Source organism: Salinicola sp. DM10 (genome assembly GCF_017306975.2).
GTDB lineage: Bacteria > Pseudomonadota > Gammaproteobacteria > Pseudomonadales > Halomonadaceae > Salinicola.
In genome coordinates, this window is record NZ_JAFLEN020000001.1 from 57,672 (window position 1) to 114,666 (window position 56,995).

At 66.9% G+C, this 56,995-nt stretch carries 52 protein-coding genes (2 of these 52 only partly in view); 42 read left to right on the forward strand and 10 right to left on the reverse strand.

Annotated features, from left to right (window positions below; translation table 11 throughout):
* The 3 genes from topA to J0A90_RS00235 all read left to right on the forward strand — a co-directional run.
* Nucleotides 1–847, forward strand: partial view of a type I DNA topoisomerase gene (gene topA, locus J0A90_RS00225; protein ID WP_207030806.1) — the 3' portion only. The gene continues 1,775 nt to the left of window position 1, outside the view; only the last 847 of its 2,622 coding nucleotides appear in the window; the start codon falls outside the window, past its left edge; it ends in the stop codon at nt 845–847.
* Complete coding sequence (locus tag J0A90_RS00230) at nt 844–1,338, forward strand: DUF6586 family protein (protein ID WP_207030805.1); 495 nt, start codon at nt 844–846, stop codon at nt 1,336–1,338. The genes topA and J0A90_RS00230 overlap by 4 nt, the downstream gene beginning before the upstream one ends.
* Before the next feature lie 166 nt (nt 1,339–1,504).
* Complete coding sequence (locus tag J0A90_RS00235; RefSeq protein WP_035474513.1) at nt 1,505–1,744, forward strand: hypothetical protein; 240 nt, start codon at nt 1,505–1,507, stop codon at nt 1,742–1,744.
* A 192-nt stretch (nt 1,745–1,936) separates the two neighbouring features.
* Here J0A90_RS00235 and J0A90_RS00240 read toward each other — a convergent pair whose 3' ends face one another.
* Together J0A90_RS00240 and J0A90_RS00245 are read right to left on the reverse strand one after the other, a co-directional pair.
* Nucleotides 1,937–2,107 (reverse strand): hypothetical protein, encoded by a 171-nt coding sequence (locus J0A90_RS00240; protein WP_207030803.1) that lies wholly within the window; start codon nt 2,105–2,107, stop codon nt 1,937–1,939.
* Nucleotides 2,108–2,253: 146 nt separating this feature from the next.
* The gene (locus J0A90_RS00245; protein WP_207030801.1) at nt 2,254–3,909 is read right to left on the reverse strand and encodes an FMN-binding glutamate synthase family protein; all 1,656 of its coding nucleotides are present in this window, start codon (nt 3,907–3,909) and stop codon (nt 2,254–2,256) included.
* 119 nt (nt 3,910–4,028) lie between these two features.
* Here J0A90_RS00245 and J0A90_RS00250 point away from each other — a divergent pair, with 119 nt between their 5' ends.
* Nucleotides 4,029–5,153 (forward strand): metallophosphoesterase, encoded by a 1,125-nt coding sequence (locus tag J0A90_RS00250; RefSeq protein WP_207030800.1) that lies wholly within the window; start codon nt 4,029–4,031, stop codon nt 5,151–5,153.
* A 195-nt stretch (nt 5,154–5,348) separates the two neighbouring features.
* Here J0A90_RS00250 and mfd read toward each other — a convergent pair whose 3' ends face one another.
* A complete protein-coding gene (gene mfd, locus J0A90_RS00255; RefSeq protein ID WP_207030798.1) occupies nt 5,349–8,798 on the reverse strand; it encodes a transcription-repair coupling factor in 3,450 nt (1,149 codons plus the stop codon).
* Nucleotides 8,799–9,076: 278 nt separating this feature from the next.
* Between mfd and J0A90_RS00260 the strand changes: the two genes are divergently transcribed.
* From J0A90_RS00260 to sthA, 10 genes are all read left to right on the forward strand, one after another.
* A complete protein-coding gene (locus J0A90_RS00260; protein WP_207030796.1) occupies nt 9,077–10,528 on the forward strand; it encodes a glyceraldehyde-3-phosphate dehydrogenase in 1,452 nt (483 codons plus the stop codon).
* 324 nt (nt 10,529–10,852) lie between these two features.
* Nucleotides 10,853–12,202, forward strand: a complete 1,350-nt coding sequence (locus tag J0A90_RS00265; RefSeq protein ID WP_207030794.1) for a Na(+)-translocating NADH-quinone reductase subunit A — start codon at nt 10,853–10,855, stop codon at nt 12,200–12,202.
* 106 nt (nt 12,203–12,308) lie between these two features.
* Complete coding sequence (locus tag J0A90_RS00270; RefSeq protein ID WP_207030792.1) at nt 12,309–13,541, forward strand: NADH:ubiquinone reductase (Na(+)-transporting) subunit B; 1,233 nt, start codon at nt 12,309–12,311, stop codon at nt 13,539–13,541.
* On the forward strand, nt 13,538–14,317 hold the full coding sequence (locus tag J0A90_RS00275) for a Na(+)-translocating NADH-quinone reductase subunit C (RefSeq protein WP_164673609.1): 780 nt from the start codon (nt 13,538–13,540) through the stop codon (nt 14,315–14,317). Before J0A90_RS00270 ends, J0A90_RS00275 begins: the two co-directional genes overlap by 4 nt.
* 2 nt (nt 14,318–14,319) lie before the next feature.
* Nucleotides 14,320–15,000 carry an NADH:ubiquinone reductase (Na(+)-transporting) subunit D gene (locus J0A90_RS00280; RefSeq protein WP_035474531.1) on the forward strand — a complete coding sequence of 227 codons (681 nt, stop codon included), beginning with the start codon at nt 14,320–14,322 and terminating at the stop codon, nt 14,998–15,000.
* A complete protein-coding gene (nqrE, locus tag J0A90_RS00285; protein ID WP_035474533.1) occupies nt 14,993–15,613 on the forward strand; it encodes an NADH:ubiquinone reductase (Na(+)-transporting) subunit E in 621 nt (206 codons plus the stop codon). Before J0A90_RS00280 ends, nqrE begins: the two co-directional genes overlap by 8 nt.
* 34 nt (nt 15,614–15,647) lie before the next feature.
* A complete protein-coding gene (gene nqrF, locus J0A90_RS00290; RefSeq protein WP_035474536.1) occupies nt 15,648–16,880 on the forward strand; it encodes an NADH:ubiquinone reductase (Na(+)-transporting) subunit F in 1,233 nt (410 codons plus the stop codon).
* Nucleotides 16,877–17,947: an FAD:protein FMN transferase gene (locus J0A90_RS00295; RefSeq protein WP_233076372.1), complete on the forward strand. Its 1,071-nt coding sequence runs from the start codon at nt 16,877–16,879 to the stop codon at nt 17,945–17,947. The genes nqrF and J0A90_RS00295 overlap by 4 nt, the downstream gene beginning before the upstream one ends.
* Entirely contained in the window at nt 17,944–18,201 is a 258-nt protein-coding gene (gene nqrM, locus J0A90_RS00300; protein ID WP_035474538.1) for a (Na+)-NQR maturation NqrM, read from the forward strand. Before J0A90_RS00295 ends, nqrM begins: the two co-directional genes overlap by 4 nt.
* A 220-nt stretch (nt 18,202–18,421) precedes the next feature.
* Nucleotides 18,422–19,813: a Si-specific NAD(P)(+) transhydrogenase gene (sthA, locus tag J0A90_RS00305; RefSeq protein ID WP_106420335.1), complete on the forward strand. Its 1,392-nt coding sequence runs from the start codon at nt 18,422–18,424 to the stop codon at nt 19,811–19,813.
* A 22-nt stretch (nt 19,814–19,835) separates the two neighbouring features.
* On the opposite strand, the gene J0A90_RS00310 is transcribed toward sthA, so the two are convergent.
* The 3 genes from J0A90_RS00310 to J0A90_RS00320 form a co-directional block, all read right to left on the reverse strand.
* Entirely contained in the window at nt 19,836–20,795 is a 960-nt protein-coding gene (locus J0A90_RS00310) for a DNA replication terminus site-binding protein (protein ID WP_233076373.1), read from the reverse strand.
* 264 nt (nt 20,796–21,059) lie between these two features.
* Nucleotides 21,060–21,959: a carbon-nitrogen hydrolase gene (locus J0A90_RS00315; protein ID WP_207030786.1), complete on the reverse strand. Its 900-nt coding sequence runs from the start codon at nt 21,957–21,959 to the stop codon at nt 21,060–21,062.
* An 87-nt stretch (nt 21,960–22,046) separates the two neighbouring features.
* Nucleotides 22,047–23,108, reverse strand: coding sequence for an agmatine/peptidylarginine deiminase (locus J0A90_RS00320; RefSeq protein ID WP_207030784.1), 1,062 nt, complete (start codon nt 23,106–23,108; stop codon nt 22,047–22,049).
* A gap of 284 nt (nt 23,109–23,392) precedes the next feature.
* Here J0A90_RS00320 and J0A90_RS00325 point away from each other — a divergent pair, with 284 nt between their 5' ends.
* Together J0A90_RS00325 and J0A90_RS00330 are read left to right on the forward strand one after the other, a co-directional pair.
* Nucleotides 23,393–24,634, forward strand: coding sequence for a lipoprotein-releasing ABC transporter permease subunit (locus tag J0A90_RS00325; protein ID WP_035474546.1), 1,242 nt, complete (start codon nt 23,393–23,395; stop codon nt 24,632–24,634).
* A complete protein-coding gene (locus J0A90_RS00330; protein ID WP_035474549.1) occupies nt 24,627–25,346 on the forward strand; it encodes an ABC transporter ATP-binding protein in 720 nt (239 codons plus the stop codon). Before J0A90_RS00325 ends, J0A90_RS00330 begins: the two co-directional genes overlap by 8 nt.
* A 120-nt stretch (nt 25,347–25,466) precedes the next feature.
* On the opposite strand, the gene J0A90_RS00335 is transcribed toward J0A90_RS00330, so the two are convergent.
* The gene (locus tag J0A90_RS00335; RefSeq protein ID WP_207030782.1) at nt 25,467–25,997 is read right to left on the reverse strand and encodes a DUF2062 domain-containing protein; all 531 of its coding nucleotides are present in this window, start codon (nt 25,995–25,997) and stop codon (nt 25,467–25,469) included.
* Nucleotides 25,998–26,100: 103 nt separating this feature from the next.
* Here J0A90_RS00335 and J0A90_RS00340 point away from each other — a divergent pair, with 103 nt between their 5' ends.
* From J0A90_RS00340 to murB, 7 genes are all read left to right on the forward strand, one after another.
* On the forward strand, nt 26,101–28,440 hold the full coding sequence (locus tag J0A90_RS00340) for a DNA internalization-related competence protein ComEC/Rec2 (protein ID WP_233076374.1): 2,340 nt from the start codon (nt 26,101–26,103) through the stop codon (nt 28,438–28,440).
* A 124-nt stretch (nt 28,441–28,564) separates the two neighbouring features.
* Nucleotides 28,565–30,304 carry a lipid A export permease/ATP-binding protein MsbA gene (gene msbA / locus J0A90_RS00345; RefSeq protein WP_207030780.1) on the forward strand — a complete coding sequence of 580 codons (1,740 nt, stop codon included), beginning with the start codon at nt 28,565–28,567 and terminating at the stop codon, nt 30,302–30,304.
* Nucleotides 30,301–31,317, forward strand: a complete 1,017-nt coding sequence (lpxK, locus tag J0A90_RS00350) for a tetraacyldisaccharide 4'-kinase (protein WP_207030777.1) — start codon at nt 30,301–30,303, stop codon at nt 31,315–31,317. The genes msbA and lpxK overlap by 4 nt, the downstream gene beginning before the upstream one ends.
* 121 nt (nt 31,318–31,438) lie before the next feature.
* Nucleotides 31,439–31,639 (forward strand): Trm112 family protein, encoded by a 201-nt coding sequence (locus J0A90_RS00355; protein WP_207030775.1) that lies wholly within the window; start codon nt 31,439–31,441, stop codon nt 31,637–31,639.
* The gene (gene kdsB / locus J0A90_RS00360) at nt 31,636–32,412 is read left to right on the forward strand and encodes a 3-deoxy-manno-octulosonate cytidylyltransferase (protein WP_207030773.1); all 777 of its coding nucleotides are present in this window, start codon (nt 31,636–31,638) and stop codon (nt 32,410–32,412) included. The genes J0A90_RS00355 and kdsB overlap by 4 nt, the downstream gene beginning before the upstream one ends.
* The gene (locus tag J0A90_RS00365) at nt 32,405–32,908 is read left to right on the forward strand and encodes a low molecular weight protein-tyrosine-phosphatase (protein ID WP_207030771.1); all 504 of its coding nucleotides are present in this window, start codon (nt 32,405–32,407) and stop codon (nt 32,906–32,908) included. Before kdsB ends, J0A90_RS00365 begins: the two co-directional genes overlap by 8 nt.
* Nucleotides 32,901–33,932 carry a UDP-N-acetylmuramate dehydrogenase gene (murB, locus tag J0A90_RS00370; protein WP_207030769.1) on the forward strand — a complete coding sequence of 344 codons (1,032 nt, stop codon included), beginning with the start codon at nt 32,901–32,903 and terminating at the stop codon, nt 33,930–33,932. The genes J0A90_RS00365 and murB overlap by 8 nt, the downstream gene beginning before the upstream one ends.
* A 92-nt stretch (nt 33,933–34,024) precedes the next feature.
* On the opposite strand, the gene rne is transcribed toward murB, so the two are convergent.
* Nucleotides 34,025–37,579, reverse strand: a complete 3,555-nt coding sequence (gene rne, locus J0A90_RS00375; RefSeq protein WP_233076375.1) for a ribonuclease E — start codon at nt 37,577–37,579, stop codon at nt 34,025–34,027.
* Between the two features lie 767 nt (nt 37,580–38,346).
* On the opposite strand from rne, the gene J0A90_RS00380 reads away from it, so the two are divergent.
* The 3 genes from J0A90_RS00380 to sppA are packed head-to-tail and all read left to right on the forward strand — an operon-like array spanning nt 38,347 to nt 41,116.
* The gene (locus J0A90_RS00380; protein WP_035474568.1) at nt 38,347–39,294 is read left to right on the forward strand and encodes an RluA family pseudouridine synthase; all 948 of its coding nucleotides are present in this window, start codon (nt 38,347–38,349) and stop codon (nt 39,292–39,294) included.
* Nucleotides 39,284–39,997, forward strand: a complete 714-nt coding sequence (locus J0A90_RS00385; protein ID WP_207037290.1) for an HAD-IA family hydrolase — start codon at nt 39,284–39,286, stop codon at nt 39,995–39,997. The genes J0A90_RS00380 and J0A90_RS00385 overlap by 11 nt, the downstream gene beginning before the upstream one ends.
* 60 nt (nt 39,998–40,057) lie before the next feature.
* Complete coding sequence (gene sppA, locus J0A90_RS00390; RefSeq protein ID WP_207037289.1) at nt 40,058–41,116, forward strand: signal peptide peptidase SppA; 1,059 nt, start codon at nt 40,058–40,060, stop codon at nt 41,114–41,116.
* On the opposite strand, the gene J0A90_RS00395 is transcribed toward sppA, so the two are convergent.
* Nucleotides 41,104–41,703: a nucleoside triphosphate pyrophosphatase gene (locus J0A90_RS00395; RefSeq protein ID WP_207037288.1), complete on the reverse strand. Its 600-nt coding sequence runs from the start codon at nt 41,701–41,703 to the stop codon at nt 41,104–41,106. The two genes, sppA and J0A90_RS00395, sit on opposite strands and share 13 nt — an antisense overlap.
* Before the next feature lie 459 nt (nt 41,704–42,162).
* Between J0A90_RS00395 and J0A90_RS00400 the strand changes: the two genes are divergently transcribed.
* From J0A90_RS00400 to J0A90_RS00475, 16 genes are all read left to right on the forward strand, one after another.
* Complete coding sequence (locus J0A90_RS00400) at nt 42,163–42,693, forward strand: YceD family protein (protein WP_207037287.1); 531 nt, start codon at nt 42,163–42,165, stop codon at nt 42,691–42,693.
* 32 nt (nt 42,694–42,725) lie between these two features.
* On the forward strand, nt 42,726–42,896 hold the full coding sequence (rpmF, locus tag J0A90_RS00405; protein ID WP_106420326.1) for a 50S ribosomal protein L32: 171 nt from the start codon (nt 42,726–42,728) through the stop codon (nt 42,894–42,896).
* 29 nt (nt 42,897–42,925) lie between these two features.
* A complete protein-coding gene (gene plsX, locus J0A90_RS00410) occupies nt 42,926–44,035 on the forward strand; it encodes a phosphate acyltransferase PlsX (RefSeq protein WP_207037286.1) in 1,110 nt (369 codons plus the stop codon).
* A 5-nt stretch (nt 44,036–44,040) separates the two neighbouring features.
* On the forward strand, nt 44,041–45,003 hold the full coding sequence (gene fabD, locus J0A90_RS00415; protein ID WP_207037285.1) for an ACP S-malonyltransferase: 963 nt from the start codon (nt 44,041–44,043) through the stop codon (nt 45,001–45,003).
* 8 nt (nt 45,004–45,011) lie between these two features.
* Complete coding sequence (gene fabG / locus J0A90_RS00420) at nt 45,012–45,755, forward strand: 3-oxoacyl-ACP reductase FabG (RefSeq protein ID WP_207037302.1); 744 nt, start codon at nt 45,012–45,014, stop codon at nt 45,753–45,755.
* 96 nt (nt 45,756–45,851) lie between these two features.
* Entirely contained in the window at nt 45,852–46,085 is a 234-nt protein-coding gene (gene acpP / locus J0A90_RS00425; protein ID WP_035474582.1) for an acyl carrier protein, read from the forward strand.
* Nucleotides 46,086–46,399: 314 nt separating this feature from the next.
* Nucleotides 46,400–47,638, forward strand: coding sequence for a beta-ketoacyl-ACP synthase II (gene fabF, locus J0A90_RS00430; protein ID WP_207037284.1), 1,239 nt, complete (start codon nt 46,400–46,402; stop codon nt 47,636–47,638).
* A gap of 7 nt (nt 47,639–47,645) precedes the next feature.
* Entirely contained in the window at nt 47,646–48,452 is an 807-nt protein-coding gene (gene pabC / locus J0A90_RS00435; RefSeq protein ID WP_207037283.1) for an aminodeoxychorismate lyase, read from the forward strand.
* A 97-nt stretch (nt 48,453–48,549) separates the two neighbouring features.
* Entirely contained in the window at nt 48,550–49,557 is a 1,008-nt protein-coding gene (gene mltG / locus J0A90_RS00440) for an endolytic transglycosylase MltG (protein ID WP_207037282.1), read from the forward strand.
* A 71-nt stretch (nt 49,558–49,628) separates the two neighbouring features.
* Nucleotides 49,629–50,285: a dTMP kinase gene (tmk, locus tag J0A90_RS00445; RefSeq protein WP_207037281.1), complete on the forward strand. Its 657-nt coding sequence runs from the start codon at nt 49,629–49,631 to the stop codon at nt 50,283–50,285.
* Nucleotides 50,276–51,289 (forward strand): DNA polymerase III subunit delta', encoded by a 1,014-nt coding sequence (locus tag J0A90_RS00450; RefSeq protein ID WP_207037280.1) that lies wholly within the window; start codon nt 50,276–50,278, stop codon nt 51,287–51,289. The genes tmk and J0A90_RS00450 overlap by 10 nt, the downstream gene beginning before the upstream one ends.
* Nucleotides 51,290–51,379: 90 nt before the next feature.
* On the forward strand, nt 51,380–51,715 hold the full coding sequence (locus J0A90_RS00455; RefSeq protein WP_035470612.1) for a PilZ domain-containing protein: 336 nt from the start codon (nt 51,380–51,382) through the stop codon (nt 51,713–51,715).
* Nucleotides 51,716–51,807: 92 nt separating this feature from the next.
* Complete coding sequence (locus tag J0A90_RS00460) at nt 51,808–52,617, forward strand: TatD family hydrolase (RefSeq protein ID WP_207037279.1); 810 nt, start codon at nt 51,808–51,810, stop codon at nt 52,615–52,617.
* A gap of 51 nt (nt 52,618–52,668) precedes the next feature.
* Nucleotides 52,669–53,202: a DUF1285 domain-containing protein gene (locus J0A90_RS00465; RefSeq protein WP_207037278.1), complete on the forward strand. Its 534-nt coding sequence runs from the start codon at nt 52,669–52,671 to the stop codon at nt 53,200–53,202.
* Complete coding sequence (locus J0A90_RS00470) at nt 53,199–55,451, forward strand: ATP-dependent helicase (protein WP_207037277.1); 2,253 nt, start codon at nt 53,199–53,201, stop codon at nt 55,449–55,451. Before J0A90_RS00465 ends, J0A90_RS00470 begins: the two co-directional genes overlap by 4 nt.
* A gap of 66 nt (nt 55,452–55,517) precedes the next feature.
* Nucleotides 55,518–56,345: a sulfurtransferase gene (locus J0A90_RS00475; RefSeq protein WP_207037276.1), complete on the forward strand. Its 828-nt coding sequence runs from the start codon at nt 55,518–55,520 to the stop codon at nt 56,343–56,345.
* Between the two features lie 56 nt (nt 56,346–56,401).
* Here the strand turns inward: J0A90_RS00475 and J0A90_RS00480 are convergent, their stop codons facing one another.
* Nucleotides 56,402–56,995: the final stretch of an electron transfer flavoprotein-ubiquinone oxidoreductase gene (locus tag J0A90_RS00480; RefSeq protein WP_207037301.1), read on the reverse strand. The gene runs 1,062 nt beyond the window's last position; the window shows 594 of its 1,656 coding nt (coding positions 1,063–1,656); the start codon falls outside the window, past its right edge; the stop codon is at nt 56,402–56,404.

A 56,995-nucleotide genomic window follows, 5' to 3' on the forward strand; every position in this document is an offset into this window, starting at 1 on the left:
GGACGGCATGCGCCCCAACGAGCCGATCGCCACCGATATCGCCTGCCCGACCTGCGGTCGGCCGATGCAGATCCGTATCGCCTCCACCGGGGTTTTCCTCGGCTGTTCGGGCTACAACCTGCCGCCCAAGGAGCGCTGCAAGACCACCATCGACCTGATCCCCGGCGAGGAGGCGGTGCCGGAGGATGCCGACGAGTCGGCGGAGACCGATGCGCTGCGCGCCAAGCGGCGTAATCCCAACACCGGCACGGCGATGGACAGCTATCTCATCGACGAGGGGCGCAAGCTCTATATCAGCAACGACGATGACGGCTACTACGAGATCGAGCAGGGGCGCTTCCGCATCAAGGGCTACGACGGCCCGGTGATCGAATGCGACAAGTGTGGCTCGGAGATGCAGCTCAAGAGCGGCCGCTTCGGCAAGTACTTCGCCTGCACCAACGAGGCCTGCGGCAACACCCGCAAGCTGCTCAAGAGTGGCGAGGTGGCGCCGCCCAAGATGGACCCGATCCCGATGCCCGAGCTCGCCTGCCAGAAGGTCGACGACCACTACGTGCTGCGTGACGGCGCCAGCGGGTTGTTCCTGGCCGCGAGCCAGTTCCCCAAGAATCGCGAGACCCGCGCGCCGCTGGTCAAGGAGCTCAAGGCGCACGCCGAGGCGCTGCCCGAGAAGTACCACTTCCTGCTCGAAGCGCCGAGCGAGGACCCGGACGGGCGTCCGGCGCAGATCCGCTTCTCGCGCAAGACCAAGAGCCAGTACGTGATGACCGACGAGGATGGCAAGGCGACCGGCTGGCGCGCGATCTTCGAGGATGGCCGCTGGCAGGTGGAGGACAAGCGCAAGTGAGTGCCGTCGCCCGCACCAATCAGCTGCTCTATCAGACCGAGCTGCTGCTGGCCCTGCCGGCGGGTGACGACGAGCACGCGACGGCGCGACGCATGGCACTGGAAGAGGCCGCGCTGGGTCAGCTCGGGCTGGCGTTCGAGGCGCTGCTGCGTGAAGTGACCACCCATGCCCCCGGCGGCGCGCCGGATTGGCGCACATGGCTCGACGCCGCGGGCCAGCGTCAGGCGGGCGGTGATGCGCCGGCGCAAGCCGAGATCGCCGAGCTGGTGTGGCTCGAGTCGCTGGCGGTTCGGCCGGAGAGCTGGTTGGCGCTACTGCTGGCGCGTCTCGCCGCGCTGCAGAGTGACGACGGCGCAGCGCGGCGTGGCGACGGTGTGCCGGGGCTGATCACGAGTGCCGGGGCGACGCCGCTGGGCGATGAGCTGCGCTGGTGCCTGGGTGAGTTCAAGGCGCTGCTGCCGAGCCTGCGCCAGGGCAGTCAGGAGTGGTGACGACCCTGGGTCGACATGGTAGCCTTATCCACCGATCGACGACCGGGGCCCGCGCCCTGGTCGTTTTTTATTGAGCGCCGTCCCGGCTGTGTCGCAGGTCCGGGGTGGTCGCCGTTTCCGCATGCTTTGCAAGAGCAGTCGTTGTCGCCGTGACAGGAGAGAGACCGTGTCTGATACCGCCATTCTGGAAATCGTCGAACTCGCCGACGGCGAGGTGGTGCTGCGACCGGCGGAGGCGAGCGGCGAACCGCTGGTGAGCATTCGATTCTCCGAGGAGGCGCTGGAGCTGCTGCGCCGTAGCCGCTTCGACGTGGCGCGGGAGATGCTCGACCACGCCATCACCCGGACCCATCTGTGGGATGGTGAAGAGGAGGAGGCGCCGCAGGCGCCGGCGACGGTTCACTGAATACCGGCCGCCGCACCGCGGCGGCTCCCCGGCGCCATGTCCGAGCATGGCGCCCCCGCCGTCAGGCGTATCTTCTCTCTGCCTTCCGACGTCTTTCACCTCTCGTCGAGTGTCTATCTCTCGTCTTCTTCGTGTGCCAGCGCTCCGGAGGCTGTCGCCTACGGTCGCACTACCGCTGACGACAGCGTCTGACTACAGCAGGCCCAGACCGGCGGTCAGGCCGGCGCAGACGGCGACACACGCCAGGACCAGGGTCGCGACCAGCAGGCCGCGCCTGCGGGTGGCGCTGAAGACGAAGAAGGTGGCAAAAGCGATGGTCATCGCCAGCGTCGAGATGATCCAGGCGATATCGGCCGTCGACATGAAGACTCCTAGTGGAATGCGTGCGTGGATGCGTGTCAGGCGTGGGCGCGCAGTATAGCGCGTGGCGCGCCCCGATGATGCGCCGCCGTGGCCGGGCGCCCGCGACCGGTGGTCGCGGGCCAGTGGCTGGCGCGGCTCGTCGCTTCTCAGCGCAGTTTGGTGGTGCGCAGCTCGGCTACCGCCGGTGGCGGTGCGAAGGAGTCCGCGCGAGCCAGATGCCAGTACTGCTTGAACACCGTGTGCTCGCTTTCGCCGTCGAGCAGCTGACCCGGGGTGAGGAAGCTGAACAGGCGGTCGTAGGACTGGATCTCGTCGCTGGAGACCCGGCGGATGATGTGCTCCGGCCCCAGCTCGCTGGGGTGTTCCAGGCCCGCCGCGGCGAGCATCTCGGCCAGGGCGGCGAGGGTGTTGCGATGGAAGTGATAGACCCGCTCGCGCTTGTCGGCCACGTCCAGGTGATGGCCGCGCCGCGGATCCTGGGTCGCCACGCCGCTGGGGCACTTGTCCGAGTGGCAGTTGAGCGCCTGGATACAGCCCAGCGAGAACATGAAGCCGCGCGCCGAGTTGCACCAGTCCGCGCCGAGTGCCAGGGTGCGGGCGATATTGAAGGCCGAGGTGATCTTGCCGGCGGCACCGATGCGGATCTCCTCGCGCAGGCCGACCCCGACCAGGGTGTTGTGGACCAGCATCAGCGCTTCGGTCATGGGGACGCCGAGGCGGTTGATGAACTCCAGCGGCGCGGCGCCGGTGCCTCCCTCGCCACCATCGACGACGATGAAGTCGGGGCGCTGGCCGCTTTCGAGCATCGCCTTGACGATCGCGAACCACTCCCAGGGGTGGCCGATGGCGAGCTTGAAGCCCACCGGCTTGCCGCCGGAGAGCTCACGCAGCTGGCCGATGAACGTCATCAGCTCCAGCGGGGTCGAGAAGGCGCTATGGGCCGCCGGCGAGACCACGTCCTGGCCCATCGGCACCTCGCGCGCCTCGGCGATCTCCGCGGTCACCTTGGCCGCCGGCAGGATGCCGCCGTGGCCGGGTTTGGCACCCTGGGAGAGCTTGATCTCGATCATCTTGACCTGCGGCTCGCGGGCGTTGGCGGCAAAGCGTTCGGGATTGAAGCTGCCATCCGCGTGGCGACAGCCGAAGTAGCCCGAGCCGATCTCCCACACCAGGTCGCCGCCGTGGATCCGGTGGTAGCGCGAGATCGAGCCTTCCCCGGTGTCGTGGTAGAAGCCCCCCTTGCGCGCGCCGGCGTTGAGTGCCTCGATGGCGTTGGCCGAGAGCGAGCCGAAGCTCATCGCCGAGATGTTGAACACGCTGGCGGCGTAGGGCTGGCGGCACAGGCTGCCGCCGATGCTGACGCGAAAGTCGTGGTCGCTGATGTGGGTGGGGCGCAGCGAGTGGTTGACCCACTCGTGTCCCGGGCTATACATGTCGAGCAGCGAGCCGAACGGCTTCTTGTCGCTGGCGTTCTTGGCGCGCTGGTAGATCACCGCCCGCTGTTCGCGGGAGAAAGGGCGCTCGTCGAGGTCGGACTGGATGAAGTACTGACGGATCTCCGGGCCGATCGACTCCAGGATGTAGCGAAAGTGCGCCAGAATGGGGTAGTTGCGGCTGATCGTGCGCCGGCGTTGACGCACGTCGTAGACGCCCAGCAGCGCCAGCGCGCCGAAGATCGCCACGCCCCACAGCCACTGCGGCGAGAACGCCAGACCGAGCAGCGATACGCCGAGCAGCGCCAGCGTGGCGACGAAGGCGGCGTTGCGTAGGGGAATGCGGGAGAGACCCTTGGCGTAGATCATGCGAACATCGGCTCCTGGCTCATGGCGGGCGCGACGGCGTCCGCAAAAGGGGCAAGGATAGCGAAAGCGCGCCCCAGCGGCTAACCACACCACTACTGCGCTAGAAGGAATCCCGTCTCTTGCGTCACTCGCTCTTCGTCCTGCGTCTGCGTTTCTGGCTCTTGCTGCTGCATGCCTACATCGGTTGGCGGCTGCTGCCGGATCTCGATCTCGCGCTGCCGGTAGCGGCGCTGGCGTGGGGCTATCTGGCGCTGAGTGCGCTGACGCTGCCGTGGGTGCTGCGGGTGAGCTGGCTCAACGGGCGCTGGTTCGCCTGGCCGATCTCGCTGATGACCGGCGCCTTCTCGTTTCTGCTGGTGCTTACCCTGGCGCGGGACCTGCTGCTGCTGATACTCGTGCTGACGCCGCTACCACCGGGGGCGTGGCTTGTCGCGAGCGCCTGGGGCGTGCTCGCGGCGACCCTGGGGTTGAGCCTGTATGCGCTGTGGCAGGCGCGCCGGGTGCCGCGGGTGGTCGAGGTGAAGGTACCACTGGCGGGGCTGCCGCCGGCGCTGATCGGTCTGCGTATCGTCCAACTGAGCGATCTGCACGTCGGCCCGACCATCAAGCGTCGCCAGCTGGCGCGCTACGTGGCCCGGGCCAACGCGCTGGCACCGGATCTGGTGGCGATCACCGGCGATCTGACCGATGGTCGGGTCGAGGAGCTGGCGCCGGAGCTGGCGCCACTGCGCCAGCTCGCGGCGCGGCACGGGGTCTTCTGCGTCACCGGCAATCACGAGTACTACAGCGAGGCAGAGGCCTGGACCCGGGCCTTCGAGGAGCTGGGGCTGGAGGTGTTGATCAACGCCGCCACCCTGATCACCCACGAGGATGCGCAGCTGGCGGTGGCCGGCATCACCGATCTCACCGCCGGGCACTATGTGGCGGCGCATCGCAGCGACCCCGAGCGCGCGGCCGCCGGCCTGCCCGAGGCGGTGCCGCGGATGCTGCTGGCGCACCAGCCCAATTCGGCCCCGGCGGCGGCCCGCGCCGGCTTCGATCTGCAGCTCTCCGGGCACACCCATGGCGGCCAGCTGTGGCCCTGGAGCCTGGCGGCGCGGCGCGCTAACCGCTTTTTGGCCGGACTCGGCCGCGAGGGGCGGATGTGGGTCTATACCAGCCGTGGCACTGGCTACTGGGGGCCGCCGATGCGCTTCGGCGCGCCCGCCGAGATCACCCTGATTCGGCTGCAGCGCGCCGACTGAGATGGAATGCCCGCACTCCCCGCCAGTGGGGAGTGCGGCGCCAATCCGATCTCAAAGGGTGTTTACAAACTCGACGAGCGAAGGCAAGGCAAGGCGAAATCGACCGAAAAAACGGAGTTTACACGAGGTAAATGAGTATTTTGAGGTCGATTTCAACGCCGTATTGTCGAGCGTAGACATTTTGTAGACACACTTTCAGGCCGCCTTGGCCTTGCGATTCAGAATATCGAGCAGCGCATCGACCCGGGCCAGGCGTGCCTCCGCCTGTTCCATTTCGGCACTGAAGCGCAGGGTGTCGGCGCCGTCCAGCCGATACTCCTTCGGGTGGCGCTGGATCAGCTCGACCAAGGTCATCGGGTCGACCTGCGGGGCGGCGCCGAAGATCACCCGGCCGCGCTCTGGCCCGGCCTCGAGCCGGGCGATACCCAGGCGCTCGGCGCGCTGACGCAGCCGCGTCTGGCGGAACAGCGTCTTCAGCGGCCCCGGCAGCAGGCCGAAGCGGTCGATCATCTCCACCTGCAGCTCCTTGAGTTCGCCTTCGTCGGCGGCGCTGGAGATGCGCTTGTACATGATCAGGCGCTGCTGGATATCGGGCAGGTAGTCGTCGGGGATCAGGGCCGGCAGATTGAGGCTGATCTCGGTGCCTTCGTCGAGCGGGGCCTCGATATTGGGCGTCTTGCCGGCGCGGATCGCCTTCACGGCGCGGTCGAGCATCTGCATGTAGAGGCTGTAGCCGACCGTCTCCATCTGGCCGCTCTGCTCGTCGCCGAGCAGCTCGCCGGCACCGCGAATCTCCATGTCGTGACTGGCCAGGGTGAAACCGGCCCCCAGATCGTCGCTCTGAGCGATCGCTTCCAGACGCTTGATCGCATCCTTGGTCATCGCCTTGGGCGGAGGGGTCAGCAGATAGGCGTAGGCTTGATGGTGGCTGCGCCCGACCCGCCCGCGCAACTGATGCAGCTGGGCCAGGCCGAACTTGTCGGCGCGCTCGATGATGATGGTATTGGCGCTGGGAACGTCGATACCGGTCTCGATGATGGTCGAGCACACCAGCACATTGAAGCGCTTGTGGTAGAAATCCGACATGACTCGCTCCAGCGCCCGCTCGGGGAGCTGGCCGTGGGCCACGCCGACCCGCGCTTCGGGCACCAGTTCGCGGATCTTGTCGGCGCTGGCCTCGATGGTGCGCACCTCGTTGTGCAGCAGGTAGACCTGGCCCCCGCGCAGGATCTCGCGCAGTAGCGCCTCCTTGACCACCGCCTCGTTGCGGTTCTGGACGAAGGTCTTGACCGAGAGCCGGCGGGCCGGCGGGGTGGCGATGATCGACAGATCGCGGATGCCGTTCATCGCCATGTTGAGGGTGCGCGGGATCGGCGTGGCGGTGAGGGTGAGGATATCGACCTCGGCGCGCAGCTGCTTGAGACGCTCCTTCTGCGCCACGCCGAAGCGGTGCTCCTCGTCGATGATCATCAGCCCCAGATTGGGCAGCTTGATCGACTTCGACAGCAGCTTGTGGGTGCCGATGACGATATCGGCGCGCCCCTCGGCGATACGCGCCAGGGTGTCGCTCTCGCCCTTGCCGCCGGTGAAACGCGAGAGCATTTCGATCTGCACTGCGGTATCGGCGAAGCGGTCGCGGAAATTGTCATAGTGCTGCTGGGCGAGCAGGGTGGTGGGCACCAGGACCACCACCTGGTGACCGGAGCTGACCGCCAGGAAGGCGGCGCGCATGGCGACCTCGGTCTTGCCGAAGCCGACATCGCCGCACACCACTCGATCCATCGGCCTGGGGGCGGTCATGTCGTGGATCACCGCCTCGATCGCGGCCTGCTGATCCGGGGTCTCCTCGAACGGGAAGCTGGCGGCGAAGCGCGCGTATTCGTCCCCCGGCATATCGCTGGCAAAGCCTTCGCGGGCCTCGCGCCGGGCGTAGATGTCGAGTAGCTCGGCGGCGGTGTCGCGCACCTTCTCCGCGGCCTTGCGCTTGGCCTTGTCCCAGCTGTCGGAGCCGAGCTTGTGCAGCGGCGCCAGTTCGTCACTGGCGCCGGCGTAGCGCGAGATCAGCTGCAGGTTGTCCACCGGCACGTAGAGCTTGGCACCGCCGGCGTACTCGAGCGCCAGGAACTCCGCCGCGACGCCGCCGGCGTGGATCGTCTCGAGCCCCTGGTAGCGGCCCACGCCGTGGTGCTGGTGGACCACCGGCGAACCGGGGCGCAGCTCCGACAGATGGCGCACCGCCAGCTCGTTGTCGTCGGTGGCCTTGGCGCGCCGCCGCGATTGGCGCACCACCTCGCCGTAGAGCTCGGTCTCGGTGATCACCGCGAGCTCGGGGTCGCCCAGCCACAGGCCCTCGTCGAGCCCGCCCTCGCCGATGGCGTAGGGCATGCTGCCCTCGCGGAAGGCGTGCCAGTCGTCGACGTGGGGGAGGCTCAGGTGGAGCGGTGCGAGCGCTTCCTCCAACGCCTCGCGGCGCCCGCGGGATTCGGCCACGAACAGCACGCGCAGCCCCTGGTGGCTGGCCAGGAACTGCTCCAGGGTGGCCAGCGGCCGCTGGGCGCGGGCATTGATCGCCACCGCCGGCGGTGCCTGGGTCGTGCTGACGGCGGCGCTACGGGTGTCCTCGGCGGTGACGAACTCGAGCCGCGGGTGGCGCTTGATCGCGGCGAACACCTCGGCCACCGGCACGAACGCCCGCGCCGGCGGCAGCAGCGGCCGCGTGGGGTCGACGCCGAGGTTCTCATAGCGGCTCTCGATGGCGCGCCAGTGACTCTCGGCGGCGGCATGCGTCTCGGGCAGCAGCGCGACTTGGGTGCCGGCGTCGAGATGCTCGAACAGCGTCGCGGTCTCCTCGAAGAACAGCGGCAGATACTGCTCGAGGCCGGGCGAGGGGATGCCCTTGAGCGCGTCGACATAGAGCGGACACTGGCGCGGGTCGACGTCGAACAGCGTCTCGAAACCCTCGCGGAAGCAGGCGATCGCGGAGCGCGACAGCGAGTATTCGTGGGCCGGCAGCAGCTCGACCCGCTCGATCTTGTCCTGGGAGCGCTGGGTATCGGGGTCGAAACGACGCAGGCTGTCGATCTCGTCGTCGAACAGGTCGATGCGCAGCGGCGTCTCGGTGCCCATCGGGAAGAGGTCGATCAGCGCGCCGCGCATGGCGTACTCGCCCGGCTCGTAGACCGTCTCCACCGCGCGGTAGCCGGCGCGCGACAGACGTTCGCGAAAGCCTTCGCGGTCGAGCCGCTCGCCGGTGGTCAGCGTCAGCACGCGGCCGGCCACGTAGTCCCGCGGTGGCAGGCGCTGCATCAGGGTGTTGATCGGCACCAGCACGATGCCGCGGGTACCCTCCTGCAGTTCACGCAGGGTGCGCAGGCGGGCGGAGACGATGTCCTGATGCGGCGAAAAGCTGTCGTAGGGCAGGGTCTCCCAATCCGGGAAGGGCATCACCGGTACTCGGGAATAGAAGCGCAGCGCGCTCTCCAGGCGCTGTGCCGCCGCCGTGTCGGGGGTGATGACCAAAAGCGGTGCGTCGTCGGCCAGACGCGCCAGGGTCAGCGCCAGCGCGCTGCCGTGGGGGCGCTGGCAGTAGATCGTTTCACGCACGCCCTGGGGTTGTGGCGGCGAGAGAGGGCTGAATTGCGACATGGACCTTTCGCTAGCGGAATGGAAGAAGACACTGGCACGGCCGGGCCGGGCGACGGCCGCCGCGCGATGGTCCTTCATGATAGCAGGGGGCAGGCGCGAGCGGGACGCGACCGCCGCCGCCATGCCCGCCTGTAGTCAAACTACAACGCTTGCGACTACGCAGTGATTGCGGCTCGTCTCGTAGGTTACCGATAATGCTCGGGTTTTTGGACGAGTCGGGGTGGCGTAAAGGGCCTTCCCGGCGATCGACGACGATGACACAGAAGAGAGACCCGGCCGTGAGTCAGCAACAGCTCGAGCACGTTTTTCAACAGTGGCAGGACAACGAAGCGCAGGCGGAAGAGATGATCCCGCTGCTGGGCAAGCTCTACCGCCAGTACAACGTGATCCCGTCGCTGTTCGGGCGTTCGCTGATCAACCGCTCGGTGACTCGCATCCTCAAGAACCATCGCTACGTGCGCAAGGTCGAGGGGACCGAGCTGACGGTGGCGGACACGCTGCCCATGGTGCGCGCCATGACCGAGCTCGACCTGGGGCCGGCGCATATCGACATCGGGCGCCTGGCGGTGGCGTTCAAGCACGCCGGCGAGTCTGACGTGCGTGCCTTCCTCCAGCGTGAGCTGGCCGACATCATCGGCGGCCACGACGCCAGCGGCATGGGCGGCGAGCCTCAGGACGTGGTGCTCTACGGCTTCGGCCGTATCGGTCGCATTCTGGCGCGGATCATGATCGAGAAGGCCGGTGGCGGCAACCTGCTGCGGCTGCGGGCGATCGTGGTGCGCGGCAGCAGTGACGACCTCGAGAAGCGCGCCAGTCTGCTGCGCCGTGACTCGGTCCACGGGCCCTTCTCGGGCTCGATCGATATCGACCGTGAGCGTCAGGCGCTGATCGCCAACGGCCATGTGATCCAGATCATCTATGCCGACTCCCCGGCCGAGATCGACTACACCGCCTACGGCATCGACCGTGCCATCGTCGTCGACAACACCGGCAAGTGGCGTGACCGTGAAGGGCTCTCCCAGCACCTGGCCGCCAAGGGCGTGGCCAAGGTGCTGCTGACCGCACCGGGCAAGGGCGATCTCAAGAACGTGGTCCATGGCATCAACCACACCACGATCGGCGACGACGACCGCATCGTCTCGGCCGCCTCGTGCACCACCAACGCCATCGTGCCGGTGCTCAAGGCGATGGACGACGAGTTCGGCATCGTTCATGGCCACGTCGAGACGGTGCACTCCTACACCAACGACCAGAACCTGATCGACAACTACCACAAGGGCGACCGCCGCGGGCGCAGCGCGCCGCTCAACATGGTGCTGACCGAGACCGGCGCGGCCAAGGCGGTGGCCAAGGCACTGCCCGAGCTCTCCGGCAAGCTCACCGGCAACGCCATCCGCGTGCCCACCCCCAACGTCTCGATGGCGATCCTCAACCTGACCCTGGATCGTGGCACCGAGCGCGAGGCGCTCAACGCCTACCTGCGCCAGACCGCGCTGCACTCGCCGATGCACAAGCAGATCGACTACGTCGACTCCCCCGAGGTGGTGTCGTCGGACTTCGTCGGCAACCGCCATGCCGGGGTGATCGATGCCAAGGCGACCATCGCCAACGACAAGCACGCGGTGCTCTACGTCTGGTATGACAACGAGTTCGGCTATAGCTGCCAGGTGGTGCGCATCCTCCAGCACATGTCCAACGTGCGCCATCGCTACCTGCCGGCCACTCCCTGAGACGGGTGCCGCCAGCGCGGTTCCATTTAGACTTTGGTCTTATACAAGTCCCGACGCCGTCGGGACTTTTTCGTTGTGGCGGGCGGAGTGAAGGGACGGCATGAGTGGTCTTTCGAGGCCTGTCTCATTATACTGGTGCGCGTTTTTTGGCGTGGTCCGTGCCGCGCACGGGTCATGGAAGTCACCCTTTCTGATAAGAAAAGCATTCGAAGTCCGTGACGCTGTCTCCTGACTCCACGGCGCTACCGCGGTCGAGCGGGGGTGCCTCGGCGTCCGTCGAAACTCTTTCCTTACGTCAATCAGATTCGATAACTGGGCGAGACTATGATCGAAGTCAAACGAGGCCTGGATCTCCCCATCGCGGGGGCCCCGGAGCAGCGTATCGACGCCGGACGAGCCGTGCGTCACGTGGCGCTGCTCGGGACCGACTACGTCGGCATGAAGCCGACCATGGAGGTTCGCGAGGGCGACCGCGTCAAGCGGGGCCAGCTGCTGTTCACCGACAAGAAGGTGGCGGGTGTGCGTTTCACCGCCCCGGGCGCGGGCGAGGTGGTCGCCATCCATCGCGGTGAAAAGCGGCGTCTGCTGTCGGTGGTGATCAAGCTCGACGAAGACGAGCAGAGCGTGAGCTTCACCGCCCACGGCGCCGACGCGCTGGCGAGCCTGACGCGCGAGCAGGTGGTCGAGCAGCTGGTCGAGTCGGGGCTGTGGACGGCGCTGCGCACGCGCCCGTTCTCGCGCACCCCGGAGCTCGACGCGGTACCCGCCGATCTCTTCGTCACCGCGATCGACACCCATCCGCTGTCGGCGGACCCCAAGGTGGTGATCGATGCCGACGCCGAGGCGTTCCGCCACGGCCTGCAGGCGCTGCGCCACCTGACCCCGGGCAAGGTGTTCGTGTGCCGCCGCGGTTCGGCGCAGCTCCCGGGTGACGAGCTGGAGGGTATCCAGGCCGAGGGTTTCGACGGCCTGCATCCCGCCGGTCTGGTGGGGACGCACATTCATCATCTGTCGCCGGTCGGGCTGCAGCGCCAGGTCTGGCATCTCGGCTACCAGGACGTGATCGCGGTGGGCAAACTGTTCGTCGACGGCGTGCTCGATACCAGCCGTGTGGTGGCGATCGGTGGCCCGCGGGCCAACAATCCGCGTCTGGTGCGCACGCGTCTCGGCGCCAGTAGCCGCGAACTGCTCGATGGCGAAATCGCCAAGCCAGAAGACACCCGGGTGATCTCGGGATCGGTCTTCGGTGGCAGCCAGTGCGAGGGCAGTCGCGAGTTCCTGGGGCGTTTCCACAACCAGTTCTCGCTGCTCGAAGAGGGCAACAAGCGTGCCTTCATGGGCTGGCTCTCGCCGGGGCGCAATCGCCACTCGGTGATGGGTATCTATGTCTCCCAGTTCCTGGGCCTGCCCGACTACGCGCCGAACACGTCGACCAACGGCTCCGAGCGCGCCATGGTGCCGATCGGTGCCTACGAGAAAGTCATGCCGCTGGACATCCTGCCCACGCAGCTGCTGCGCTCGCTGATCGTCGGTGACATCGAGACGTCCATGCAGCTCGGCTGCCTCGAGCTGGATGAAGAGGATCTCTCGCTGTGCACCTATGTGTGCCCGGGCAAGTACGAGTACGGACCGATCCTGCGTGACAACCTGACCATGATCGAGAAAGAGGCCTGACGGAGATGAGGATTCGCAACCTGCCTGATGTCCCGACCTCGTGCGAGTACGGCCTCGTTCCGGGTCCACGCGACAACCTGACCATGATCGAGAAAGAGGCCTGACGATGGGGATTCGCAACACGCTCGACAAGCTGGAGCCTCATTTCGAGAAGGGCGGGAAGTACGAGAAGTTCTACGCCCTGTACGAGGCGGTGGACACGATCTTCTACTCGCCCCCCAGCGTCACCAAGAGCATGACGCACGTGCGCGACGGCATCGACCTGAAGCGCATCATGATCACGGTGTGGATGTGCACCTTTCCGGCGATGTTCTTCGGCATGTACAACGCCGGCTATCAGGCCAATATGGCCATCGCCGACGGCTTCCAGGCCATGGGCGGCTGGCGCGAGGCCATCACCATGGCCCTGGCCGGCAGCCACGATCCGGGCAGCATCTGGGCCAACTTCGTGCTCGGCGCGACCTTCTTCCTGCCCGTCTACTTCGTCACCTTCGTGGTCGGCGGCTTCTGGGAAGTGCTGTTCGCGGTCAAGCGCGGGCATGAAGTCAATGAAGGCTTCTTCGTCACCTCGGTGCTGTTCGCGCTGACCCTGCCGGCGACCATTCCGCTGTGGCAGGTGGCGCTGGGCATCAGCTTCGGTGTGGTGATCGGCAAGGAGATCTTCGGCGGCACCGGCAAGAACTTCCTCAACCCGGCATTGACCGGGCGTGCCTTCCTTTACTTCGCCTATCCGGCGCAGATCTCCGGCGACAGCGTATGGGTGCCGGCTGATGGCTACACCGGTGCGACGGCGCTCTCCAACGCCGCGCTCAACGGCATGGATGGCCTGCACCAGCAGTACAGCTGGCTGGACGCTTTCTTCGGTTTCATCATGGGTTCCATGGGCGAGACCTCGACCCTGGCGATCCTGCTCGGCGCGGCGGTGCTGCTGCTGACCCGTATCGCTTCCTGGCGCATCATGCTGGGCGTGCTGCTGGGCATGGCCGCGACCGCGTCGCTGTTCAACGTCATCGGCTCCGACAGCAATCCAATGTTCGCGATGCCGTGGTACTGGCACCTGGTGCTGGGCGGCTTCGCCTTCGGTATGGTGTTCATGGCCACCGACCCGGTGTCGGCTTCCATGACCAACCCGGGCAAGCTGATCTTCGGCGCGCTGATCGGCGTGATGACGGTGCTCATCCGTGTCGTCAACCCGGCGTTCCCCGAGGGCATCATGCTGGCGATCCTGTTCGCCAACCTGTTCGCGCCGCTCATTGATCACATCTTCGTGCAGGCCAACGTCAAGCGGCGCCAGAAGCGCCTGGCGGCCGTGCTGCCCGCCGAGAAGGAGGCTGTCTGATGGCGAGCAACAACTCGATCAAGAAGACACTCATCGTGGCATTTTCGCTCTGCGTGGTGTGCTCCGTGGTGGTCTCGTCCGCCGCGGTGGTGCTCAAGCCCAAGCAGGTGCAGAATCAGGAGCTGGACCGCAAGTCCAACATCCTGCAGGTGACCGAGCTCTACAAGCCGGGTGACAACGTCGACGAGAAGTACGCCGAGCTGATCACCCCGCGGGTGGTCGATCTGAAGACCGGCCAGTACGCCGACAATCTCGACCCCGAGACCTATGACCAGTTCGAAGCGGCCAAGGACCCGGCGACCTCGCGCACGCTCTCCGGCGAGCAGGATCTGGCCGGTATCGGGCGTCAGGAGAACTACGCCACGGTCTATCTGGTCGGCAATCCCGACGATCCCGAGCAGATCGTGCTGCCTATTCGCGGCCAGGGGCTGTGGGGCCTGATGGAGGGCTTCCTGTCGGTGCGCGGCGACGGCAACACCATCGTCGGGCTATCCTACTATGATCAGTCCGAGACCCCTGGACTCGGCGGCGAGGTGGACAACCCGCGCTGGAAGGCCAAGTGGGACGGCAAGAAGATCTACGCCGACGGCGATTATCAGGACCCCCAGATCCATCTCGTGAAAGGCGGCGCCAGCGGCGAGTATCAGGTCGATGCGCTGTCGGGCGCTTCGCTGACCAGCCGCGGTGTCACCAACATGTTGCGGTTCTGGCTGAGTGACGAGGGCTTTGCGCCTTATCTCGCTCGGTTCCACCACGATTCCCAAGGAGGCGCGTGACCATGGCCAAAGACTCCGTAAGAGACGTCGTTCTCTCGCCGGTGTTCAAGAACAACCCCATCGCGCTGCAGGTGCTGGGGATCTGTTCGGCACTGGCGGTGACCAACTCGATGAGCGTATCGCTGGTCATGGGGCTGGCGGTGATCGCGGTGACCGCGTTCTCGAACCTGTTCGTCTCGCTGATCCGCAGCCATATCCCGTCGTCGATCCGTATCATCGTGCAGATGACGATCATCGCCTCGCTGGTGATCGTGGTCGACCAGGTGCTGCGCGCCTACGCCTATGACATGTCCAAGCAGCTGTCGGTGTTCGTCGGCCTGATCATCACCAACTGTATCGTCATGGGCCGGGCCGAGGCCTATGCCATGCAGAATGGCCCGGTGATGAGCTTCCTGGACGGGGTCGGCAACGGCCTCGGCTACGCCGTGATCCTGCTGATCGTCGGCTTCGTGCGTGAGCTGCTGGGGTCGGGCAGCGTGTTCGGCCTGACAGTGCTGCCGACGGTGCAGAACGGCGGCTGGTACGTTCCCAACGGCCTGATGCTGCTGCCGCCGTCGGCGTTCTTCGTCATCGGCCTGTTCATCTGGGTGCTGCGCTGGTTCAACCCGGAGCAGGTCGAGAAGACCGAATACCGCATCGTTGCCAACAGCAAGGCCAAGATCAAGGAGACCGCCAATGTTTGAGCACTACGTTAGCCTGTTCGTGAAGGCGGTCTTCGTCGAGAACATGGCGCTGGCCTTCTTCCTCGGCATGTGTACCTTCCTTGCCGTGTCGAAGAAGATCTCTTCGGCCATCGGTCTGGGCATCGCCGTGGTGGTGGTCCTCACCATCACAGTGCCGATGAACAACCTGATCCTCAACTATCTGCTCAAGGCGGGCGCGCTGAGCTGGACCGGCATTCCCGGCGCCGACAAGATCGACCTCAGCTTCCTGGGGCTTCTGAGCTACATCGGCGTGATCGCGGCGATCGTGCAGATCCTCGAGATGTTCCTCGACAAGTTCGTGCCGGCGCTCTACAACGCGCTGGGGGTCTTCCTGCCGCTGATCACGGTCAACTGCGCCATCATGGGGGCGTCGCTGTTCATGGTGCAGCGTGACTACACCTTCGGCGAATCGGTGATCTACGGCGCCGGCGCCGGCGCCGGCTGGGCGCTGGCGATCATGGCGCTGGCGGGTATCCGTGAGAAGCTCAAGTACAGTGACGTGCCGGCAAGCCTGCAGGGCCTCGGCATCACCTTCATCACGGCCGGTCTGATGTCGCTGGGCTTCATGTCCTTCTCCGGCATCCAGCTCTGACGCCCAACGCAATCTAGGCAAATAGGAAACCGACATGGTCGATACATCTATCATCGTGCTCGGCGTCGTCATGTTCACCGTGATCGTGCTGGGTCTGGTCGCGGTGATCCTGGCCGCGCGCTCGCGGCTGGTGAGCAGCGGCGACGTGGCGATCGAGATCAATGGCGATCCCGACAACACCGTGACCACCCAGGCCGGCGGCAAGCTGCTGCAGACGCTGGCCGCCAATGGCATCTTCCTGTCGTCGGCGTGCGGCGGCGGCGGCACCTGCGCCCAGTGCAAGTGCCGGGTCCAGGAGGGCGGCGGCTCGATCCTGCCCACCGAGGAGTCGCACTTCACCATGCGCGAGAAGAACGAGGGCTGGCGTCTCTCGTGTCAGGTGCCGGTGAAGCAGGACATGAAGATTCGGGTGCCCGACGAGGTCTTCGGGGTGAAGAAGTGGGAGTGCGAGGTCATCGAGAACCCCAACGTCGCCACCTTCATCAAGGAGCTCAACCTCAAGCTGCCGGAGGGCGAGGAAGTGGCCTTCCGCGCCGGCGGCTACGTGCAGCTGGTGGCGCCGCCCTATGACGTCAAGTTCTCTGACTTCGATATCGAGAAGGAGTACCGGGGCGACTGGGAGAAGTTCGGGCTGTTCGACATCTCGTACAAGAACGACGAGGAGGTCATCCGCGCCTACTCGATGGCGAACTACCCGGAAGAGAAGGGTATTCTCAAGTTCAATATCCGTATCGCCACGCCGCCGCCCAAGTCGAGCCATCCGCCGGGGCTGATGTCGACCTACGTGTTCAGTCTCAAGCCGGGTGACAAGGTCACGGTGATGGGGCCGTTCGGCGAGTTCTTCGCCAAGGACACCGACGCCGAGATGGTCTTCATCGGCGGTGGTGCCGGCATGGCGCCGATGCGCAGCCATATCTTCGACCAGCTCAAGCGCCTCAAGTCCAAGCGCAAGATGTCGTTCTGGTACGGCGCACGCTCCTGGCGCGAGACGTTCTACAACGAAGAGTACGACCAGCTGGCCGAGGAGTTCGACAACTTCGACTGGCATCTGGCGCTCTCCGATCCGCTGCCGGAGGACAACTGGGAAGGCCCGACCGGGTTCATCCACAATGTTCTCTACGAGAACTATCTCAAGGACCATCCGGCGCCGGAGGACTGCGAGTACTACATGTGTGGGCCGCCGATGATGAACGCCTCGGTGATCAAGATGCTCACCGACCTCGGGGTCGAGCCCGAGAACATCATGCTGGATGATTTCGGCGGATGACGCCGCGACCCACGCGCAAGATGGCAGGGCCAATCCTTCGGGGGTTGGCCCTGCTGTCGTTGGTCATGGCGATGGCCGTGGCGCTGGCCGGGTGCCAGCGTGAAGCGCAGGCCTATCGGCTCGAGGGGCCGATCTACGGCACCGGCTTTCATATCACCTTCTACGGCGATTACGACGACGCCCAGCTGGCAAAGATCGAAAGCTCGGTCAAGGCGGCGCTCGAGCAGGTCGATCAGTTGATGTCGACCTACAAGCCCGACTCGGAGCTGTCGCGCTTCAACCGCGCGCCGGTGGGCGAACCCTTCACGCTGTCGCCGCAGACGGCGGCGGTGATCCGCGAGGCGATCCGCATCGGCAAGCTTTCCGATGGCGCCTTCGATGTCACCGTGGGCAGTGCGGTCAACCTGTGGGGGTTCGGCCCCGACAAGCATCCCGACCGGGTGCCGGACGATGCCCAGATCGCCCAGGCGCTGGAGGCGGTGGACTACCGCGCGCTGAAGCTCGATGGCAACACCCTGACCAAGACCAAGCCGGTCTATGTCGATCTTTCGGGGATCGCCAAGGGGTATGGTGTCGATCAGGCGGCCCGGGCGCTCGAGGCCGCCGGGGTGGAGCGCTATCTGGTCGAGGTCGGCGGCGAGATCCGCACCCACGGCGACAAGCCCGGCGGCGAGCCGTGGCGGATCGCGGTGGAAAAGCCGCTCTCGTACGAGCGCAGCGTGCAGCGTATCATTGAACTCGACGCCGCTGCCGTCGCCACCTCGGGGGACTATCGCAACTACTTCGAGGACGACGGTGAGCGCTATTCACACACCATCGATCCGCGCACCGGACGGCCGATCAAGCATCATCTGGTATCGGTGACGGTCATCGCCGCCGATTGCATGACCGCGGACGCCCTGGCCACGGCGGTCGATGTGCTCGGTCCCGAGGCGGGCCTCGAGATGGCTCAGCGGGAGAAGCTCGCGGTCTATCTGGTGGTCAAGACGGCCGATGGGTTCGAGACGCGGGCGTCCGACGCCTTTCAGGCTTATCTCGCGGACACCGATGAGGAGACGCAATCATGACGATCTGGATTCTGGCTTTCGCGCTCATGCTGCTGCTGGTCGCCGGCATGGCGATCGGAGTCATCCTGGGGCGCAAGCCGATCAGCGGTTCCTGCGGGGGGCTCAATACCCTGGGGTTGAAGAATGGCTGTGAGATCTGCGGCGGCAACGACCAGGTGTGCGAGGAAGAGAGCCGCAAGAACGCGGTCGGCGCGCGCCGGCGTAGCGACGAGAACCGCGGTGCCGATCTCGGCTACGACGCCGTCAAGCGCTGAGCCGGCGCGCCATGTGGCGGTCTTGGCGCTTGTTTCCAAAGCCTCTGACGCCCAGTCCCCGATGGGCCCGCGTCGTCTAGCGGGGGAACGGCGCCCTTGGGCTCTGCACTGAGAGTAGCTACCCGCCGACTGGCGGTCCGGTGCGGTCGCGATGACGACCGCACCGGCGTTTTTGCCCACCATCTTCAGAATCAGCCAAGTCAAGGAGCAGGCGAAACCCATGGCAGTCTACAACTACGATGTCGTCGTGATCGGGTCGGGCCCCGCCGGGGAGAGTGCCGCCATCAATGCGGCCAAGCACGGCCAGCGGGTCGCGGTGGTCGAGCGACAGTCGTCGGTAGGCGGGAACTGCACCCACTGGGGCACGATCCCCTCCAAGGCGCTGCGGCATCAGGTCAAGCAGATCATGCAGTTCAACACCAACCGCATGTTTCGCGATATCGGCGAACCGCGCTGGTTCTCGTTTCCCAAGGTGCTCGAGCGCTCGCGGGTCACCATCGACCAGCAGGTCGAACTGCGCACCAAGTTCTATTCGCGCAACCGCATCGACCTGTTCTTCGGCACCGCGCGCTTCCGTGACGAAAATACCGTGGTGGTGCGTGACAACCACGAGGGGGTCGAAGAGCTGAGCGCACGCCAGTTCGTGATCGCTACCGGCTCGCGCCCGTATCGGCCGGCGGACGTCAACTTCCGCCATCCGCGTATCTACTGTTCGGACACCGTGCTGGGCCTGTCGCACACGCCGCGCACGCTGATCATCTACGGCGCCGGGGTGATCGGCTCCGAGTACGCCTCGATCTTCTCGGGGCTCGGGGTCAAGGTCGATCTGATCGATACCCGCGAGCGGCTGCTGTCGTTCCTGGATGACGAGATCAGCGACGCGCTCTCCTACGAGCTGCGCAACAACGGGGTGCTGATCCGTCACAACGAGGAGTACCGCAGCGTCGAGGGCGACGAGTCGGGTGTGGTGGTCAATCTCGAATCGGGCAAGCGGCTGCGCGCCGACGCCTTCCTGTGGGCCAACGGGCGCACCGGTAACACCGATGAACTGGGGCTGGAAACGATCGGCCTTGAGCCCAACGGCCGTGGCCAGCTACAGGTCGACGACCACTATCGCACCGCGATCCCGCACATCTACGCGGTGGGCGATGTGATCGGTTGGCCGAGCCTGGCCAGCGCCGCCTACGACCAGGGACGCAACGCCAGTGACGAGTTCCTGGGCGGCGATTTCCGCTTCGTCGATGACATTCCTACCGGCATCTACACCATCCCGGAGATCAGCTCGGTGGGCAAGACCGAACGCGAGCTGACCGAGGCCAAGGTGCCCTACGAGGTGGCCCAGGCGTTCTTCAAGGATACCGCGCGGGCGCAGATCACCGGCGACACCGCCGGCATGCTCAAGATCCTGTTCCATCGTGAGACCCTGGCGATCCTGGGCATCCACTGCTTCGGTGACCAGGCCTCCGAGATCGTGCACATCGGTCAGGCGATCATGCAGCAGCAGGGCGAGGCCAATACCCTGCGCTACTTCATCAATACCACCTTCAACTATCCCACCATGGCCGAGGCCTACCGCATCGCCGCGCAGAACGGGCTCAACCGGCTGTTCTGACGCGCGTGGCCAATGGTCTTCCTCAGCGCCCGGCCTCGTCGCCGGGCGCTGGCGTTTCTACCTCTTGCGCGGCGCTATCGCGTGCCTGCCGCTCGCGCGCTTCGGCCAGCTGCAGTGCTGGATTGCGGTAGCGGTAGACCCGCAGGCTGGGCAGGAAGGGGTCGTCCTCCAGGCGCTGGTCCGAACGCTTGGCTCGGGTGCGGCTCGCCGGCGGCTGCAGCGGTGGGGCGTTATGGTCGGGCAGCCGGAGAGCCGGGTCGGGGATGAACAGCGGTAGTGGCAGGTTCATGGCGCGCCGCTGCCGGCCATCCGCCAGCGCCTCGCGGAAGAACAGGTTGGCACGCATCACCGGGGCCTGATTCTGGATCTGCGCCAGCGGTTCGTCGCTGGGGATATCACCCAGCTTGCGCAGTTGGATGCGGATATGGGCGCCGGCTGAATCCATGCGCGCCAGCCGCGCCTCGGCCTCGGCCACGCTCAGGCGTTTGATCGAGCGCCCGCTGGTATACCACGCCAGACGTACCCGGGAGAGCGGGGCGTCGGCGATCGGCAGCTGGCGCCAGCACTGCTTGAGGTGCAGCCGCGCCAGCCCCTGGCCGCGCAGATGGTCGTGCAGCGCTGGATGGCGAAAGGGCAGCACCGCCTTGATTTCGGGTACCAGCCGCGGCGCGGCTTCGCGGATGTGCTTGAGGGTGGCGGCGAAGCGTGCCTTGGCGGCGTTGACCGCCTCGACGGCACCCATCAGCTCGGGGCCGGCGACGATCAGCCCGATATAGTTACGCGTCTCGCGCCCATCCTGACCGTCCTGGTACCAGAAGTCGGTCAGCGCGCGGCGCAGCCAGGCCGCGTCGACGGGGGTGTCGCCCAGCGCCCAGGCGGGCGTCGGCGCTTCGGTGTAGGTGTTGGCGAGCCGATCGGTGGCGGCGATCAACTCGTCGAAGTCCGATTCCAGCTCGGCCAGCAGCCGGTATTGCAGTTCCATGATCGCCTCCACGACGGTTTGGATCAATTTATACCGTTATCTTGACGCCTGTCCAACGGCTTGGTAGCGAATCGACGGACATGGGGGCGTTGACAGGTGGGCGATGTGTATATGGGCACCGAAAACGAGGATGAGCTCCGGCGGTGAAAGCACGGGCTCTCGAGACGAGATCCGCGTGGTGCAGTGAACGGGCGATACCGTCAACCGGGCGGGCGCCGGCCGGCCGTGACGCAAGCACGGCCGGCCGTTGTTACACGCGCTGGTTCAGCGGTCGCGATAGCGCTTGGTCAGGTCGCCGTAGGCGTCGACACGCCGATCGCGCAGGTAGGGCCACATGCGGCGCACGTGTTCGCTGCGGCGCATGTCCAGCTCGACCAGGAGATTTTCGCTCTCCTCGCCGGCGTGGGCGAGCAGTTCGCCCTGCGGGCCGCAGATGAAGCTGCCGCCCCAGAAGTCGATGCCGTCGCTCACCTTGGCCAGATCCGGCTCATGCCCGACCCGGTTGGCGACCACCACCGGCAGGCCGTTGGCCACGCCGTGGGCGCGCTGGATCAGGGTCCAGGCATCCTTCTGGCGCTGCTTCTCGGCCTGGTCATCCGGCGGATGCCAGCCGATCGCCGTGGGGTATAGCAGCAGGTCGGCACCCGCCAGCGCCATCAGGCGCGCGGCTTCCGGATACCACTGATCCCAGCACACCAGCACGCCGAGGCGACCCACCGAGGTGTCGATCGGCTCGAAGCCCTGGCGTTCGTCGCCGTCGCCGGGGGTGAAATAGAATTTTTCGTAGAAGCCCGGATCGTCGGGGATATGCATCTTGCGATAGTGGCCGACGCGGCCCTTGGTGCGATCCATCACCACTGCCGTGTTGTGATAGACCCCGGCGGCGCGGCGCTCGAAGATCGAGCCGACGATGACGATATCGAGCTCGCGCGCAAGCTCCGCCAGCGCCTGGGAGGTGGGGCCGTCCAGCGGTTCGGCCAGATCGAACAGCTCCGCGTCCTCGCACTGACAGAAGTAGTGCGTGGCGTGCAGCTCCTGCAGCAGCACCAGCTCGGCGCCCTGTGCGGCGAGCTCGCGCACACCCGCGGTGCTGGCGGCGAGGCTCTGCTGCTTGTCGGGCCACGCCTGCTGTTGAACCAGGCCGACCTTGAGTGTCTTCGACATGCTCCCTCCTTATGGTGGGACGTGGTGACGATGTGGTGCCATGAGCGCATGGCGATAGCGCTGAAGCGCGGTTGATCGACGCCGGATTCAGTCGGCGTCTGCTGCCAACAGCGTGGGCGCGAGCGACCCGCGTGGCAACTGCATGGTCAGGCAGTGCAGGCTGCCATGCTGGCGGATCACGGCGCGACAGTCGATCGGAATCAGGTCGCGGTCGGGGAAGGCTGCCTTGAGCACTTCCAGAGCGCGGAAGTCGGCCGCGTCGCCGTAGGTCGGTACCAGCACCGCGCCATTGATGATCAGGAAGTTGGCGTAGGTGGCCGGCAGACGGTGCCCGTCGTCGGGATCGTGGCAGGGCTTGGGCCAGGGGAGCGCGAACAGCCGATAGGGCGAGCCATCCTCGCGGCGCAGCGCCTTGATCTCACGCTCCATGGCGGCGAGCTCGGCGTAGTGCGGGTCGCTGGGGTCGTCGCAGCGCACGTAGGCGATGCTCGCCGCATCGCAGAAGCGCGCCAGGGTATCGATATGGCTATCGGTGTCGTCACCCTCGAGATGGCCATGCGCCAGCCACAGCACCCGCGTAGCGCCGAGATCCCGGCAGAGACGCGTCTCGACCGCATCGCGATCGAGGTGCGGGTTACGGTTGGGATTGAGCAGGCAGGCGCTGGTGGTCAGCAGCGTGCCCTCGCCGTCGCTGTCGATGGCGCCGCCTTCGAGCACCAGATCCTGGCTCTCGAGCGGTGCCTGAAACACGCCCTGGGCGGCCAGCGCGCGGCTGAGTCGATTGTCGCGTGCCGCCTCGAACTTGCCGCCCCAGCCGGTGAAGACGTAGTCGAGCAGGGTGATCGCGCCATCGCGGGAAACCGCGATCGGGCCATGATCGCGGGCCCAGGTGTCGTCGCTGTCGGCGATGACCAGGGCGCGTCGCCCGGGAGCGACGCCGAGGGCGTCGAAGCGCTGCGTCAGGCGCTCGCACTGGGCCGCGTCATGGACGCACACCAGCACCGGCTGATAGCGCGCGATCGCCACCACCATCGTCTCCAGCGTCGCTTCGATGGTGTCGAGCAGCGGTGCCCAGTCGCTGGTAGGCGTGGGCCAGGTCAGTTGCACGGCATCCTGGGGATGCCACTCCGGAAGCAGGCGCAGGGTCAAGGCGGTCTCCATGGCGCGCGGCGGCGAGTGATGGCAAGGATGCCGGGGGACGCGGCATTTTAGGACTTGCCCGGCGTGATGCAAGCGCGATTTGGCGGCGCGTTTGGGGAACCGCGGGCGGGCTGGCGGCGTCTCAGTCCTGGTCGCTAGTCTAGCCTTTTACGGTTACCGGACAAGTCATCGCACGCGGCCGGTCATGATGCGTGATTGCGACGCCTATCCAGCGTTTGCGGGGCGCATCAAAACCCGTAACATGAGGCGCTGCTGACAAGGAAGCCAACCTGATGCTCGACCGTTTACCCTTTCTGGTGGGCCTGCGATACGTGCGGGCCAAACGCCGGAACCACTTCATTTCCTTCATTTCGCTGACCTCGATGCTGGGCCTGGCCCTGGGTGTGGCGGTGCTCATTCTGGTGCTCTCGGTGATGAACGGTTTCGATCACGAGCTGCGCACCCGGGTGCTGGGCATGGTGCCGCATTCGCGCATCGAGCAGCAGGGCGGCATGCGCGACTGGAAGGCGCTGGCCGAGCGAGTGAGCCAGCATCGTGACGTCGTCGCGGTAGCGCCCTACGTGCAGCAGCAGGGCATGTTCTCCGCCGCCGGGCGCACCCAGGGGGCGCTGGTGACCGGTATCCAGCCCGAATACGAGCGCAAGGTGTCGATCATCGGCCAGCACATGCAGGCAGGCTCCCTCGACGATCTGACGCCGGGCAGTTGGAACGTGATCCTGGGCGACCTGCTGGCGCGCAATCTGGGCGTGGGGGTCGGCGACCGCGTGACGCTGCTGGTGCCGGAAGCGTCGATCACCCCGGGCGGCGTGTTCCCACGGCTCAAGCGCTTCACCGTCAGCGGCATCTTCAAGGTCGGGGCCGATCTCGACGCCAATCTGGCCTACGCCAACATCGAGGACATGCAGGCGCTGGCGCGTCTCGGCGACAAGGTCGATGGCCTGCGCCTGGAGCTCGACGATCTGTTCAAGGCCGGCCCTGTGACCCGCGATATCGTCAGCTCTCTAGGGGCCGGCTACCGCGGTCTGGACTGGACCTACACCCACGGCAATCTGTTCCAGGCGATCCAGATGGAGAAGCATATGATCGGCCTGCTGCTGATGGTGATCGTGGCCGTGGCGGCGTTCAATATCGTCTCGACGCTGGTGATGGTGGTCACCGACAAGCACGCCGATATCGCCATCCTGCGCACCATTGGCGCGACGCCGCGCTCGATCATGGGCATCTTCGTGGTCCAGGGCCTGGCGATCGGCATCATCGGCATCGTGCTCGGGGTGGTCGCGGGCATCGCGCTGGCCCTGAGCGTGTCCGATATCATCGCCTGGTTCCAATCGGTGACCGGTATCCAGTTCCTCGACCCCAACGTCTATTTCATCAGCTATCTGCCATCGCGACTGGAGTGGGACGATGTCTGGGTGATCGTCTCCAGCGCGTTCGTGCTGACCTTCATCTCGACGCTCTATCCCGCCTGGCGGGCGGCCCGAATCCAGCCCGCGGAGGTGCTGCGCTATGAGTGATGTATCCATCGACCGCTCCTCGGGAGCGCCGCGCGGCGAGCCGATGCTGGATTGTCGCCAGTTGACCCGGGTCTACAGTGAAGGGCCGCAGGACATCACCGTGCTCGATCATCTCGATCTGCAGGTCGCGGCGGGTGAGCGCGTGGCGGTGGTGGGCAGCTCGGGCTCGGGCAAGACCACGCTGCTCAATCTGCTGGGGGGGCTCGACCGCCCCAGCGGTGGCGAGGTGGTGATCGGCGGACGGTCGCTGGCGGGATTCGGCGAGGCGGCGCTGGGACGTTTCCGCAATCGCTATGTCGGCTTCGTCTATCAGTTCCACCATCTGCTGGCGGAGTTCACCGCGGCCGAGAACGTGGCGCTGCCGCTGATCATCCGCGGGCAGTCGCGCAAGGTAGCGTTGAAGCGTTCGCTCGAGCTGTTGACCCGGGTTGGCATGGCGCCGCGTGGTGACCACAAGCCCGGCGAGCTTTCCGGCGGCGAGCGCCAGCGCGTGGCGATCGCGCGGGCGCTGGTCACCGACCCCAGCCTGGTGCTGATGGACGAGCCCACCGGTAACCTGGACCAGACTACCGCGTCCAACATTCTGGCACTGATGGACGAGCTCGCCTCGAGCACCGAGTGCGCCTTCGTGGTGGTCACCCACGATCCGGCGGTCGCCGATCATCAGCATCGCAAGCTGCGTCTCGACAAGGGACGCCTGACCCCCGCCTGACATCGCCACCAGCCATCCCGGCTAAAGAGACGCGCCGCCCTGGACGATCAATCGTTCAGGGCGGCGTCGTTTTGGAGCGCCCGCGTGAGGTATCGGTGGGCGCGGAGGCGGGCGTCGTGCTCAGTGGCGCTGGCGCCGGGCGCGATGGCGTGCCCGACGGCGCCAGCTACGCGCGATCTGCCAGCGCCAGATCAGGCGTACCAGTAGATTGCTCGAGAGCGCCAGCACCAGCCCCACCAGCAGCGAGCCGACGAACAGCGGCACTACGATATGCGCCATCTGCCCGGCGATCCAGGCGGTGCTGATGTGATCGGGCACCTGGCGGGCCGGGTAGTCCATGACCCAGGCCCCGACCCGATAGTTGAAGTAGAACACCACTGGCATGGTCAGCGGGTTGGTCATCCAGACCAGGCTCACCGAGAGCGGCAGGTTGCCGCGGAAGCAGTAGGCACCGAAGGCCGCCAGCACCATCTGGAACGGAATCGGCAGCATGGCCGAGAAGCAGCCGACCATACAGGCGTTGCCGACACTCCGTCGGGACAGGATCCACAGTGCCGGGTCGCCCAGCATATGGTGCATGAAGCGCAGTGAGCGCGTGCGCTGCAGTCTCTCCTGACTGGGGATGTAGCGTTGTAACCATCGACGAGACATGAGACCGCTCGCTGGACGAGGAGCGACCATTATCCATACAACACCGAGGGCTCGCCATGTCTTGCAGCGGCCTTTCCCCGGCCTCTTCCGGCGCCTGCGGGCAATGACGGCGCGCTGGTGGATGGGCCGGCCGGGTCTGGCAATGCCGCTGGCGCTGGCGGCGATCGCTGGCGCCCTGGCCGGCGAGGCGCTGCCCGCGGCGACCGGGGTGGGGCTGGCGCTGCTGTTAGGTGCGGTCTGCGTGCGGGTGGTGGGGCGCAGCGGAGCCTGGAGCCTCATGGGTGGGGGGCTGTGTCTGCTGATGGCCGCCTGGTGCGCGCTGATGCTGGCCCATGACCGGGCGGGTCGACTACCCGAGGCGCTGGCGGGGCAAGAGTTTCGCCTTCAGGGTGTGGTCGAGAATCTCGAGCGCGATGACCGGCGAACTCGTCTCGCGCTGCACGTCACCCGGTGTGAGGCGTTGGCGCGGGATATTGTCTGCCCGCCGCTGGGGCGGGTGCGGCTCTCCTGGTATGCCGACAACGCTCTGGCTGCGGGGGAGCGCTGGGCGCTGACGGCGCGTCTGCGTCCGCCGCTGGGTTTTGCCAATCCGGATACTTTCGATTACGCCGCCTGGCTGCGTCGGGAGCATATCCACGCCCTGGGCTACGTGCGCACTGAGGAGACGGCGCGACGTCTGGCGCCGGCGCCGTTCTCGCTGCGCCGGGCGGCGCTCGAACGTCTGGCCAAGGTGCCGATGAGCGCGCTCGGCAAGCGCTGGTTGGCGGCGCTGACGCTGGGGGCCGCTGATGGCCTGACGGCCGCCGACTGGGAGTTGCTCAACGCCTCCGGCACCACCCATCTGATGGTGATCTCGGGCCTTCACGTGGGCATGGTGGCGACGCTGATGCTGTGGCTGTTGCGACGCCTGGCTCGCTGGTTCGCCCCCCGTGACTGGCGGCTGGTCGCGTGGCCGTGGGTGGGGGCGGCGCTGATGGCGTTCGCCTACGCCGGTCTTGCCGGTTTTGCACCGCCGACGCTGCGAGCCGCGCTGATGACCGCGATCGGTCTATGGGTGGCCAGTGGGCGCCATGCCCCGGGCTGGTGGCAGGCGTGGTGGCTGGCTCTGGCGCTGGTGGTGTTCGCTGACCCCATGGCGCCGTGGCGTCCGGGTGTCTGGCTCTCGTTCACGGCGGTGGCGGTGCTGATTCTGGCCTGGGCGGGGCGGCCACGCCCGCGTGGGGTACGCGGCTGGTGCCTGGCGCTGCTGCGCACCCAGTGGCTGCTGGCGCCGGTGATGGCGGCGGCGGTTCTGCTCGCCTTCGGCCGGCTGGCGCCGGCGGCGCCGTTGATCAATCTGCTGGCGGTGCCCGTGGTGGGCAGTCTGATGGTGCCGTTGGGCTTCTGCGGCTGGCTCTGGGTGGCCTGGCCCACGCTGGCCGGCTGGGTATGGGCGCCGTTCGATCTGCTGGCCCGGGGCGTGGCCGCGGCGCTGGCCTGGAGTGCTCAGGTCGTGCCGCTGTGGCAGCCGGCGGCGTGGTGGCACTGGCCGCTGGCCTTGGCGCTACTGCTATGGGCACTGCTCTGGCTGCTGCCGGGCGTCGCCTTCAGGCTGCGGGTCTGGTTCAGCGCGCTGCTGCTGGTGAGCGTGGCTCTGCTGCGTGTGCCGCTATTGCCACCGGGTACGCTGGTGGTGACGGTCTACGATGTCGGTCAGGGTCAACTGGTCGAACTGCGCACTCGTCACCAGCGCGTGCTGGTGGATACCGGGCCGCGGTTCGGCTCCGGCTTCATGCCGTTGACGCTGCTATGGCCGCCGGGTCAGCGCTTCGATGCGGTGGTGGTGAGCCACAGTGATCGCGACCACTCGGGTGGGGTGCCGGGTTTGCGGGCGGACCACCGGGTAGACCGCTGGTGGGCGCCGCGGGGCAACACGCTTGGCCTGCCATCGCGGCCGTGCGTCGCGGGAGAGACCTGGCGTGCGGATGGCGTCACCTGGCGGTTCCTGTCGCCGCCGCGGGAGGCAGCGGCGTTGTCGCGCAACGACCGCTCCTGCGTGCTGCTGGTCACGCTCGGCTCGCGGCGGGTGCTGATCACGGGTGACGCCGGGGTCGCCATCGAGCGCCAGCAGCTTCTGCCGCAGCTGGGCACGGGGCGTATCGATGTGCTCGTGGCCGGTCACCACGGCAGCGCCACCAGTTCGGCGCCGAGCTTCGTAGCGGCGACGCGTCCGCGCGAGGTGGTCTTCAGCAGTGGCCGCCACAACCCTTTTGGCCACCCCAAACCGGCGGTGGTGGCACGCTTCCTGGCGGCGGGTAGCCGCGTCTGGAACACCGCCTACGACGGCGCGGTGCGCCTCGTACTGAGCGCGAGCGGTATCGAGGTCGAGACCCAGCGCCATCCGGGCTGGTCGCGCCGGGCGACTGTCGACGCCGGGGATGTTGGGGTAGAATCCAGCCCCTGAATGCGCCCGCGGCGCGTGTCGCTGGCCTGATGGTTTATCGCCTCGCGTCGGCACAGGCCCGGCCGCTCGTCGAGCCCGCGCGGCCGCGGGCTCGACGCTTTTTATCCAGTCGAACGGAGTCACCGTGTCACAAGCTTCCAGTTGGGCGCTCTATCGACGTCTTCTCACCTATGTGCACTCGGAGTGGCGCTCCTTCGCGCTGGCGGTGGTGGGCTACGCCATCTATGCGGCTTCCAGCACCGCGCTGGCGGAGATGATGAAGCGGCTGATCGACGGTATCCAGCATCCCGATGCCGATTTCCGCTACTTTCTGCCGCTGTTCGTGGTGCTGATGTTCGCCGCGCGGGGTGTGGGCACCTTCCTCGGCACCTACTACATGAGCAACGTGGCACGTAACGTGGTGCACAAGCTGCGCTGCAACGTCTTCAACCATATGCTGCATCTGCCGGGGCGTTTCTTCGACATGCACTCCAGCGGCCATCTGATCTCGCGCGTGACCTATCACGTCGAGCAGGTCACTGGTGCTGCAACCAACGCCATCACCGTCATCCTGCGCGAAGGGCTCTTCGTCATCGGCCTGATCGGCTACCTGCTGTGGACCAACTGGCTGCTGACACTAATCTTCATGGCGGTGACGCCGCTGATCGGGCTGGTGGTGCGTTACACCAGTAAACGTTTTCGGCGTATCTCCCGGCGCATCCAGAATTCGATGGGGGATGTCACGCACGTCGCTTCCGAAGCGCTGACCGGCTATCGCGTGGTGCGTACTCACGGCGCCGAAGCCTACGAGAAGCAACGCTTCGAGGCGGCGAGCAACTACAACCGCGAGCAGAGCATCAAGGAGGCGATGACCAAGGCCACCAGCACCCCGGTGATTCAACTACTGGTGGCGCTGGCGCTGGCGGGTCTGGTATGGCTGGCCATGGCGCCCGAACTGATGAATGCCATGACCCCCGGTGAGTTCGTCGCCTTCATCACCGCCGCGTCGCTGATGGCCAAGCCGATTCGCTCGCTCACCGACGTCAACAGCATCATCCAGAAAGGGCTTTCTGCCTCCCAGGAGCTGTTCGGCCTGCTCGAGCAGCCGACCGAGGTCGACGAAGGCCAGCGCGAGCCGCATCGGCTGACCGGCCAGGTACGGTTCGAGGGCGTGCGCTTCGCCTATGCCGAGGGACAGCCCGAGGTGCTCAAGGGCATCGACCTGGAAGTGCCGGCGGGGCGGATGGTGGCCATCGTCGGACGCTCGGGCAGCGGCAAGTCGACCCTGATGAGCCTGCTGCCGCGCTTCTATCGGCCCACCGCCGGGCGCATTCTGATCGACGACATCGACATTCAGGAATACCAGCTTTCGCCACTGCGCCAGCAGATCGCCCTGGTCTCGCAACAGGTGACGCTGTTCAATACCACGATCGCCGAGAACATCGCCTACGGCGCGCCCGAGGCATCGAGAGAATCGGTGATCGCCAGCGCCAAGGCTGCCTATGCGCATGAGTTCATCGAGCGCCTGCCGCAGGGCTACGACACGCTGGTCGGCGACAACGGCGTCATGCTCTCCGGCGGCCAGCGCCAGCGCCTGGCGATCGCCCGTGCGATCTTCAAGGATGCGCCGATACTGATTCTCGACGAGGCGACCTCGGCGCTGGATACCGAGTCCGAGCGCTATATCCAGCAGGCGCTGGAGACGGTCTGCCAGGGACGCACCACCTTCGTCATCGCCCACCGCTTGTCGACCATCGAGCGTGCCGATCGTATCGTGGTGATGGAGCAGGGCGAGCTGATCGAGAGCGGCACCCACGCCGAGCTGCTGGCCCGGGAGGGCGCCTACGCCTCACTCTATCGGCTGCAGTTCCAGGAGCAGACGTGACGCCACTCGAGCGCGCCTGGTACCAGGGGGCCCCCTGGCTGTGGTTGCTCCAGCCTCTCGAGGCGCTCTACCGCGGTGGCGTGAGTCGCCGCCGCGCGGCTTATCTCGAGGGGCGGCGCGAGGTCTGGCAGCCGCCGGTGCCGCTGGTGGTAGTGGGCAATCTGAGCGTGGGCGGTACCGGCAAGTCGCCGCTGGTGGCCTGGCTGGCGGAGTGGCTGGTGGCCCGTGGCTGGCGCCCGGGGATCGTCTCGCGCGGCTATGGCGGCAAGGCGCCGGACTATCCGCTGCTGGTCGACGCCGCGACGCCGGTGGCGCACAGCGGAGACGAGCCGCTGATGCTGGCACAGCAGAGTGGGGTCGCGGTGGCGGTCGACCCGCGCCGCCCGCGCGCCGCCCAGGCGCTGATCGAGGCGCGTGGCTGCGACGTGCTGCTGGCGGACGACGGCTTGCAGCATTACGCCCTGGGGCGGACACTCGAGATCGCGGTGGTCGATGGCCAGCGCGGTTTCGGCAATCGTCACTGCTTGCCACGCGGACCCCTGCGTGAGCCCCTGGAGCGCCTGGCTGCGGTCGATGCGCTGATCGGTAACGGTGGGCTCGATCCGCTGCGCGACAACGACGCCCCCGGGGTGCCGCGCTTCGTCATGCAGGTGCGTCCACGCGCCTGGCGCCATCTGCTCAGCGGCGCGACCCGGCCGATCGAGACGCCGCCGTTCGCCACCGCTGCGCCGGTGGAGGCGCTGGCGGGAATCGGCCATCCGCAGCGCTTCTTTGACACGCTGACCGCGCTGGGTGTGGCCCATCGCGCCCATCGCTTCGCCGATCACCATGCCTTCAGCGCCGCCGACCTGCCTGCCGGCGATCGGCCGATCGTGATGACGGCCAAGGATGGGGTCAAGTGTCGCGACTTCGCCGACGAGCGCTGCTGGGTGCTGGATGTGATCGCCGCGCCGGATGCCGGCTTCGAACGGTGGTGGGCAGCGCGCGTCGAGCAGTGGCGCCAGCCAACCTGATCGCCACGCCGGTGTTGTTTCCCAGCGAAGACGAAGAAAGACAGCGAACGAAAGACGCCGGCCACCAGAGAGATATCGCGGACGGACCTCTGTCCGCCCTGAATCGCCACGAGGAGAGACCATGGACAAGGAACTGATAGCGATGCTGATCTGTCCCGTCAGCCACAGCGAGTTGACCTTCGACCGCGAACGCAACGAACTCAAGAGCTCGGTCAGCGGGCTGGCCTATCCGATCCGTGACGGCATCCCGGTGATGCTGGAGAGCGAGGCCCGGGTGATGAGCACCGAGGAGAAGCTCGGCAAGGCGGCGCCGACACCATGAGTGAATTCGTCGTCGTCATTCCGGCCCGCTACGGGTCGAGCCGTCTGCCCGGCAAGCCGCTGATGGAGATCGCCGGCCTGCCGATGGTGCAGCATGTGTGGCAGCGCGCCGGTGAGAGCCGTGCTTCACGGATCGTGATCGCCACCGATGATGCGCGGATCGAGACTGCGGCACGGGCGTTCGGCGCCGAGGTCGTGATGACCCGTGGCGATCACCCCTCCGGGACCGACCGCCTGGCCGAGGTCGCTGAGGCGCTGGCGCTGGCAGCCGATACCCTGGTGGTCAACGTGCAGGGCGATGAGCCGCTGCTGCCGGCCGCGGCCATCGACCTGGTGGCGCAGCGTCTGGCAGCCGATTCGCGCGCGTCGATCGCCACCCTGGCCGAGCCGATCCACGATGTGGAGACGCTGTTCAATCCCAACGTGGTCAAGGTGATCACCGATTTCAGCGGCCGGGCTCTCTATTTCTCGCGCGCGCCGATCCCGTGGGACCGCAACGCCTGGAAGACTCAGCCGCCGACGCTGCTGGAGACCGACGCCTGGCGCCGGCATATCGGGCTCTACGCCTATCGCGCCGGCTTTCTCGCCGAGTACATGACCTGGTCGCCGGCGCCGCTGGAGCAGCTCGAGCAGCTCGAGCAGCTGCGCGCGCTGCAGCATGGCCATCTGATCCAGGTCGCCGACGTCACCTCGCCCTATCCCGGCGGTGTGGACACTCAGGAGGATCTGGAGCGCGTGCGCGAGCACTTCGCCGCACGGGGGGCGCATGGCTGACCGTGAGCTGAGCTATCGGGTGCTCTTCGTCTGCCTGGGTAACATCTGCCGCTCGCCGACCGCCGAGGGCATGCTGCGCCAGCGCCTGGTGCAATTGGGTCTGAGCGCGCGAGTCGCGGTCGACTCCTGCGGCACCGGGGCCTGGCATGTGGGGCAGCCTCCGGATCTGCGCGCCCAGCGCGCGGCACGGGAGAGGGGTATCGACCTCAGCGGGCTGCGCGCCCGTCAACTGGTGCGCGAGGATTTCGAGCGCTTCGACGAGATCCTGGTCATGGATGGTGACAATCTCGAACAGGCGCTGATGCTGGCGCCGGCTGCGAGTCGAGCGCGGGTCGTGCGGCTGCTGTCCTACCTCGGCGCGCCCGAGAGCGATGTGCCCGACCCCTACTATGGCGGTGATACCGGATTCACGTTTGCCATCGAGCGGATCGAGGCAGCGGTGGCCTGCCTGGCCGAGAGCCTTGCCCAGCGCTTGTCGGCGGCGCCCCATGCGTGAGCCTGAGGCGCTGGAATACGCGCGCGACCTCGGTCGTGCCAACACCATGGCACTGCCGTGTATCGCCGAGCGTTTCTGGTGCGCGCGGGATAGTGCCGCAGTGGCTGCGGCGCTGCGTCTGGCCAACGCCAACGATTGGCCGCTGAACGTGCTGGGTGGGGGGAGTAATCTGCTGCTGCCGGCGCGTGTTTCTGGCCTGACGCTGGTGCCGGAGCTTCCCGATATGACCTTCACCCCGGGTGAGGGTGACAGCGTGGTGGTGGAGGTGGGGGCCGGTGTCGGCTGGCACGCGCTGGTGACGGCGTGCGTCGAGCGTGGACTGTGGGGGATCGAGAACCTGGCGCTGATCCCCGGTCTTGTCGGGGCCGCGCCGATCCAGAATATTGGCGCCTATGGCGTCGAGCTCAGTGATGTGCTGCTCTGGGTGGAGTTCGTCGATCGCCGCGACGGCGAGTGCCATCGGTTGACGTCCGCATCCTGCGCGCTGGGATATCGTGACAGCGTGTTCAAGCGCGAGTTGGCCAATCAGGTCGTGATCACCCGGCTGGCGCTGCGCCTTTCGCGCCTCCCGCGACCGCAGTTGGGTTACGGTGTGCTCGCCGAGCGTGTGTCGAAGCGTCCGGATCTGCAGGAGATCTTCTCAGCCATCTGCGCCATCCGCCGTGAAAAGCTGCCCGACCCGCGGGAGCTACCCAACGCGGGTAGTTTCTTCAAGAACCCCGTGGTCTGCGCGTCGCGCGCAGCGCAGTTGACGCAGCGCTACCCCGAGCTACCGCGCTATCCGCAGCCCGATGACCGGGTCAAGCTGGCCGCAGGCTGGTTGATCGAACGCTGTGGCCTGAAGGGGTGGCGGCAGGGCGCTTTCGGCGTGCACGAGCGCCAGGCGCTGGTGCTGGTGCATTTCGGCGGTGGCGATCTCGCCGGGTTGTTGACGTTCGCCGCGGCGATCGCCGAGCGTGTTCACGACACTTTCGGTATCACACTGGAGCGGGAGCCGCGCCAGGTCCACGAGTCCGAAGCCTAGCGCCCTATCTGCTTCACCGGCGGATCGATATCGCCGGCCCTGACAGCAAAAAGCCCAGACCGAGGTCTGGGCTTTTTGCGTTCTGGGCGCGTTCAGCTATCGCTGTTGCCCTGTTCACGACGCCGCTTCTCGCGCGGGTCGTTGTGCGCGCGGCGGCGGCGGGGCGGGCGTGAAGCGCCGGCCTCGTCTGCCTTGGTCTCCGGCTGGGTCTCGGCCTGGGCGACCTGCGGCTTGGCGTCGGCTTCCGGCTTGGCCTCGCTCTTGGTGGCGTCAGCCTGAGCGGGCCGCGGCTTGGCTTCGGGCTTGGCAGCTTCAGTCTGGGCGACCTGCGGCTTAGCGTCGGCCTGCGGCTTGGCGTCGAGTTCCGGCTTGGCCTCGCTCTTGGCGGCGTCGGCCTGGGCGACCTGCGGCTTGGCGTCGGCTTCCGGCTTGGCCTCGCTCTTGGTGGCGTCAGCCTGAGCGGGCCGCGGCTTGGCTTCGGGCTTGGCAGCTTCAGTCTGGGCGACCTGCGGCTTAGCGCCGGCTTCCGACTTGGCCTCGCTCTTGGCGGCGTCGGCCTGAGCGGCCTGCGGCTTGGCGTCGGCTTCCGGCTTGGCCTCGGGCTTGGCCGCTTCAGCCTGGGTGGCCTGCGGCTTGGCGTCGGCTTCCGGCTTGGCCTCGGGCTTGGCCGCTTCAGCCTGGGTGGCCTGCGGCTTCGCGTCGGCTTCCGGCTTGGCCTCGGGCTTGGCAGCTTCAGCCTGGGTGGTTTGCGGCTTAGCGTCGGCTTCCGGCTTGGCAGCTTCAGCCTGGGCGGCCTGCGGCTTGGCATCGCTCTTGGCAGCTTCAGCCTGAGCGGCCTGCGGCTTGGCGTCGACTTCCGGCTTGGCCTCGGGCTTGGCAGCTTCGGCCTGAGCTGCCTGCGGCTTGGCGTCGGCTTCCGGCTTGGCCTCGGACTTGGCGGCGTCGGCCTGAGCGGGCTGCGGCTTGGCGTCGGCTTCCGGCTTGGACTCGGACTTGGCGGCGTCTGCCTGAGCGGCCTGCGGCTTGGCGTTGGCTTCCGGCTTGGCCTCGGACTTGGCGACGTCGGCCTGCGGCTTGGCTTCGGTCTTGGCGGCGTCGGCCTGAACGGCCTGCGGCTTGGCCTCGGCAGTGCCTGCCTGGGGCGCTTCGCTATTCGCCGTGGCGGCCGCCGCCTGAAGACGCTGCTGCTCTTCGGCAGCGGCCGGGTTCAGCGCGTGCTGGCGGCTGCGGTTGCGCGGGTTGTTGCGCATCCGCTTCGGCTTGCTGTCAGCGCTCTCCTGCAGTGCGGCAACGCTATCCACGGTGTCGGCCTGACGCGCCGCCTTGGGCTTGCCGGCGTTGTCGGTCTTGGCCGTCTCGGCGCGGTTCTCACTGCTGCGTTCGCTCTTGCCGCGGCTCTCCTGGCGGGGCTGACGATTGCCTTGCTGGCGCGCGTCGTCGCCGCCCTGACGGCTGTCATCTTTCTGGCGGTTGTCGTTACCACCTTGACGGTTGTCGTCCTTCTGGCGGTTGTCGTTACCGCCTTGACGATTGTCGCTGCCGTTCTGGCGATTGCCGTTACGTCCGCTGTCGTTGCGATTGTCGTTACCATTCTGGCGGTCGTCCGACTGCCGGCGGCGGCGGTTGTTGCCGTTGCCCTGGCGGTTGTCGCTCCGATTGCCCTGGCGGCTGTCGTTACCGGCATCGGCCTGCTTGCCATTGTCACCGTCGCGCTTGGCACCACTATTACGCTGCTGCTCGCCGCTGCGCTGCGAGTCGCTGTTCCGGTTGCTGCGGTTGCCGCCAGCGTTGTGCGATGCCGGCTTGTCATTGCCGCCGGTGCTGCGCGCCTGGCTGTCGCTGGCCGGGCGAGAGACCTCCTCGTCGGCGCGACGACGGCCGAACAGGCCGCGGAACAGCTGGATCAGACCGCCGTTATGTGCCGCCTGTGGCTGCGCGGCAACGGGCTCGGACTTGGCCGGCTGCGGTTGCGATTTTGGCTGGGCGGCGGCTGGCTGGGGCGCGGGCGCTTCCGGCTCCTGGTGCAGCGAGTCCGGGGCAGGGGCGGTATGGAGCACGGTCTGCACGGCCGCCTGAGTGCGCTGGATCGGTTTGGCCAGGCTGGTCTCCGGCTCCTTGATCGCTTCGCTCTCGACCGAGAGCTCATAGCTCGACTTGTGCTCGTCGCCCTCTTCGCAGACGTGATCGTCGCGTAGACGCTGGACGTCGTAGTGCGGCGTGTCCATGTCCGGGTTGGGCAGCAACAGTACGCGTACCTTCTGACGCCGCTCGACGTCGGAGAGCACGTTGCGCTTCTCGTTGAGCAGATAGGTGGCGACAGGCACCGGGAGGATGGCGCGAATCTGCGCGCTGCGCTCCTTCATTGCCTCTTCTTCGATCAGACGCAGGATCGAGAGTGCCATCGAGCGCACGTCGCGGATCGTGCCCTGGCCGTCGCAGCGCGGGCAGACCACGCCGCTGGTCTCGCCCAGTGACGGGCGCAGACGCTGGCGCGACATCTCCATCAGGCCGAAGCGGGAGATGCGTCCGATCTGCACTCGGGCCCGGTCGAGCTTGAGCGCATCACGCACGCGGTTTTCCACCTCGCGCTGGTTGCGCGCCGGCGACATGTCGATGAAGTCGATCACCACCAGGCCGCCGATGTCGCGCAGACGCAGCTGGCGGGCGATCTCGTCGGCCGCTTCGAGGTTGGTCTGCAGCGCGGTTTCTTCGATGTCGGCACCGCGGGTGGCGCGTGCCGAGTTGATGTCGATCGAAACCAGGGCCTCGGTGTGGTCGATCACCACCGAGCCGCCAGAGGGCAGCTTGACCTCGCGCTGATAGGCGGTCTCGATCTGGGACTCGATCTGGAAGCGCGAGAACAGCGGCACGTCATCGCTGTAGAGCTTGATCTTCTGCTGATACGAGGGCATCACCTGGCGGATGAAGCTGAGCGCCTCCTCGTGAACCGCGGGGCTGTCGATCAGCACCTCGCCGATATCCTGGCGCAGGTAGTCGCGCATGGCGCGGATGATGACGTTGGATTCGCGGTAGATCAGGAAGGGGGCCGGGCGCTTGACCGCTTCGGCGGTGATCGCTTCCCACACCTGTACCAGATAGTCGAGGTCCCACTGCAGCTCTTCCGACGAGCGGCCGATCCCGGCGGTACGCACGATCACGCCCATCTTGTCGGGCAGAGTGAGCTGGCCCATGGCGTCCTTGAGCTGGCTGCGCTCGTCACCCTCGATGCGCCGTGAGATACCGCCGGCACGTGGGTTGTTGGGCATCAGCACCAGGAAACGACCGGCCAGGCTGATGAAGGTGGTCAGCGCTGCGCCCTTGTTGCCGCGCTCCTCCTTGTCGACCTGGACGATGACTTCCTGCCCCTCCTTGAGCACCTCCTTGATATTGGGGCGCCCCGAGGGTTCCTTGGAGAAGTACTCGCGGGAGATCTCCTTGAGCGGCAGAAAGCCGTGGCGATCGGCACCGAAGTCGACGAAGGCGGCTTCCAGGCTGGGTTCCAGGCGGGTGATCTTGCCCCGATAGATGTTGGCCTTCTTCTGCTCCCGGGCGCCGGACTCGATGTCCAGATCGTAGAGGCGTTGGCCATCGACGAGGGCGACGCGCAACTCTTCCGGTTGGGTCGCGTTGATCAGCATTCTTTTCATGACATCTCGCAAATTCAGCGTGCCGGTGGAAGGCAGGCCTGAATCGGCGACGACGAACCGCAAGCGGTCGTGCTGTGCTCGCGCACATTGGTGGAGCGACCCCGCAGGAGGAACAAGCTTCACGTGAGCCAGAAAGAACTTGGCGTGTCACCAACGCGTGGAACCGCGTCGAGACTCGAAAGGACTGCCCGGTCGCTGCGCGCCGGGTGGTCTCTTGTCCCCCCGGCCACAGTCGGGTCGACGCTCGTCGAGCCCTTTGGCGTGCTGGCTGATTACCTTGGCATCTCTGCTGTCCTGACCTGCTTGTCTGGGTGCTGCACGAACATGTGTTGAGTACGAAACGGTGGCGGAACATGTCACGGTGCGCATCGATCAGCCGCATCCGGTCCCGCAGACTGCCGTCTATATCACTTGGCATTGTTCGGTTCGGCGACGCCTTCCACCGGTACTTGTGGGTTTCCCTGGAGGAGGTGCGCTGACGTTGTCGTCAGTGCATGGCTCCCGGCAGGGGCAGGGCGTTCCAAACGTGTTTTGATCGACCCAGAGCGTGTGACTTTCGCTAACCCTCTGGGGGATCGAGACATTTTTTCGCTCCGGCCAGCGTATTCAGGGGCTGGCGCCGACGTGGAGATAGCCACTGAGCGACATCGCAATATAACAGTAATGGCGCGCGGGCGGCAATTGAGGTCGCGCCGTGCGGGGAGTGCGTTAGAATGGCCGGCCGTCGGCGCCAGAGGCCGCCGATTCGCGTTGCCGAGGAGTCAAGCATGGCCGAGGGCCAGGAAGTCCAGTTCATCGAAGTCAGCGAGTCCCAGGCGGGGCAGCGTATCGACAATTTTCTGCGTACCCGGCTCAAGGGCGCGCCGAAGTCGCTGATCTATCGGATCGTGCGCAAGGGCGAGGTGCGGGTCAACAAGAAGCGGATCAAGGCCGACTATCGGCTGCAGAGTGGCGACCTCGTGCGCGTGCCGCCGCTGCGGCTGACGCCGGAGAGCGCGGTCAAGGAGGCCAGCGAAGGGCTGCGCAATCTGCTCGCCGGCAGCGTGCTGGTCGAGAGCCCTGACTGGCTGGTGATCAACAAGCCCTCGGGGCTGGCGGTACATGGCGGCAGCGGGGTCAAGATCGGGCTGATCGAAGCGCTGCGCCAGGTGCGTGAGGACCTCGACTTTCTCGAACTGGTTCACCGTCTCGACCGTGACACCTCGGGCTGCCTGCTGCTGGCCAAGAATCGCACCGCGCTGCTCTCGCTCAACGCCGCCATGAAGGAGCGGCGCATGGAGAAGAAGTATCTGGCGCTGGTACAGGGGCGCTGGCCGGCGCGGCGCGACTATGTCAGCGCACGGCTGGATCGCTACGACGCCGGCAACGGTGAGCGCCGGGTGCGCGTTGACGACGCCGGCAAGGTCTCGCGCACCCGCTTTGCCGTGCGCGAGACGCTGCCCCGGGTGACCCTGGTCGAGGCCGAGCCGGTCACCGGGCGCACGCACCAGATACGCGTGCATGCCGCCCATGCCGGGCATGCGTTGCTGGGTGACGACAAGTACGGCACGCCGGAGGGTGAGCGCATGGCTCGGGGGCTGGGGCTCGATCGGCTGTTCCTGCACGCGCTGACGCTGACCTTCCCCGATCCCAAGAGCGGTCGCGACGTACAGGCGCGGGCGCCGCTGGAGGCATCGCTGGAACGGGCGCTGGAGCGGGCACGGCATGCCTCTTGACGCTCGTCTGCAGGGGGCGCCGCGGGCCTGCCGTTATCGGCTGGTGATATTCGACTGGGACGGCACGCTGATGGACTCGGCGGCGCGGATCGTCGCTTGCATGGAGGCTGCCGCTGACGAGCTCGGCTGGGTGGCACCGACACCGGCGGCGATCCGCGACATCATCGGGCTGGGTCTGCCCGAGGCGATGGAGGCGCTCTATCCGGGGATCGGGGAGTTGGAGCGGGATACCCTGCAGGCCGCGTTCAGTCGGCAGTTCCGCGTCGCCGACCAGGTGCCGTCGCCGTTCTTTCCCGGCGTGCGCGAAGGCATCGCGCGGCTGCGCGAGGCGCCCGAGTGTCGCCTGGCAGTGGCCACCGGCAAGAGCCGGCGAGGTCTCGATCGCGTCTTCGCCCACCACGGCTGCGGCGAGTGGTTCGCGGCCAGCCGCACCGCCGATCAGACCCGCTCCAAGCCGCATCCGCAAATGCTTGAGGAGCTGCTGGCGGCGTGCAATCTGCCGGCCGCGGCGGCGGTCATGGTCGGTGATACCGAGTACGATCTGGAAATGGCGCGGGCGCTGGGCATGGATCGGGTGGCGGTGAGCTATGGCGTCCATGCGCGTGAGCGGCTGCTCGCCAGTGAGCCGGTACACGTCGTCGATGATTTTGCCGGGCTGGTCGAGTGGCTGTTGCCCAGCCCCGTTCGAGAAGGTAGCGCGTGACACCTGGCATGACCGCGCATTCGTATCGATCGCTGCGCGTCTGGCGCAAGGAGTGAGCAGATGAGTGATCAACGGCACGACGACTGGACCGATGGCCCCGAGCTCTCCGCGGAGGCCGCCCGCGCTCGGCGCGACGCTGCGCAGACCGCCGCCGGCGCGGACGACGAGAGCGTCAGGCTGGCCGAGATTCGGCTGCTCGACCGCTGGATCGGCGATGTGCTGGCCGAGCAGCGACGCGCGCGGCGCTGGAAGATCTTCTTTCGTCTACTCTTCGCCGGCGTGGTGATTGCCGGGCTGGCGCTGAGTGCCTATGGTCTGCTGCTCGCCGAGGGGCAGAGTGGCGCCAGTGGCGAGCGTCATCTGGGCGTGGTCGACGTCTCGGGGCCCATCGATGCCCAGGGGCAGGCGAGCGCCGAGCGCATCATCGAAGGCTTGCGGCGTGCCTGGCGCGATCCCGACAGCGAGGCTGTGGTGCTGCACATCAATAGCCCCGGCGGCAGTCCGGTGCAGTCGCAGCGGGTCTATGACGAAATTCGCTATCTCGAGGCCCAGGGTGACAAGCCGATCCTGGCGGTGATCGAGGATATCGGCGCCAGCGGCGCCTACTATATGGCCTCGGCGGCGGATCGGATCTACGCCTCGCCCGCCAGTCTGGTGGGGTCGATCGGGGTGATCAGCGCGGGCTTCGGTCTGCAGGGGGCGATCGACAAGCTCGGGGTCGAGCGCCGGGTGTTCACCGCGGGCGAGAACAAGGCGTTTCTCGATCCGTTCTCGCCCGTGGCGCCAGCGCAGCGCGAATTCTGGCAGTCGGTGCTCGATACCACGCATCAGCAGTTCATCGATGCGGTGAAGTCGGGGCGTGGCAAGCGCTTGAGCGACGATCCGCGCATCTTCTCCGGGCTGATATGGACCGGTCAGCAGGCCTTACAGCTGGGGCTGATCGATGATATCAGCAATCTCGAGCAGCTCTCGCGCAGCCGCCTGGGCAAGGTCAGTCTGGAGGACTACACGCCGGCGCTCGACCCCTGGTCGCTGTTTTCCCAGAAGCTGACCCAGGCGGCGGCGCACTGGCTGGGAATCAGCGAGGCCGCCTCGCCGGTGCGCTATCAACTGCCCTGAGGCGTCGCTGCCAGCGGGTCCATGCCGGCTTCGCGCAGCAGTTCGCACAGGCGCATCAGCGGTAGCCCGATCAGGGTGTTGGGGTCGCTGCCTTCGAAGCGCTCGAACAGGGCGACACCCAGCCCTTCCATGCGGAAGCTGCCGGCGCTGTCGAGAGGGCGCTCGCGGCTGACGTAGGTCTCGATCTCGGCGTCGCTGAGCTGTCGAAAATGCACGTCGTAGGTGTCGTGGGTGACCCAGTGGCGGCCGCTGGCGGTATCGACCAGGGCGAGGCCGGTCATGAAGCGCACGCGCTGCCCCGAAAAACGGCGCAGGTTGGCACAGGCGGTGGCGTGATCGCCGGGCTTGCCCAGAATGTCATCCTCGAACAGCGCCAGCTGGTCTGAGCCGACGATCAGATGCGCGGGAAACTGCGCAGCGACGGCCTGCGCCTTGCCGAGCGCCAAGCGATGCGCCAGCGCCGTCGGCGTCTCGTTCTTGCGATGGCTCTCATCGATATCGGGTGCGGCCCAGGTGAAGGGGAGTGCCAGGCGCTCGAGTAGCTGGCGGCGATAGGGGGAGCTGGAGGCGAGTACCAGTCGCGACATGGGTTTTCCTTACTCAATGGTTGTCGGGGCGATGGGGTGGCGCTGCGAGGCCGCGCCATCCTGGTGCTGAGTGCCGCGGTGGTCGTGGCTTCTCGACGAGCAGCGAGATGAGATGATTGTCGGCAAGAGGGTTTAGTCAGTCACTATTACTCAGTCAATATTACTCAATTACTAGGACCAGTTTGTTTTAAGTGCGAACGTGTCACGCTTGGCAGGATCTTCCCGGTGACTTGCTGCTCGGCCTATTTATCGGCGACTCGCGCGTGGCGGCACAAAACGAGTGCGCGAACGCCGGGCACTTTCCAGGCTATCATGCCGCCCATGGCGGGGCGTGCAGGCGCGGTCGGCGCCCATTGCGCCGTCTCCCTGCGGCGCCCGCCTATCTGCAACGATGTCTCCAGCATAGTCGCGTTCAAGTGCTTTGACACAGACAGGTCGAATCCCTATTATGGCGCGCCTATGTTGACCAGACGACTTCCCGCGACCGTCGAGCCTTATCGCCTCGCGGCCAACCATGAGCTACTCGAGGGTACCGTTGACCTCGAGTCGCTGTCGCGCCTTGCCGCCGAGATCGGTGCGCAGAGCGGTGAGGCTCAGGTATCGCTGCAGTTCGGGCGCGATGCCCAGCGCCGTCACCTGATCGAAGGTGAGCTGTCGGCGCAGCTGCAGATACCGTGCCGACGCTGCCTGCAGCCGATGAGCGTGCCGGTGTCGAGCCGTTTCCAGCTCGCCGTGGTGAGCGGTGACGCGCTGGCATCCGAGGTGCCGAGTGAGTACGAGCCGGTACTGGTCGACAACGAACATCTCGACCTGCTTGGGGCGATCGAGGACGAGCTGCTGCTGAGTCTTCCTCAGGTGGTCTATCACGAAGAGGCGGACTGTGCCGTCTCGCGTGATCAGATGCAGAGCGGAGAGAGCGCCGACGAACGGGTGCCCGCTCGAGCCGATAGCCCCTTCGATGTCTTGAAGACGTTGAAGGGAAAACTCTAAAACCGAATGACACTGACGTTGGAGTCATCATCATGGCCGTTCAACAGAACCGCAAGACCCGTTCCAAGCGTGGCATGCGCCGCGCACACGATGCGCTGAGCAGCCCGGCCCTGTCCCAGGACAAGGAAACCGGTACCACGCATCGTCGCCACCACGTCGCTCCGGACGGCTACTACCGTGGTCGCAAGGTCATCGACGTTTAATCACGGCGACTGACGCTGACGCGCGGGCAATGCGCATCGCCATCGATGCCATGGGCGGGGACTTCGGTCCCCGCGCTACTGTCGGGGGTATGCTGCTGGCGCTCCAGCGCCATCCGGCCCTCGAACCGACGCTTTTCGGTCCTCGGGCCGAGTTGCAGGGGCTGCTGAATCAGCTGGGCGCCTCGCGCGCGGTGCGCGAGCGCATCGCGCTGCGCGATGCCCCCAGAGTGGTCACCCAGGCGATGGCGCCGATGGATGTGCTCGACAACCCCGGCGAGACCAGTCTCTACGGCATGCTGCAGACGGTGGCGCGGGGCGAGGCGCAGGCCGGCGTCAGCTGCGGCAATACCGGCGCGCTGATGGCGTTGGCGCGGCGCGAGCTCGGCAGCGTGCCGGGGATTTCGCGGCCTGCGATCAGTACCGCTGTGCCCACGCGCCATGGCGGTCGCTGCTATCTTCTCGATCTGGGCGCCAGTGTCGAGGTGCACGCCAGGCACCTGGTCGATTTCGCCTACATGGGCGCGCTGATGTGCCGTGCCGTCGACGACGTGGCGCGCCCGCGGGTGGCGCTGCTCAATATTGGTGTCGAGGCGGGCAAGGGCGCGGCCCGGGTGCGCGAAGCCGACGCCGAGTTGCGCAGGCGCGACAGCGATACCTTCGACTATATCGGCTACCTGGAGGGAGATGGCATCTTCTCCGGCGCGGCCGATGTGGTGGTGTGTGACGGTTTCGTCGGCAACGCAGTGCTCAAGGCCAGTGAAGGGGTTGCTCAGATGCTGCTCAAGCGTTTGCAAGAGACCTTCGAGTCTCACTGGAGCACGCGTTTGGTCAGTGCGCTGGCGCGCCCGGCGCTGATGCGCTTCAAGGCGCAGCTGGATCCGGTGCGTCACAACGGTGCCAGCCTGCTGGGGCTCAATCGGATCGTGGTCAAGAGCCACGGCAACGCCAGTGATCGAGCCTTCGCCTTCGCCATCGACCGCGCGGTTCGTGAGATCGCGGTTGGGCTGCCGGAGCACCTGCGTGGCGCCTGGTCGGCAGTAGCGGCGACATCTGCTATCTCGTCGGTCGACGATGTCGGTCGAGTGGATAGCGGGTCTCGTGATACGACGGGAACCGACGATTCATCACTTCAAGGGTGAGCGCGATGACGCAATCACTGGCTCTGGTCTTTCCCGGGCAGGGCTCTCAGCAGCAGGGAATGCTGCGGGAATTGGCCGAACGCTACAGCGTGGTTCGCACCACGTTCGACGAGGCTTCCGAAGCGCTGGGTTACGACCTGTGGCATGTCGTCCAGGAAGGCCCCGAGGAGAAGCTCAACGCCACTGCCTGCACCCAGCCTGCGCTGCTGGCCTCCAGCGTCGCCGTATGGCGGGTGTGGCAGGAGCTCGAGGGGCCGCGCCCGAGCATGATGGCCGGGCATAGCCTGGGCGAGTACAGTGCCATGGTGTGTGCCGGGGCGCTGGGCTTTGCCGAAGGTATCCGCCTGGTGCGGCTGCGCGGCGAAGCGATGCAGGAGGCTGTGCCGGCGGGCGTGGGTGCCATGGCGGCGGTTCTCGGGCTCGACGATGCGGCGGTGGAACAGGCCTGTCGCGAGGCCGCCGGCGACGAGGTGGTGGCTGCGGTCAACTACAACTCGCCGGGGCAGGTGGTCATCGCCGGGCACCAGGGTGCGGTGGATCGTGCGATCGCGCTGTGCCAGGAGGCCGGCGCCAAGCGTGCGCTACCGCTGCCGGTATCGGTTCCCTCGCACTGTGCGCTGATGAAGCCCGCCGCGGCGCGCGTCGAAGCGGCGATTGCAGAGCTCGATATCAAGCTGCCGCGCTACGCTGTCTACCAGAACGTCAATGCCGAAGTGCCGGCGACGGTGGAGGCGCTGCGCCAGCGCCTGGTCGAGCAGCTCTATCGCCCGGTGCGCTGGACGGACTGCGTCAACGCCATGTTCGAGGCCGGCTCGGGTGTCTTCATCGAGTGCGGGCCGGGTAAGGTCCTGACCGGACTCAACAAGCGCATTCAGCGTCAGATCAAGGGGTTGGCCGTCAATGACCCCGACACGCTGTCCTCCGCCCTCGAGCTGGCGCGCGAGGCGTTGGACGTTCAAGAGCCTTAAAGGATGACATCATGACCGAACGTAGAGTCGCGTTGGTGACCGGTGCCAGTCGGGGTATCGGTCGCGCCGTGGCCCGCGAGCTGGGGCGTCAGGGGCGCATCGTGATCGCCACCGCCACCAGCGAGAGCGGCGCGGCGCGGATCGACGAGGATCTCAAGGCCCACGATATCGAGGGGCTGGGCCTGGCGCTCGACGTCACCGATCAGGCGAGTGTCGAAGCCGTCTTCAAGCGCATCGCCGAGACCTATGCCGCTCCCACCATCGTCGTCAACAATGCCGGTATCACCCGCGACAATCTGCTGATGCGGATGAAGGAAGACGAGTGGGACGCGGTGCTCGATACCAACCTGAAGTCGGTCTATCGTGTGTGCAAGACGAGCCTCAAGGGGATGACGCGGGCGCGTTTCGGCCGTATCGTCAACGTGAGCTCGGTGGTGGCGATGATGGGCAACCTGGGGCAGGCCAATTACGCTGCCGCCAAGGCGGGCCTGGAGGGCTTTACCCGCGCGCTGGCACGTGAAGTCGCCTCGCGCGCCATCACCGTCAATGCGGTGGCGCCCGGTTTCATCGACACCGACATGACTCAGGCGTTGCCGGAAGCCCAGCGCGACGCGCTGCTGGGCCAGATTCCGCTGGCGCGCCTGGGCCAGCCTGAAGAGATCGCCGCCGCCATCGGCTTTCTGACCAGCGATGCGGCCGGTTATATCACCGGTGAAACGCTGCAGGTCAATGGCGGCATGAACATGCGGTAATCCCTCCGCGACGCGGGTTGCGTCGTCTGGGGGTGGTCTATAAACTAGCCGCAGCTTTTTAGCTGGCGGATTCGTACCATTAGGAGTAACGACATAATGAGCACCATCGAAGAGCGCGTTAAGAAGGTTGTTGCCGAACGCCTGAACGTCAAGGAAGAGGACATTCAGAACTCCTCCTCCTTCACCGAAGACCTCGGCGCGGATTCGCTGGATACCGTCGAACTGGTGATGGCGCTCGAAGAGGAATTCGACACCGAAATTCCCGACGAAGAAGCAGAAAAGATCACGACCGTTCAGGAAGCGATCGACTACATCAACGCCCACCAGTAAGGCGGTTATCTCCATCATCCGATGGAGCCAGACTGCCGGCTGATCGGCCGATGTTATGAAAGCCGCTCTCGATGAGAGCGGCTTTCTGCGTTATGGGCCGGCAACGGCACGCCGGTATGGCTGTGATAGCCTGTGCGGATGTCGGCCTGCCGGCAGGCGTTAGGCGCCCCTGCCGGGGCCGCGACGGGCAGTGGGTCGCCCATCGGCGACGGGGATCGGTTATAATTCGCGCGTTTCGGTGTGCGGGCCGGCGGCGGGACTTGGATGAGTCGCCGCCATGGCTCGTGGCAATGACGGAGTTCGGAGGAGATTCGATGCCGCGTAGAAGAGTGGTAGTGACCGGCCTGGGTCTAGTGACCCCGGTCGGCAACACGGTCGAGGAGAGCTGGCAGCAGCTCTTGTCAGGGAAGAGTGGCATCGCGCCGATCGAGCATTTCGACACGGCAGGTTTCAACACGCGTTTCGGCGGGGCGGTCAAGAACTTCGACATTGGCGAGTACTTGAACCCCAAGGAAGCGCGCAAGATGGACCTGTTCATCCAGTACGGCGTGGCCGCCGCCACCCAGGCCATGCGCGACTCCGGCATTGCCTGCACCGAGGAGAACGCCCACCGTATCGGGGTCGCGATCGGTTCGGGCATCGGTGGGCTGCCGATGATCGAGCGCAACCACGATGCGCTCAACAAGGGCGGTCCACGGCGAGTGTCGCCGTTCTTCGTGCCCGGATCGATCATCAACATGATCTCCGGCAGCCTGGCGATCCAGCACGGCTTCAAGGGTCCCAATATCGCCATTACCACCGCCTGCACCACCGGCACCCACAATATCGGCTACAGCGCACGTACCATCGCCTACGGCGATGCCGACGTGATGTTCTGCGGCGGTGCCGAGATGGCCACCACGCCGCTGGGGCTGGGCGGCTTCTCGGCGGCGCGGGCACTGTCGACGCGCAATGACGATCCGCAGGCGGCAAGCCGCCCCTGGGATCGCGATCGCGACGGCTTCGTGCTCTCCGACGGCGCCGGCGTGATGGTGCTCGAAGAGTATGAGCACGCCAAGCGCCGCGGTGCCACTATCTATGCCGAGCTCACCGGTTTCGGCATGAGCGACGACGCCTTCCACATGACCTCGCCGCCGGAAGATGGCAGCGGCGCTGCGGCCTCGATGCAGAATGCGATCAACGATGCCGCTATCGACCCCTCGGCGATCCATTACATCAATGCCCACGGCACCTCGACCTCGGCGGGCGACGTCGCCGAGAGTCGTGCCGTGGAGCGGGTGATGGGAGAGGCGGCGCACAAGGTCGCGGTGAGCTCGACCAAATCGATGATCGGCCATCTGCTGGGTGCCGCCGGAGCGGTGGAGGCGATCTTCTGCGTGCTGTCGATCCGCGATCAGGTCGCGCCGCCGACGATCAATCTCGACAATCCCGACACGGGCTGTGTGCTCGACTACGTGCCGCATACCGCGCGTGAGATGAAGATCGATACCGCGCTCTCCAACTCGTTCGGTTTCGGGGGCACCAACGGTTCGCTGATCTTCTCGCGGGTGTGACGGGCGCATGCGGGATCTGATGCTACCCCTGGACGACCGCGGTCTGGCCTACGGTGACGGGCTGTTCGAGACCGTACTGGTACGCGACGGCCAGGCGCTGCTGTGGGAGGCACATCTGGCCCGGCTCGCCGAGGGGTGCGCTCGCCTGGGCCTGCCGGCGCCGCCACGGGCGCGTCTCGATCCGCTGCCGGCGGCCTGCGGCGCCGGGCTCCAGGTGCTCAAGCTGGTGGTCACCCGCGGCAGCGGCGGGCGTGGCTACCGCCCACCGGCCGAGCCCGAGCCGCGCTGGGCCTGGCGCGCGACCGCGTTCGAGCCGGCGCCCCGGCGCTGGTTCGCCGGGGTCGAGGTGCGTTTGTGCGCGCTGCGCCTGGGGCGACAGCCGCGCCTGGCCGGACTCAAGCATCTGGCTCGGTTGGAGAACGTGCTGGCGCGCCAGGAGTGGGATGACGACACCATCGCCGAAGGGCTGATGTGCGATAGCGAGGGCTATCTGGTCGAAGCGACGGCGATGAATCTGGTGTGGCTGCGCCAGGGACGCCTGGAAACACCGCTGCTCGACCAGGCCGGGGTCGCCGGTACGCTGCTGGCTGCACTCGATGCAGAGACATCGCTGAAGCGCGTGCGTGCCGAGCCGCAGCGCCTGCTGCAGGCCGAGGCCGCCTGGGTCTGCAACAGCGTGCAGGGGGTGTGGCCGATTCGCGTGCTGCGTGACGCCGAGGGGGTGGTGCTGCGGCGTTGGGAGGTCGCGGCCGATGACTCGCTGCGCCGCCTGGCGCATCCGCTGCTGGGCTATCCCGTGGAGCCCGACACCTGAACAGACGGTGCGCGACAGCGCCCTGACATCCGCGTCGCCCGGGCATCCGGGTGGCGGCAGTGAGGCCCGGTAAAGCCGGGCCATCTAAGGAAGTGGCATGCGTCTTCTCAAGATTTTCGTGGTGCTGATGGTGCTGGCGGCGCTCGCCGCCTTCGCCGGCTATCGCTACTGGCAGTCACAGCTCGACGGCCCCATCGCTCTCGACGCTGCGACCATTTATGAAGTGCCGCGGGGTGCGGCGTTCTCGCAGGTGGTCGACGATCTCGCCGCGCGTGGGATCATCGCCGCGGCCTGGCCCTACCAGGTGCTGGCGCGGGTGGAGCCGCGCGCGATGCAGGGGCTGCGCGCCGGCGAGTTCCAGCTCGAGCCGGGCATGAGTGGCCGCCAGCTGATCGCCAAGCTCTCCAGCGACCAGGTGGTCACCTACCGGGTGACGATTCCCGAGGGCTGGACCTTCCGGCAGATGCGCCAGCTCCTGAACGGCGCCGAGAAACTCGATCACCGCACCGCCGAGATGAGTGATGCCGAGATCATGCGCGCATTGGGGCATCCTGACGAGCATCCGGAGGGGCGCTTCTTTCCCGATACCTATCGCTACCACAAGGGCGTGACCGATCTCGAAGTACTGGAGCGCGCCTATGCGCGTATGCACAAGACCCTCGACGAGGTCTGGGCCTCACGCGACGATGGTCTGCCTTTGGACGGCCCCTACCAGGCGCTGATTCTGGCTTCACTGATCGAGCGCGAGACCGGCGTGCCCGCCGAGCGTCGCGAGATTGCCGGCGTCTTCGTGCGGCGGCTGGAGAAGGGGATGCGCCTGCAGACCGACCCGACCGTGATCTACGGCATGGGCGACAGCTATGTCGGCAATATCACCCGCGCCGACCTGCAGCGCCAGAACGCCTACAACACCTACGTGATCGACGGCTTACCGCCGACGCCGATCGCCATGCCCGGGCGCGCCTCGCTGGAGGCGGCGGTGCATCCGGCGCCCGGCGATGCGCTCTACTTCGTGGCCAAGGGCGACGGCTCGCACCAGTTCTCGCGCACGCTCAGCGAGCACAACGCTGCGGTCAGACGCTATATCCTGAACCGCGACCGATAGCACGACGCAGCCACCCGCCGCCTCGGCGGGCGGGCGCTTTCTTCAGCATGAGATCAGCACGAGACGACCGCATGAGCGCACAAGCAGAGCAGCAGTCACGCGGGCGCTTCATCACGCTCGAGGGCGGGGAGGGCGTCGGCAAGACGACCAACGTCGGCGTGGTCTGCGATTGGCTCACCCGCCAGGGTATCGAGGTGGTACGCACGCGGGAGCCCGGCGGCACCTCGGGTGCCGAGGCGATCCGCGAGCTGCTGCTCGACCCCGAACGCGACGAACCCTGGGATGACAGCGCCGAGCTGCTGCTGGTATTCGCTGCCCGTGCCCAGCATCTGGCGCGGCGTATCCGACCGGCGCTGGCACGCGGCGCCTGGGTGGTGTGCGACCGTTTCACCGACGCCACCTTCGCCTATCAGGGTGGCGGGCGCGGGCTCGATCCGGCGCGCATCGCCACGCTCGAGGCACTGGTTCAGCAGGGGCTCGAACCCGACCTGACGCTGCTGCTCGACGTACCGCTGGAGATCGCCGCGCAGCGTGTCAGCGGCCGCGGCGGCGAGCGTGATCGCTTCGAGCGTGAGCGTGAGAGCTTCTTCGAGGCGGTGCGCGACACCTATCTCGCCCGCGCCCAGGCGCAGCCGCGCTTCGCGGTGATCGATGCCACACCGCCGTTGCCTCAGGTTCGCGAGGCCATCGAGCAGTGCCTCGCCTCGCGGGTGGCGCCATGGCTTTAAGCCCCGCGCCCGCGGCAGCGAGGGTCGCCGAGCCCATGCCCTGGCAGCGCGAGCGCTGGCAGCGGCTGATCCAACTGCAGGACAGTGGGCGCCTGCCCCACGCGCTGCTGGTCTCCGGCCCCCACGGTATCGGCAAGCAGCCGCTGGTTGAGGCGCTGATCGCGCGTACCCTGTGCCGCGCGCCGGGCGAGGTCGCCTGCGGTGAGTGTCACGGCTGCCGCATGCTGGCGGCGGGCTACCATCCTGACCTGCTCAGCGTGGCGCCGGCGGAGAAGTCGCGCCAGATTCGTATTGATGCCATCCGCCAGGTCAATGGCTTCGTGTCCCAGACGGCGCAGCAGGGCGGTTATCGGGTGATCCGTATCGAGCCGGCGGAGGCGATGAACGTGGCCGCTTCCAACGCCCTGCTCAAGAGCCTCGAGGAGCCGGGTCAGCGCACGCTGTTCGTGCTGGTGTCGGACATCGCCTCGCGGCTGCTGCCGACCATTCGGTCGCGCTGCCAGCACTGGAACCTGGCCACCCCGCCGGCCGCTGCGGCCGAGCACTGGCTGAGCGAGCGTCTCGGCGATGCCGAAGAGGCCAAGTTCTGGCTGCGGGTCGCCGGTGGGTTGCCGCTGCTCGCCGAGGAGCTGGCCGGCCCCGAGGCGCGCCAGCTGCGCCAGGAGCTTCGCGAGCTGTTCGACGCGCTGGTGCGTGGCGGCGAGCCGGTGGGGGAGGCGGCGCGACTCGATGCCCAAGCGCTCGATCGCGTACTCTGGTATGGCATCGCCTGGCTTGAGGATCTGATTCGCCTGGGGCTCTCCGGCGACAGCCGGCGGGTGCGCAACAGCGACCTGCTGCCGCTCTACCGCCAGGCGGTCAAGAATGCCCGCGTGCGGGACTGGTTTCGGCTGCTGGACTATGCCCGCGAGCAGCGTCGGCTGCTGGCGGCGGGGGGGAATCCCAACCCGCAGCTGGTGATGGAGGCGTGGCTGATTCGCTGGTCGGCACTGCTGAGATCTTGAAACTTCGCGCTCGAGACACGCGGTGCGTTCGTGCAGGCGCTGCTTTCACGTCATCGCCGAGGTTTGTTCACTCTCTCACCGAGGGCTGTCATGAGTTCACACAAGGCGCTGTCGCTGACCATACGCGACGACGATACCCTGCACAGTGCCTACCTGGCGTGGCTGGCTCGCGGGGGGCTGTTCGTACCCACCGAGCGGCACTACAGCCTGGGCCAGCGGGTCTATCTGCTGATCACGCTACCCGACGCCCATGACCGCCTGCCAGTGGAGGGCGAGGTGGTATGGCTGACGCCCCCCGGCACCGCCGATCGGGTAGCAGGTATCGGCGTGCACTTCGGCGCCGATGGCCAGGCGCTGCGTGAGCGCATCGAGGCGCGACTCGAGGCGCATCCGTCGCCGTCGGCGCTGACGCGTCATACGCTTTGAGCCGGCTCTTTATTTAGATTGAGTATTCAACGCCGGCGTGGGCGCGCCGGTCGCGTCGACAATCTCATCCTTACCGTTTTCTGGATATCGTCATGTTCGTAGACTCCCACTGCCATCTCGACCGCCTCGATCTGACGCCCTACGGCGGCGATCTCGGTGCCGCCCTCGACGCGGCGCGGGCGCGGGGCGTGCAGCGCTTCCTGGCCATCGCCACCACGCTGGAAAGTGCGCCGGCGCTGGCTGCAATGACGCGCGAGCATGCCGACGTCGATATCGCACTCGGCCTGCATCCGCTGCAGACGGTGGCGCAGGAGCCCGACGCCGCGGCCATCGCCGAGTGCGCCGAGCGCTACGCGGCGGTGGCCATCGGCGAGACAGGACTCGACTTCCATGTCGATAGTGTGCCGCACGCACTCCAGCGCCAGCGTTTCGTCGCCCACCTGGAGGCGTCGCGGGCGCTGGAGCTGCCGGTGGTGGTGCACACCCGAGAAGCGCGCGAGGAGACGCTGGCACTGATTCGTGAGCATGGCGACCCGGCGGTGGGCGGCGTGCTGCACTGCTTCACCGAGGATCTCGACATGGCTCGGGAAGCGGTGCGCCTGGGTTACTACATCTCGCTCTCGGGCATCGTCACCTTCGCCAGCGCCGAGGCGCTGCGCGAGGTGGCCCGGCGGCTGCCGCTGGATCGCCTGCTGATCGAGACCGACAGTCCGTTCCTGGCCCCGGTACCCCATCGCGGGCGTGCCAACGAGCCCCAGTGGGTGGTGGAGGTCGCCGAGTGTATCGCCGAGGTGCGTGGCATCAGTGTCGACGAGGTGGCGATGCAGACCCGGGCCAATTTCTATCGGCTGTTTCCGGGCTGCCACCAGGAAGATGCGCAGCACACCAATCCCTTTGCGTGAGGCGTGAGCGCGTCCATCTAGTCTCTTGTCACTCTCATCAGGAGCCACCCCATGCGCCTGGATTCGCTATTTCGCCAGCTCGACGCCCGCGGCGTGCCGCCCCTCGACCAGTGGGCCCCGGCGTTCTGCGGTGACATGGATCTGCTGATCACCGCCGGCGGTGAGTGGATTCACGAAGGCGCGCCGATCCGACGCCCCGAGCTGGTACGTCTGCTCGCCAGTGTGCTGCGGCGTGAGAGCGACGGTGACTACTATCTGGTGACCCCGGCCGAGAAACTGCGTATTCGGGTCGAAGATTGCCCGCTGCTGGCGGTCGATGCCGAGGCCGATGCCGACGGCTGGTGTGTCGATCTGCAGTGGGGCGAGCGGCTGCGTCTGGGGGCGGCACATCGCCTGCATCTGGCGTCGGACCCCCAGGGTGAATGGCGGCCGGCACTGCCGGTGCGCCACGGCCTCGAGGCGCGACTGCACCGCAATCTCTATTACCGGCTGGTCGAGGTCGCCGAGTGGCGCGGCGCCGAGTTGGGGCTCACCAGCGACGGTGTGTGGCAGCCGCTAGGACGGCTGGCGGAGGGCGAGGCATGAGCGCGGGCAGTCATGCCGGGGACTCCCATGCAGAGGCCATCCTTGCCGAGGGCTCCCAGGCAGACAGCGCGGCGCTGACCCAAGAGCAGCGCGCCGTGGTCGGGCACGCCGGCGGTCACGCCCGAGTGGCGGCGGTGGCCGGCGCCGGCAAGACCACAACCCTGGTGCAGCGGGTGCTCCATCTGCTTGCCAGCGGTGAGTCACCCCGACGGTTGCTGGTGCTGATGTTCAACCGCGCGGCGCGCGACGACTTCCGCGACAAGCTGGCGCGGCAGGCGCCAGCGGGGGTGGCGCTGCCCGAGGTGAGGACGTTTCACTCCATTGGCCACCGCCTGACCCAGAGCCTGACCCGCTGGGGGTTCCTGCCGCCGCGGCAGCTTTTGCAGGCTGACTGGCAGCACGAGCGGCTGCTGCGCCAGGCAGTGGCCCAGAGCCTCGCCCAGGCCGATGCCGAGACCCAGGAGGGGGCGCTGGAGGCCGAGCGGGTGGAGGCGTTCGCCCAGTTCTGCGACCTGGTCAAGGCCGAGATGGCCGAGCCCGCGGTACTGTTCGAGCGTCTCGACTATAGCCCGGCCGAACGGCACTTCATCGACGCCTTCGCCATCGCCGAGTCGCTGCTCGAAGCCGCCGGCAGCATCACCTACGCCGATCTGCTCTACCGTCCGCTGCGCTGTCTCGAGGCCGAGCCCGAGGCGCGGCGCCGGGTTCAGGGCTATCTCAACCACGTGATCGTCGATGAGTACCAGGACATCAACGAGTCACAGCTGCGGCTGTTGAAACTACTCGCCGGCGAGCAGGCCCAGGTAATGGCGGTGGGCGACGCCAACCAGTGCATCTACGAGTGGCGCGGTGCCCGTGCCGACGCCATGCAGGCGCGTTTCGACGGTCTGTTCGGCGGCGCCAGCGACTATCCGCTCTCGTATACCTTCCGCCACGGTCACGCCCTGGCGTTGGCGGCCAATCACGCGATCCGCGGTAACGCCCAGGGCAGCGATCAGCTGTGCCTGGCGGCACCGGGCAATCCGCACACGCGTCTCGGCAGCGGCGTGGGCGCCGCGGCGCTGCTCGACGAGCTGGGCCGTTGGCAGGCGGGCGGCCGGCGCCATGACGAGGCCTGCGTGCTGGTGCGCAGCTGGTCGCTGTCGGTCTCCGTACAGCTCCAGCTGCTGCGCGCGGGGATTCCTTTCCGGCTGGCCCAGGAGTCGCGCTTCGTCTTCCGCCTGCCGCTGGTCCAGGCCCTGGCCGGCTATCTGCAGTTGGCGCGGGAGCCTCACCGACTCCAGGACCCGGCGCATCTGGGGCTACTGTTCTCGCAGCCGACCACGTTCGTTGCCCAGGAGCGCGTGCGCCGGCTGTGCGAGGCGCTCGCCGCGACCCAGCAGTGGCCGGGGCGGGAGGACCCGCTGCTTGCGGGTCTCAAGCCCGGCCAGCGGCGCCACCTCAAGCGCCGCTGGCAGCTGCTGTGTGAACTGCCGCGGCTGGGCAACTGGCCGCCGGCGAAACTGCTGGCCCATGTGATCGAGGCGATCGATGCCGAGAAGGTGCTGCGCCGCTCGGCCTCACGGCGGGAAAAGGCGGACGACGACGTGCGCCTGCTCGACCTGCTGATCGAGCAGGCCGGCGAGCTGGCCAACGACCCCGACGCCTTCATCGAGCTGCTGCGCAATCCGGTGGAGAATCGTCCCGATGGCGTGCTGATCAGTACCGTCCACGGCGCCAAGGGGCTGGAGTGGCCGCTGGTCATGCTGTGGGGCCTCAACGAAGAGGATTTCCCCCACTTCAGCCGCGACAACCCGCTCTCGCCTCAGCGCCTGGAGGAGGAGCGGCGGCTCTACTACGTCGCCATCACCCGTGCCCGTGAGCGCCTGCTGCTACTGCATGATGGCGGTGAACACCGCCCCAGCCGCTTTCTCGCCGAGAGCGCGGTGACGGAGTGCGAACGTATCGGCCAGGCGCTGGCCAGCGAGAGCGAGGCGAGTGTCAGCGTCAGCGAGCCGGCGCTGGTGGCGCGCTATCTTGAGCGTATCGGTCGTCAACTGGCGCTGACGCCTGCGCGGGACATGTCCGCTGCTGCTACGCCGGCCGCGGGCTGGCGGGTCGGTGAGCGTCTCCATCACGCCAATTTCGGCACCGGTGAGGTGGTCGTGGTCGAGGGCGATCCTGCCGATCCGGTAATCGAGGTGCGCTTCGACGGCGCCGGGCGGCGCCGATTGATCGCCTCGCGGGCGCCCCTGGCGCGTATCGCCTGAGCCCGCTCGACAGCGAATGCGGTACGGCGCAGCATGGGATGACTCCCATGCCTGAGGCGTTGCGCCATGTCGGTACTGATCACCCCCGAAGCACTCCAAGCCCAGCTGCAGACCTCCCAGCCGCCACTGCTGCTCGATTGCCGTGCCTTTCGTCAGAATAGCCCCGAGGCTGCCGTGACCCTGCCGGGCAGCCGGCGCTTCGATCTCGAACGCGACATGTCGGCAGCACCCGGCACCGGCGGTCGCCATCCGCTGCCGACCAAGACGGCATTCACCGCGACGCTCTCGCATCTCGGCGTGACGCCTGGGCGAGCCGTGGTGGTGTTCGACGATCAGGGCGGGCGGCTGGCCGCAGCGCGGGGCTGGTGGATGCTGGCGTGCTGGGCGGGGCACCCGGACGTGCGCGTACTCGACGGCGGCATTCAGGCATGGCAGACGGCGGCGGGGGAGACAGCCCCCCTGGCGCCGGACGACGGCTCGCCTGAGGCGGTGGCCGGTGCCGCGGCCTGGCAGCCCGACTACCACGACACGGCCTGGATCGGGCTGGAGCGGCTGGCGACCGAGGGCGGTCAGCTGATCGACGCCCGCGCCGCGTCGCGCTTCCGCGGTGAGGAGGAGCCCCTCGACCCCGTAGCGGGGCATATCCCCGGCGCCCTGTGTCACCCTTGCGCCGACAATCTTGCCGCCGACGGCCGCTTCCAGTCACCGGCAGCGCTGGCCGCGGCTTTGCCCCAGGCAGAGCGGCTGACCGCCTACTGCGGCTCCGGGGTGACCGCGTGCCACAACATTCTCGCTTATGCGGTGGCCGGCCTGGCGCTGCCGCGGCTCTACGTCGGCTCCTGGAGCGAGTGGATCGAGGATGCGGGTAGGCCGGTGGCCACCGGTCCGGCCTAGCCTCTTGCTGACACCTCCCTAGCCCTAGCGCCACCCGCTCCAGGCACGGCCGTGCATCACATATTGGGGTAGTTGGGACCGCCACCGCCCTCCGGCGCCACCCAGGTGATGTTCTGCGCGGGGTCCTTGATGTCGCAGGTCTTGCAGTGGATGCAGTTCTGGAAGTTGATCTGGAACCGCGGGCCGTCGCTCTCCTCGACCACCTCGTAGACCCCGACCGGGCAGTAGCGCTGTGCCGGCTCGGCGTACTCGGGCAGATTCTTCTCGATCGGGATGCTGGGGTCGCTCAGGCGCAGATGGCAGGGCTGATCCTCGTCGTGATTGGTGTTGGAGAGGAACACCGAAGAGGGCTTGTCGAACGACAGCTTGCCATCCGGCTTGGGGTAGTCGATACGGGTGGCCTCGGCGGCGGGGGTGAGGCGATAGTCCGGCGTGGTGTCGTGCAGTGTGGGCAGCTTGCCGCCACCGAGCAGTTGGTCGACGAAGTAGTAGGCGCCGCCACCGAGGGTGCCGTAGCGATGGACCGCCGGGCCGAAACTGCGGCTGGCCTGCAGCTCCTGCCACGCCCAGCTCGACTCCCACGCCTGGGTGAAAGCGGTGAGCTCGCGGCCGCCGGCATCATCCTCCGCGAGCGCCTCGAACACGCTCTC

Bases quoted from the DNA above. Each gene is read 5' to 3' on its own strand.
- J0A90_RS00240 (WP_207030803.1), bottom strand. From the start codon at position 2,107: ATGTCGACGGCCGATATCGCCTGGATCATCTCGACGCTGGCGATGACC.
- J0A90_RS00245 (WP_207030801.1), bottom strand. From the start codon at position 3,909: ATGATCTACGCCAAGGGTCTCTCCCGCATTCCCCTACGCAACGCCGCC.
- mfd (WP_207030798.1), bottom strand. From the start codon at position 8,798: ATGTCGCAATTCAGCCCTCTCTCGCCGCCACAACCCCAGGGCGTGCGT.
- J0A90_RS00265 (WP_207030794.1), top strand. From the start codon at position 10,853: ATGATCGAAGTCAAACGAGGCCTGGATCTCCCCATCGCGGGGGCCCCG.
- J0A90_RS00270 (WP_207030792.1), top strand. From the start codon at position 12,309: ATGGGGATTCGCAACACGCTCGACAAGCTGGAGCCTCATTTCGAGAAG.
- J0A90_RS00280 (WP_035474531.1), top strand. From the start codon at position 14,320: ATGGCCAAAGACTCCGTAAGAGACGTCGTTCTCTCGCCGGTGTTCAAG.
- nqrE (WP_035474533.1), top strand. From the start codon at position 14,993: ATGTTTGAGCACTACGTTAGCCTGTTCGTGAAGGCGGTCTTCGTCGAG.
- nqrF (WP_035474536.1), top strand. From the start codon at position 15,648: ATGGTCGATACATCTATCATCGTGCTCGGCGTCGTCATGTTCACCGTG.
- J0A90_RS00295 (WP_233076372.1), top strand. From the start codon at position 16,877: ATGACGCCGCGACCCACGCGCAAGATGGCAGGGCCAATCCTTCGGGGG.
- nqrM (WP_035474538.1), top strand. From the start codon at position 17,944: ATGACGATCTGGATTCTGGCTTTCGCGCTCATGCTGCTGCTGGTCGCC.
- sthA (WP_106420335.1), top strand. From the start codon at position 18,422: ATGGCAGTCTACAACTACGATGTCGTCGTGATCGGGTCGGGCCCCGCC.
- J0A90_RS00310 (WP_233076373.1), bottom strand. From the start codon at position 20,795: ATGGAACTGCAATACCGGCTGCTGGCCGAGCTGGAATCGGACTTCGAC.
- J0A90_RS00315 (WP_207030786.1), bottom strand. From the start codon at position 21,959: ATGTCGAAGACACTCAAGGTCGGCCTGGTTCAACAGCAGGCGTGGCCC.
- J0A90_RS00325 (WP_035474546.1), top strand. From the start codon at position 23,393: ATGCTCGACCGTTTACCCTTTCTGGTGGGCCTGCGATACGTGCGGGCC.
- J0A90_RS00330 (WP_035474549.1), top strand. From the start codon at position 24,627: ATGAGTGATGTATCCATCGACCGCTCCTCGGGAGCGCCGCGCGGCGAG.
- J0A90_RS00335 (WP_207030782.1), bottom strand. From the start codon at position 25,997: ATGTCTCGTCGATGGTTACAACGCTACATCCCCAGTCAGGAGAGACTG.
- J0A90_RS00340 (WP_233076374.1), top strand. From the start codon at position 26,101: ATGACGGCGCGCTGGTGGATGGGCCGGCCGGGTCTGGCAATGCCGCTG.
- J0A90_RS00355 (WP_207030775.1), top strand. From the start codon at position 31,439: ATGGACAAGGAACTGATAGCGATGCTGATCTGTCCCGTCAGCCACAGC.
- kdsB (WP_207030773.1), top strand. From the start codon at position 31,636: ATGAGTGAATTCGTCGTCGTCATTCCGGCCCGCTACGGGTCGAGCCGT.
- J0A90_RS00365 (WP_207030771.1), top strand. From the start codon at position 32,405: ATGGCTGACCGTGAGCTGAGCTATCGGGTGCTCTTCGTCTGCCTGGGT.
- murB (WP_207030769.1), top strand. From the start codon at position 32,901: ATGCGTGAGCCTGAGGCGCTGGAATACGCGCGCGACCTCGGTCGTGCC.
- rne (WP_233076375.1), bottom strand. From the start codon at position 37,579: ATGAAAAGAATGCTGATCAACGCGACCCAACCGGAAGAGTTGCGCGTC.
- J0A90_RS00380 (WP_035474568.1), top strand. From the start codon at position 38,347: ATGGCCGAGGGCCAGGAAGTCCAGTTCATCGAAGTCAGCGAGTCCCAG.
- J0A90_RS00385 (WP_207037290.1), top strand. From the start codon at position 39,284: ATGCCTCTTGACGCTCGTCTGCAGGGGGCGCCGCGGGCCTGCCGTTAT.
- sppA (WP_207037289.1), top strand. From the start codon at position 40,058: ATGAGTGATCAACGGCACGACGACTGGACCGATGGCCCCGAGCTCTCC.
- J0A90_RS00395 (WP_207037288.1), bottom strand. From the start codon at position 41,703: ATGTCGCGACTGGTACTCGCCTCCAGCTCCCCCTATCGCCGCCAGCTA.
- J0A90_RS00400 (WP_207037287.1), top strand. From the start codon at position 42,163: ATGTTGACCAGACGACTTCCCGCGACCGTCGAGCCTTATCGCCTCGCG.
- rpmF (WP_106420326.1), top strand. From the start codon at position 42,726: ATGGCCGTTCAACAGAACCGCAAGACCCGTTCCAAGCGTGGCATGCGC.
- plsX (WP_207037286.1), top strand. From the start codon at position 42,926: ATGCGCATCGCCATCGATGCCATGGGCGGGGACTTCGGTCCCCGCGCT.
- fabD (WP_207037285.1), top strand. From the start codon at position 44,041: ATGACGCAATCACTGGCTCTGGTCTTTCCCGGGCAGGGCTCTCAGCAG.
- acpP (WP_035474582.1), top strand. From the start codon at position 45,852: ATGAGCACCATCGAAGAGCGCGTTAAGAAGGTTGTTGCCGAACGCCTG.
- fabF (WP_207037284.1), top strand. From the start codon at position 46,400: ATGCCGCGTAGAAGAGTGGTAGTGACCGGCCTGGGTCTAGTGACCCCG.
- pabC (WP_207037283.1), top strand. From the start codon at position 47,646: ATGCGGGATCTGATGCTACCCCTGGACGACCGCGGTCTGGCCTACGGT.
- mltG (WP_207037282.1), top strand. From the start codon at position 48,550: ATGCGTCTTCTCAAGATTTTCGTGGTGCTGATGGTGCTGGCGGCGCTC.
- tmk (WP_207037281.1), top strand. From the start codon at position 49,629: ATGAGCGCACAAGCAGAGCAGCAGTCACGCGGGCGCTTCATCACGCTC.
- J0A90_RS00450 (WP_207037280.1), top strand. From the start codon at position 50,276: ATGGCTTTAAGCCCCGCGCCCGCGGCAGCGAGGGTCGCCGAGCCCATG.
- J0A90_RS00455 (WP_035470612.1), top strand. From the start codon at position 51,380: ATGAGTTCACACAAGGCGCTGTCGCTGACCATACGCGACGACGATACC.
- J0A90_RS00460 (WP_207037279.1), top strand. From the start codon at position 51,808: ATGTTCGTAGACTCCCACTGCCATCTCGACCGCCTCGATCTGACGCCC.
- J0A90_RS00465 (WP_207037278.1), top strand. From the start codon at position 52,669: ATGCGCCTGGATTCGCTATTTCGCCAGCTCGACGCCCGCGGCGTGCCG.
- J0A90_RS00470 (WP_207037277.1), top strand. From the start codon at position 53,199: ATGAGCGCGGGCAGTCATGCCGGGGACTCCCATGCAGAGGCCATCCTT.
- J0A90_RS00475 (WP_207037276.1), top strand. From the start codon at position 55,518: ATGTCGGTACTGATCACCCCCGAAGCACTCCAAGCCCAGCTGCAGACC.